The organism is Nesterenkonia sp. AY15 (genome assembly GCF_022565855.1).
Taxonomy (GTDB): domain Bacteria; phylum Actinomycetota; class Actinomycetes; order Actinomycetales; family Micrococcaceae; genus Nesterenkonia.
In genome coordinates, this window is the sequence record NZ_JAJOYV010000005.1 from 1 (window position 1) to 56,832 (window position 56,832).

Genomic DNA, 56,832 nt, shown 5'->3' on the forward strand with positions numbered 1-56,832 from the left:
ACTCGACAGCGAAGCCTTCGTTCCTGAGCTCCTCGATGAACGCCAGGATCAGCGGCTGCGGGGGTCGAGTTCCCGCGCGAAGAAGATTGAGGCCCTGCGCAGGATCTCATTGGTCTCTTTCTGTCGCCGGTTCTCCATGAGCAGCTGCTTGAGCTCGGCGTTCTCATCGGTGCTGACACCTTCGCGGGTGCCGTGGTCGATCTGGTGCTGACGCACCCATCGCCGGAGGGTGTCTCGGCCGCCACCGACTTGTTTGGAGATGACCTCCACTGCGGCGGTGCGGGAGGATTACTCGGACTGGTGACCGAGGACCAATCGGACGGCGCGCTCCTTCGGAGCGGGATCGATTCGACGAGGCATGGCTACATCCTTTCGGCTTAACAAGATGCGGCATCAAACCTGGGACACTTCACGGTGACCTCTAGTGCCTTGTGGCCACCTAAGGACGAACGGCTGCCACGACACTGCGGTGATCGAGAGGGTAAAGTCCGCGCTCATTAAATACTCGCGCTCAAGCAGAGACTCATGGTGAACGAAGCCACGAGTCGTTGAAGACCAAGAGTCGCCCTCGTACACGTTCTTGCTCTTCCATGAGGACACACTGCGCACGGGCGGGACTGACTCGAAAGCGACCGTAGCAAGCTGGCTGGTGATCGGTAGCTCAACGGCCTCGGATCCGACCCGATACGAGATCACGGTACGGTCAGTCGGGTTTGAGTAGCCTGGCTGTTGGTTCCGGCGGATCACGCTTCTCCTCAGTGGCCATGAATCGCAGAATTTTGGATGACAATCGTAGCGTCACCGGGTTTCGTAGGATATTGGCCAGGTTTTATAAGAATAGACACAAATGATCTTGCCCCGACTGGGCCTGTCGGATAAAGCGCCGATAATCTACATTATGTCAGGTTGGCCCTGGAGACAGATGAAAACTGCTGGCATGCCTCCTCCTCCCCGCACCCACCGTCCTCATCGCTCGGGTGCCTAGCAGCGACTCAGCTGAGTCCGGGTTCGTTGAGTCTGAGCCTGCGATCAGCGCCTCAGCATCGGCGCGCGACAGGCTTGGTGCTGCAGCGACATCATCGACGGTGGCGCCGTTCTCGACCGGCTCGGCCAGCAGGCGGATCACGAGTTGCTCTGCGCTCAGCAATCACGCTGCGTAGGTCACCATGTCGGCGCGCAGATGCGAGAGGATCCCCGGTGGGACGACGGTCGACTTGGCATGAGTCGAGACCAGCGACCCTAGTTTCTACACTGAGTTAGCAGTGAAAATAATATCTATAAATTAGATTTACGGATACCCGTATTGAGCGGGATCGACATGTGTCGATGACAGTGAGCTCTCAGCCCTCTCCACCTCTGCCTGGACCTGCACTCCCCTGCAGCCTGCGTTTCATTCCTACCAGTCGTAGGACAGACTCGACCCATGACTGATGCGGAAGAGATCACCACGCAACGCTCGACGGTCGCCGAATGGACCCAAGGCCTGTCCCAGTCCACCGGATCCCCGGGCGGCGGCGCCGGGGCCGGGGCGATGCTTGCCATCGCCGCGTCGCTGACTTCCATGGTCGCCGGGTACACCGAAGCCGATCCAGAACGGCGGGACAGGCTCGCCGCCATCCTCGCCCGAGCCGGCGATCTTCGGCAGACCGCCCTGCAGCTGGCCGACGACGACGCCACCGCCTCCCACGCCTTCGGCGCAGCCTTCAAGCTGGAGCGGGGACCGAAGCGCGAGAAGGCCATCCGTGAGGCCGCGATCGGTGCGGCGCAGACCTCCGCAGAACTCGGCGAATACGCCGTCTCGGCCATCGACGACCTGTCCTGGCTGGCAGAACATGGCAAGCGAGCCGTGATCGCCGACGTCGTCGTCGCCTTCGGGGCACTTCGGGCCGCCGTCGCAGGTGCACGCACCAACGCCAGCTTCGATCTTGCCACCCTGAAGTCCTCAGGTTCCACACTCGAGGAGATCCAGGATCAGCACCCCGACCTCTGGGCCACCGTAGAAACGCTGACCGCCGCGATCAGCCGCATCGATGCCTGCACCGCCTCGATAGATGATCGGGCAGCCCCGACGCACGCAGAGGGATAGTCCTAGACTCGGTCCATGCACTCCTCCCCCTCCCCGCAGGCAGCGCCGACCCGCCATGCCGCACTCCCCTGGCTGCTCCTGCTGCTGGACGGCCTGCTTGTGCTCGCCTTCGCCGCCACGGGCAATCGCTCCCACGAGACCGGACTGGCCTTCAGCGATGTGTGGGGCACCGCTGCACCGTTCCTGCTCGCACTGCTGGTCAGCTCGCTGGCAGTGCGCTTCTGGCGCAGCCCCTCGAGGCTCTGGCCGGACGCCGTCGTCGTGATCCTCGGCACCGTGGCTCTGGGCATGACTGTGCGCGTGCTCAGCGGCGGCGGCGGCGCGGAATGGTCCTTCATCCTGGTGGCGCTCGGCGTACTGGGCACCCTGCTGCTCGGCAGACGCCTGGTCAGTGGTCTGCTCACTGGCCGACCCACGCGTCGCGGCGTGACGCGCTGAGGCCAACGTGGGGTTCATGTCCAGCTCACTGCCAGGTGGTAGTCGATAACGTGGACCCTGTAAGGGTGATTCCGGGAGTGAAGAATGACATCTCTCCCAGATATGCCGCGCAGAAGAACTTCTGAGGAGACGCGACGTGAAAGCAGTGACATGGCAGGGCCATAACAAGGTAAGTGTGGAGACCGTCCCGGATCCACAGATCCAGCAGACCAACGACGCGATCATCGAGGTCACCTCCACCGCGATCTGCGGCTCGGACCTTCACCTCTATGAGGTGCTCGGCCCGTTCATGACCCCCGGCGACATCCTGGGCCACGAGCCGATGGGTCGTGTCGTCGAGGCGGGTCCCGACTCGAACCTCGCCGTCGGTGACCGAGTGGTCATCCCCTTCCAGATCTCCTGCGGCAGCTGCTTCATGTGTCTGCGCGGCCTGCAGACCCAATGTGAGGTCACCCAGGTCCGCGAGCAGGGCATGGGCGCCGCCCTCTACGGCTTCTCCGCGCTCTACGGCGCCGTCCCCGGCGGCCAGGCCGAATACCTGCGAGTCCCCCACGCGGACTACAGCCCGATCAAGGTCGGCAACGAGCTGCCCGACCACCGCTACCTCTTCCTCTCCGACGTCATCCCCACAGCATGGCAGGGCGTGGCCTACACCGGACTCAAGAGCGGTGACAGCATCGCGATCATCGGACTCGGCCCGATCGGCCAGTTCGCGGCGCGCATCGCCAAGCACCAGGGCATGAAGGTCTACGCCATCGATCCCGTGGCCGAGCGCCGCGCGATGGCCGCCCGCCACGGCGTCATGGTCTTCGACACCGGCGAGGAATCGCTGAACCAGATCCGCGAGGCCACCGACGGCCGCGGCCCCGACGGTGTCGTGGATGCGGTCGGCATGGAGGCCCACGGCTCCCCCATCGCCAAGGCAGCCCAGATCTCCGCGCAGTTCCTGCCCGACGCCCTCGGCAAGGCCATGATGCAGACCGTCGGCGTGGATCGCCTGGCTGCCCTGTACTCGGCCATCGAGCTCGTCCGCCGCGGCGGCACGATCTCGCTGAGCGGCGTCTACGGCGGCGCCGCCAGCCCGCTTCCACTGATCACCATGTTCGACAAGCAGATCACCGTGAAGATGGGCCAGGCCAACGTGAAGAACTGGGTCGACAAGATCCTGCCGCTGGTCGAAGATCCCGCAGATCCCCTGGCTGTGGACGACTTCATCACGCACACGCTGCCGCTGACCGACGCTCCCGGCGCCTACGAGATGTTCCAGAAGAAGGAAGACGGCTGCATCAAGGTCGTCCTAGATCCCACCAGGTCAGCAGTCTGAGCGGCGGCCACCAACCTGAGCCGGCTGCCTGCCGGACACACCTCTCTCGAAGGACATCAGTCATGACGAGCGATCCATACACCCAGCAGGACCCCCGGACGAAGTACCGTCACAGCGACCTCCCCGAGCAGGAGCAGCCGGACCAGCCCGGGCTGACCGGCAAGACCGGTCCGGAGCCGGATCACGGCGAAGCGAGCTGGGTCGGCCACGGACGGCTCAAGGGGCGCAGGACCCTGATCACCGGCGGCGATTCCGGCATCGGCCGCGCCGTCGCGATCGCCTTCGCCCGCGAGGGATCGGACATCGCCATCGCCTACCTCCCAGAGGAGGAGGAGGACGCCCAGGTCACCGCTCAGCACGTGCGCGAGGCCGGCCGTCAGTGCGCCACCTACCCGGTGGACATCACCGACGAGGAGAGCGCCGTGGGCATCGTGCGCCGCGCCGTCGAAGACCTCGGCGGGATCGACGTGCTGATCCTCAACGCCGCCTACCAGCGGGCCCGTGACGGCGTCGGTTCGACACCTACCGCTGAGGTGCGCAAGGTCTTCGAGACGAACCTCATCGCGCATATCGTGATCACCCGTGAGGCGGTGCCCCATCTGAACCCCGGGGCCTCGATCATCGTGACCACCTCCATCCAGGCGGTGGGCCCCAAGCCCGTGCTCTTCGACTACGCGATGTCCAAGGCTGCCCAGGTTGCCTTCATCGAGTCGATGGCAGCGGAGCTGGCCGAGAAGGGCATCCGCGTCAACGGTGTGGCACCGGGCCCTATCTGGACTCCGCTGATCCCGGCCACCGGGTTCGACGGCGTCGCTCAATTCGGTCAGGACACTCCCCTGGGCCGCCCAGGGCAGCCCGCGGAGCTCGCCGGGGCGTACGTCTATCTCGCCAGCGAGGAGGCCTCCTACGTCTCCGGCTCGGTCATCCCGGTCACCGGCGGCAAGGGTTTCTGAGCCGCAGCACCTGAGTCCAGCATGAGCCGACGGAAGGATTCTCTCCATGGCACGATCAAGCGTGAAGGATGAGGAGCTCTACGAACGCCTCCGCGAGGAGGGCAACTCCAAGGAGAAGTCCGCTCGCATCGCCAACGCGGCTGCCAAGGAAGGCCGCAGCAGCGAAGGCGAGAAGGGCGGGGAGGCGTCGAACTACCAGGACCGGACCGTGGCGCAGCTGCAGGATCGGGCCAGGGAGCTCGGTCTCACCGGGTACTCGAAGATGAACAAGCCTGAACTGATCGACGCGCTGCGCAACCACTGAGGTTCTCAGCGGGACCAGCAGGCCAGCAGACGGCAATGGCCGGAAACCCGTCGGGTTCCCGGCCATTGCCGTCTCAGCTGACGCTCAGTTCTTGTGCAGCATCACTTGCTGTAGCTGGGGCTTCCCAGGTTGCCGGCGAGCACGTCTTCGGCCGAGGCCTGGCGGTTCTCGACGGACGCCGTCCAGGTGCCCCACTGCTCGGGGTCAATGGTGTCGCCATTGTTGCCGAGGTTGGCGAGGCGCTGCTCCTCCTCCTCGGTGAAGTTCTGCACCGCCAACGGCAACAGGTGCGACACATCCTCCACGGTGAGGCCGATGTTCTTCGCGATCCGCTGACCGTAGTCATCGTGGATCATGAAGAAGTGCCAGACGATGCGCTCCTGCACGTCGCGCTCGGACTGCTCGAGCATGCCGGTGAGCACGTTGATCAGCTCATCGCGCTCCCAGTCCATCATGGTGTTGTAGCGACCGCGTGCCTGCAGGTAGTCATTGCGGCGATCGAGGTTCTCCTGCACCAGCTGTCCGCCGACGGCCGGAGCGTTGTTCGGCTGCGGCTCCGGGGACTCGTGCAGTCCATTGTGGATGGAGGGCTCGTAGTTCACGTGCGGGTTCTGCTCGGGATGCACGTCGTTGCCGAAGGACATCAGTCCGCCGCGCTGGTTCGTGTAGACCTTGCCGTCGCGGCCCTTGGGCTGGTTGACGGGCAGCTGCAGGTAGTTCGGTCCCACGCGGTACCGCTGCGCGTCCGAGTAGGAGAAGGTGCGACCGACCAGCATCTTGTCATCGGAGAAGTCCAGGCCGTCGACCAGGACACCGGTGCCCATGGAGATCTGCTCGTTCTCGTTGTGGTGGTCACCCACATTGCGGTTCAGCGTCATGACGCCGATCTTGCGCAGCGGGAACTGGTCCTCGGGCCAGATCTTGGTGTCATCCAGCGGATCCCAGCCGAGCTCGGGGTGCTCGTGATCCTCCATGATCTGGACGTGGACATCCCACTGTGGGAACTCGCCGCGTTCGATGGACTCGAAGAGGTCCTTCGAGGCGTGGCCGAGGTCCTGGCCCTGCACCTTGGCAGACTCTGCCTCGGTCATCGAGGCGACGCCGGCGCGCGGATGGAAGTGGTACTTCACCAGGACGGTCTCGCCCTCGGCGTTGACCATCTTGTAGGTGTTGACGCCGAAGCCCTCCATGTGGCGGTAGGTCGCCGGGATGCCGCGGGGGCTGAAGAGGTGGGTCAGCATGTGCATCGACTCGGGAGTCTGGCCCATGAAGTCCAGGATGCGGTTGGGCTCCTGGCGGAAGGTGATCGGGTCCGGCTTCAGCGAGTGGATGACATCGGGGAACTTGATCGCATCGCGGATGAAGAACACCGGAAGGTTGTTGCCGACCAGGTCCCAGTTGCCGTCTTCGGTGTAGAACTTCACAGCGAAGCCGCGGGGATCCCGGGCGGACTCTGAGGAGTCACGGCCGCCGATGACGGTGGAGAAGCGGATCGCCAGGTCGGTCTTCTTGCCGGCCTCCTGGAAGAGCTTGGCGCGGGTGTACTTCGACGCCGGCTCGTCGCCGATCATGCCGGTGGCCTCGAACTCGCCGTAGGCCACGAAGCCACGGGCGTGGACCACACGCTCCGGGATGCGTTCCCGGTCGAAGTGGCTGATCTTCTCGAGGAACTGGTAGTTCTCCAGCGTGGCGGGCCCGCGGTTGCCCACGGTGCGCTGGTTCTGGTTATTGGTGACAGGGTGACCCTGTCGAGTGGTCAGGATCGGATCGGTCTGTGCCAATTCGCTCTCCTTTTCGCTGCAGCGAGGTCCCCTGCGTCTCATGGACTGAAGAGGACCCTCACTTGCCCGACATGAGGCGGGCAGGCTTATGGGGTGGACTCTCTGAGCTTAGCAAGATCAAGAAGTTATTACGAGTAGTTCAGAACTAGTGGTTCAGCGTGTCTTCTCGAACGTGTCGCGGTCTTTGCGGAAGGCTCGGTGCCGGGCGTATTCGTGGACGGTCTCCAGCTGCTCGCGCTGGGCCTCGGCATCCTCGATCAACCCCTGGAACACCTGCGGATCCACCCCGAGGGCGTGGGCGTGGTCCTTCATCACAGACCACCCGTGAAGCTTGCCGGTGACCGCGGTGATCATCATCTCCGCTTCGAGCACCAGCGTGGAGGGCGATCGGCCGCCCGGTGGTCTGCCGTTGGGCTTGAGCCGTCCCACCCGCTCCCCCAGCCACGCGATGGTGGTGGACCCGGGTGGAGTCGAGAAGCCTTGACGCTGGATGAGCTTGACCAGAAAGCCGCGTTCGCGCCTGATCGCCTCGGCCACCTCGGAGATCTGCGGGAACACCGGTGTGTCGACGTAGTCGGCCGCCATGCGTTTGATCCGATTCGTTCCCGCGGTGGCTCCGGCAAGATGGTCGGACATGTACTGGCGCAGCAGCAGCGCGTCGACCTCTCCGCCCAGCTCGTGCTCAGCAGATGGAAGTTCCGGCTGGTCCGCGGCGTCGAGGTCCCGGGGGCGCAGCGGCGCCGAGGGGGCGCCGACCCCGGCGGCCATGCCCTGGACGAGCTCCTCCAGTGCCTGGGCACCGGAATGCTCCGGTGCCCAGTGGAGCTCCTTCTTCGCCCGGGAGTTGTCCATCACCGGCACGTGGCGGCCCATGTCCAGCCAGCCTTCATCCGTAGGGAGGATCCCGGCCCGGTGGGCGGCCTTGATCATCGGACGAAGCGCAGCAGCCGGCAGCGGGAGCGCGATTCCTGGGGATTTCTCACCGGAGACGACCTTCGCGATGGCGTCCCCGTCGAGCAGGTCATCGGCGCAGATGTTGAATGCGCCCTGTGCCCCCAGAATCGCGGCCTGTGCGTAGGCGGCAGCCAGGTCATCGGCGTGCACAGCCTGGGTGCGAATGCCGCCGGGGACCGGAACCACCGCAGGTCGGAAGAGCTGCAGCAGCTGCACCGGTGCCAGCTTTCCGGCGAAGTAGCGCTGGATCTCGGAGCCGGCTTCGCGTTGGAAGACCAGCCCGGGTCGCAGCCGGGCCAGTGAGAAGTCAGGATGAGCCTGCAGGAACTCGTCCATGACGCGCTCCTGGGCCACCTTGTCCTCGCTGTAGTGGGACCCGGGGATGCCCTCGGTGGGCCACTGCTCATCGTGCGCGACGTCATCCTCGGCTGGGGAGTACACCCCGACCGAGGAGGCGACGACGGCCTGGCGCACCCCCGCCTGGGCCGCGGCTTCCAGCACGTGCCGGGTCCCGTCGACATTGACCCGGCGCAGCAGGGTGCGCTCCTTGTTGGGCTGGATCAGCCAGGCCAGATGGATCACGGCGTCGCAGCCGGAGAGCGCCTCGGCCAGCTCGGGCACGACCTCGCTGTACTGGATGTCCGCGCGATGCCACTGCGCGTCCGCATACGGGGCGGCGTCGGTGTCGGGGAGTCTCCGTGCGATCCCCAGCACGCTGTCCACCTCGGTGCGGCTGCTCAGGTGCCTCAGCACCGCTGTTCCGACGTTGCCCGTGGCTCCGATGACGGCGATGCGCATAGGTCCTCCTGCTCGGTGGTATCTGGTCTGGGTGCTCAGTTCAGCGCACGCCCCGCGGTCTTCACCAGCGGGCGTGGACCGAGGGCGCGATCTTATCGGCGTAGAGCCTGCTCACCGCTGCCCGGAAGTCTTCGGAGAGCTTCGGCGCTCCACCGGCCTGCGCGTTCTGGCGGGCCTGCTCGGCATTGCGCGCCCCGGGGATGACGGTGCTCACGCCGGAGGACTGGACGACCCAGGCCAGGGCCGCCGTCGTCGGCTTCAGCCCCTCCTGCTTGGCCAGCTCAGAGAACTCCGCGGCCGCCTCGACCCCGGTGGCGAAGTCCACCCCGGAGAAGGTCTCCCCGATGTCGAAGGCCTCACCGGAGCGGTTGTAGCTGCGGTGATCGGTCTCCTCGAAGGTGGTGTCCTTCGTGTAGCGTCCGCTGAGCAGTCCGCTGGCGAGCGGGACGCGCGCGATGATGCCCACTCCGGCTTCCTGTGCGGCCGGCAGCACGGCCTCCAGCGGCTTCTGCCGGAAGGCGTTGAGGATGATCTGCACCGAGGCCACATTGGGGCGGGCGATGGCGCTCAGGGCCTGGTCAGTGGTCTCCACGCTGACGCCGTAGTGGGCGATGGCGCCGGATTCCACGAGGGCATCCAGGCGGTCGAAGACGGCATCTGAGCTGAAGACATCATCGTTGGGGCAGTGCAGCTGGACGAGGTCCAGGGTGTCTCTTCCGAGGTTCTTCCGGGAGCGGTCGATCCAGGCCTGGAAGTTCTCAGCCGTGGCGTGCTCGAGGCTGGGTTCTTCCGCGCGGCGGATCATCTTGGTGGCGACCAGTCCGGTCCATTCAGGGTTCTTGCCCAGCCATGTGCCGATCAGCTGCTCGCTGAGGCCGTCGCCATAGACGTCTGCAGTGTCGAACATGGTGACGTCCTGCTCAGCTGCGGCATCCATGACGGCGTAGGCGTCGGCTTCCTCGACGCGACCGAAGTCCCCGCCGAACTGCCAGGTGCCGAGACCGATGGTGGATACTTCGCGACCGGTGCGGCCAAGGACACGATGCTGCATAGGGAAACCTCCGAGGTTGGCTGTGATCTGAGACAGCTGTGACGATCGACACCAGCCTACTCCTCACCGAGGGTACGTCTCAGGTCCCGGCGCGCCGGCTTGGCGCGGAGAGAACAGCCAGGTCAGCGGGGAGGCATGCGGGCATACGAAAAAGGTCCGGAGTCCTGTTGGACTCCGGACCTGCTTCGCTCTGGTGGAGGTAAGGGGATTCGAACCCCTGACCTTCCGCATGCCATGCGGACGCGCTACCAGCTGCGCCATACCCCCAGATCATCACCCCGGCTCAGCAACTGCGCCGCGGCAACTCCCCTACTGTACTGTGAACCCGAATCGCTGCGCAAATCGGCGTCCAACTTCCGGAGAATTGCCTGGCCCAGCCGCTGACCTGGGGCAATGCGCCCCTACCTACGGTGCATCAGGAAGCTGCAGGTCGACCTTGGCAACATCGGCATAGAGCCTGTCGAGGCCGTAGACCGCGCGTTCTTCTTCATGCTGGACATGGACGACCATGTGTCCGTAGTCCAGCAGCACCCAGGTACCGGTGCCGCGGCCTTCACGGCGCAGCGGTGAGGAGTCGTGGACCTCTTTGAGCTGGCGCTCGACCTCGTCGACGATGGCGCCGATCTGCCGTTCAGAAGGTGCCGAGCAGACCAGGAAAGCGTCGGTGATGCCGAGCCGCTCCCCCACGTCCAGCCCGACGATGTTTGTCGCGAGTTTGTCCGCAGCCGCAGAGGCCGCGGTGCGGAGTTCAGAGAGCACTAGTTCGGTGATAGCCATGACGTCCAAGCTTAGAGGATGAATGAGAGTACAACACCGACCGTGATGATCAGCAGCAGGGCGAGAATGATCACAAGCCAGCCCATCATGGACTGACGCGCTCCCTGACGTGTGCTGTGTTCGACCATCGCGTCGATTTCGAGACCGTGGGCTCCGCGCGCCTGGATCGGTTCGATGGATCCGGTCGCGTAGACGGTCGGCTCCGCGGGATCATCAGATTCCAGGTGAGCCCGCAGGGTCTTGCGCGTGATCACGTCGGACTCGGGCCGCAGAGGACGCCGCCGCTCCTCATCATCCCGGTCCGCCTCGACCTGTTCCCTGCGCAGCCGTTCCTGGTTGGCCTGCATCGCCCGGGCTGCGAGGGCCTGCTGCTTCTTCAGCAGCTCGGGATCCACTCGGTCTGGATCATCGGCGGCGACCACGGCCTGGGTGAGCTCCCGCAGCTCCGCGATCCTGTCCTCGGCCGCGAGATCAGCTTCGGACCAGTCGGTCTCTGCCCGATCCTCAGGCGTCTCACCCTCTTCGGTGCCGAAGAACTCGGCCTCTTCAGGCTGCTGAGATTCCGAGTGGTCAGCCTCAGCAGCCGCCACGGCTGCCGAAACGGGTGTGGAGTCCTGGGTGGAAGGGGCTGGGAGGGAGAATTCCCAGGCGGCGGCAGGCGCTGTGCTGGAGCTGGATCCGCTGGTGGACTCGGAACCGGTCGTGAACGCGGGGGCTGTGCCGGACCCGCCGACGGCGCCGGGCTCGGCGTCGTTGAGGGATTCAGCGGCCTCGGGGGTTCCAAGGCCACTCTCCGGCGCGGTCGCGTCGGCTGAGACCCCGTCGATGACCCGCTTCGGCGCACGACGCTTTCCGGTGCGCATCTGGGCGAGCTCAGCTTCGCGCTGACGGCGCAGCTCCTTGCGGGAGACCGGAAGGTACCGGGCGCGCAGATCTTCGCCGTCTGACGCGTCGTTCAGCTCGGTGTTCTCTGCGGTCATCGTGCGGCCTCCTGAAGTCCCCGGCCAGACAGTGCTGCCCGAGTAGGGACGTTGCCCTGGATCAAATCGGTCTCAACGGTGGAGCACCGATGTCCATCGTATGCCGAGGCGTGAGGGTGCGGAGCACTCAACGCGCGGGGTCCGCTGAATCTGGTTGGTACAGCCGGTGCTTGGCGATGTATTGCACCACGCCGTCGGGCACCAGGTACCAGACCGGCTTCTCGGCGCGGACGCGTTCGCGGCAGTCCGTGGAGGAGATCGCCATCGCCGGGATCTCCATCAGGGAGATCTCATCGGTCCGGCCGAAGTCCTCGGAGATGTACCCGGGACGGGTCACCGAGACGAAGTGCGCGAGCTCCCAGAGCTCATCGACGTTCTTCCAGGACATGATCTGGGCCATCGCATCGGCACCGGTGATGAAGAACAGCTCAGCATCGGGGTACATCTCGCGAAAGTCTCGCAGGGTGTCGATGGTGTACGTCGCTCCCCCGCGGTCGATGTCCACGCGGGACACGGTGAAACGAGGATTTGCGGCCGTGGCGACCACGGTCAGCAGGTAGCGATGCTCAGCGGGCGCGACCTCACGGCCCGCCTTCTGCCACGGCTCCCCCGTGGGGACGAAGATGACCTCATCGAGGGCAAACTCGGTTGCCACCTCGCTGGCCGCGACCAGGTGACCGTGATGGATCGGGTCGAAGGTGCCACCCATGATCCCCAGTCGCAGCGGACCTGGAGCACGCTCAGAGGTCGCCGCGACGCGCGGGTGACGTTGCGCCAAGAGGGTCAGTGATCGCTGTGCGGTGCCGCGGGCAGCTGGCGGCCCTTATCGGCGAAGCTCATGGTGATCAGCAGCAGGAACATCAGCAGGACGAACATGATGATGCCGAACCAGTGCGCTTCGATCGGCAGCGCGCTGGGCTCCTCGGCGCCGAGAACTGTGGCGATGACGTGCAGGTTGAACATGCTTCTCCCTCAGGTGGGATGAACGTGGATTTATCGATCCCCAGTGTACGGGAATCAGGCGCGGACCTGGCCCTCGCCGCGGACGATCCACTTGGTGGTGGTCAGCTCGGCCATCCCCATGGGCCCGCGGGCGTGCATCTTCTGGGTGGAGATGCCGACCTCCGCACCGAGGCCGAACTGCCCGCCGTCGGTGAAGCGGGTGGACGCGTTGACGATCACGGCCGCGGCATCGACCTCGGCGACGAACCGGTCGGCGTTGGCCACCGAGTCGGTGACGATCGCCTCGGTGTGCCCGGTGGAGAAGCGGGTGATGTGTGCGATGGCGTCATCGAGTGAGTCCACCACTCCGACGGCCATCTCCAGATCGTGGTACTCGGTGGCGTAGTCGTCTTCGGTGACCTCGGTGACGGTGCCGAACTTCACCGGATCCTCGGTGAGGCTCTCCGGCTGGGTGGCGGGCAGCCATTCGCGGGCACGCGCGTCCACGTGCAGGTTCACGCCGCTGCGCAGCAGCCCGCGCAGGACCTCCTGGCCGGCCTCGGCGGCGTGGACGTGCAGGAGCAGGGTCTCGGCGGCGTTGCAGACGCTGGGCCGCGATGTCTTGGCGTTGACCACGATGTTGCGTGCGGTCTCCGCGTCGGCGTGGGCGTCGATGTAGATGTGCACGTTGCCCTCACCGGTCTCGATCACCGGCACTCTTGAGTTCTGCACCACGTGCTGGATCAGTTCCCGGCCTCCGCGCGGGATGAGCACGTCGACGGAGCCGCGCTGGGTCATCAGCGCGGTGGCACCCTCGCGTCCGAAGCTGTCGATGGACTGCACCGCGTCGACGGGCACCGCGGTCGTGCGCAGCGCGTCGCGGATGATCGCCAGCAGCATCTCGTTGGTCTTCTGCGCGGCGGACCCGCCGCGCAGGATCACGGCGTTGCCGGACTTGAGCCCGAGGGCTGCGATGTCCACGGTGACGTTGGGGCGGGCCTCGTAGATCACTCCCATCACTCCGAGCGGAACGCTGACCTGGGTCAGTCGCAGCCCGTTGGGCAGCGTGCGGCCCTGCAGCACCCGACCGACGGGGTCGCTGAGGCCCATGATCTCTTCGACGGATGCGGCGAGGGCCTCGATGCGTTCCTGGCTCAGCGCCAGCCGGTCCAGCAGCGAGCGGCTGAGTCCTGCTTCGCGGCCTCGCTCGAGGTCTTCATGATTCGCCTCGGTGAGGGAGACGACGGACTCGCGAAGGCCGGAGGCCACTGCAGCCAGGGTCCGGTCCTTGTGCTCGCGGTCGAGGCCGCGGAGACCCCGGGATGCTTCGCGGGCGCGCTCGGCGACTGCGCTGATGCCGTCGGCGACCTCCTGCGGGACGTCCTTCGGGGTCTCACCCGGGACGTCCTTCACCGTCTCCTCGGAGTCGTCCTTCGCGGAGCTGGTCTCGGGCTGCTGGGTCTTCTGCTGGTCTGCCATGCTCACAGCCTAGTCTCGATGCGGACGATGTCATCTGCGTGAATCACTGCACGTTCATATTCCGGCCCCAGGTCGGTGCCCAGCTCGGCGGTGGAGCGCCCGAGCATCTGCGGGAGCTCGGTGGAGGAGTACCCCACCAGTCCCCTGGCCCGCACGGTGCCGGCCCGGTCGGTGATCTCCACCGGGTCCGAAGCCTCGAAGTCCCCGGTCAGGGCGAGGATCCCGGCCGGCAGCAGTGAGCGTCGACCTTCGACGACGGCGGCGACAGCCCCGTCGTCGATGCTCAGCCGGCCCTTGGGGTGGGCCAGGTGGGCGATCCAGGCGGACCGGGCGCCGCGGCGTCGTCCCCTGGCCTCGAAGAAGGTGCCCACGTCTTCGCCGTGGAAGAGCCGGCGGGCGTTCGGCGCGGAGGTCAGCAGCGCCGGGATGCCGCTGGAGGCGACGATCTGGGCGGCTTCGACCTTGGTCACCATGCCCCCGGTGCCGACGCCGGCCTTCCCGCGGCGGCCCAGTGTCACCCCGGTCAGGTCCTCGGGACCGGAGACATGGGAGACCGGTGAGCCGCCCTGTTCCGGCGGCCCGTCGTAGAGGGCGTCCACGTCGGAGAGCAGGATCAGCGCGTCCGCGCGGAGCAGGTTCGCGGTCAGCGCGGCGAGCCGGTCATTGTCGCCGAAGCGGATCTCGTGGGTGGCCACCGCGTCGTTCTCGTTGATCACCGGGACCGCTCCGAGGCTGAGCAGCTTCTCCAGGGTGCGCAGCGCGTTGGTGTACTGGGTGCGCCGCATCAGGTCCTCCACGGTCAGCAGCACCTGCGAGACGGTGGTCTGATACTGGGCGAAGGCCCGGGTGTAGTGCGCCAGCAGCAGCCCCTGGCCGACGGCGGCCGCGGCCTGCTGGGTGGCGAGGTCGGCCGGCCGGGTGCCCAGACCCAGCGGGGCCAGGCCCGCGGCGATCGCACCGGAGGAGACCAGCACGACCTCGGTGCCGCGCGCACGCAGCACCTGCAGATCCGCGACCAGCCGATTCAGCGCGTCCACGGAGATCCCCCCGTCAAGGGTGGTCAGCGAGGAGGAGCCGATCTTCACCACCACGCGCCTGGCGTTGACCAGGTCTGTGCGGGCGGTGACCATCGATTCGGTCAGCCGGGGCGTGCTCATCGCTGGTCGGCCTCCGCCTCATCAGTGCCGAAGCCCTCGTCCTGCAGGTCGTCAGGATTGCCGTGCGGGTAGAAGATCTCCACGCCGTCCTCATCGGTGACGCTGGTGGGCGCGCCGTCGTCCTTGCGCTTGGTGGGCGCGCCGTCGTCCTTGCGCTTGGTGGGCGCGCCGGCCTGGGAGCGGTACTCCACGTCCATCTCGGCGCGGGTGGCGACCTTCGCGGCGCGGCGGTCTGCCTGCTCCTGCTTCTTCTCCGCACGGGTGGGCCGGGAATGGTCGTCCAGGCGCAGATCGGTGCCGCGAGGACCGCCCAGGTGCTCGGCACCGGCAGCCATGGTGGGCTCCCAGTCGAAGACCACGCCGTCCTCCTCGGAGCCGATGACCACGGCCTCGCCGGGCTTGGCGCCCTGCTTGAAGAGCTCGTCCTCGATGCCGACGGCGACCAGGCGGTCGGCGAGGTAGCCGACGGCCTCGTCGTTGCCGAAGTCGGTCTGCAGGATCCAGCGCTCGGGCTTGTCCCCGCGCACGCGCCACAGCGGCTCGCCGCCCTTGGACTCCGCGGTGACGGTGAACTGCTTGCGGTTCACCGAGCGTGGCCGCACGGTGACCGGCACCGGGGCGGGTTCGATCTCGCGCTGGGCGCGCGCCTCGAGGACCAGTTCGGCCATGGCGAAGCCGAGATCGCGCAGTCCGTCGCGGTTCAGTGCGGAGACGTCGAAGACCCGGTAGCCGCGGCCGGTGAGCTCGGCGCGCACCATCTCAGCCATCGCGGCACCGTCGGGCAGGTCGGTCTTGTTCAGCGCTACCAGGCGTGGGCGCTCATTGAGCGGAACCGCGTTGGAGGAGTTGTCCTCGGTGCCGCCGGCGCCTTCGACCTTGTCCGGGGCGTAGGCGGCGAGCTCGGCCTCGATGGCGTCGAGATCGCCCAGCGGATCGCGGTCGCTCTCCAGCGAGGCGCAGTCGAGCACGTGCACCAGCGCGGCGCAGCGCTCCACGTGGCGCAGGAACTCGTGTCCCAGGCCCTTGCCCTCGGCGGCGCCGGGGATCAGTCCGGGCACATCAGCCACGGTGAACCGGGTCTCACCGGCTTCGACGACGCCCAGGTTGGGCACCAGGGTGGTGAAGGGGTAGTCAGCGATCTTGGGCCGCGCGGCGCTCATCGCGGCGATCAGGCTGGACTTGCCGGCGGAGGGGAATCCGACCAGGGCGATGTCCGCGACGGACTTCAGCTCCAGGACGATGTCGTTCGCCTCACCGGGGGTGCCGAGCAGGGCGAAGCCGGGGGCCTTGCGCTTCTTCGAGGACAGTGAGGCGTTGCCGAGACCGCCCTGTCCGCCTTCGGAGATCGTGTAGCGGGCACCGGGTTCGACGAGGTCGGCGAGGACCCGGCCGTCCCGGTCCTTGACCACGGTGCCCTCGGGCACGGGCAGCTCCAGCACGGGACCGCGGGTGCCGTGCCGGAGGTCGCCCTGGCCGACGCCGCCGTTCTCGCCGTGGCGATGCGGACGGTGGTGGTACTCCAGCAGGGTGGTGGTCTGCGGGTCGACCACGAGGACCACGGAGCCGCCGTCGCCGCCGTTGCCGCCGTCGGGCCCGCCGAGGGGCTTGAACTTCTCGCGGTGCACGGAGACGCAGCCGTGGCCACCGTTACCGCCCGTGGTGTGGAGGACCACTCGGTCGACGAAATGTGCCATGGCTGGAGACTCCTTGAAGAAAATTCTGACTTAAGACAAGTCGAGGGTGGGCCCATCAAGTGGGCCCACCCTCGACTTTACGTGCGAAACGTCTGTGCAGGCCTGGATCAGGCTGCTGGGACGATGTTGACGACCTTCCGACCGCGACGGCTGCCGAACTCGACGGCGCCTTCTGCGAGTGCGAAGAGGGTGTCGTCGCCACCGCGCCCGACGTTGACGCCGGGGTGGAACTTGGTGCCGCGCTGGCGGATCAGGATCTCACCAGCGGAGACGTTCTGACCGCCGAAGCGCTTCACGCCCAGGTACTGGGCGTTGGAATCGCGGCCGTTGCGAGTCGAGCTCGCACCTTTTTTATGTGCCATTGGGTCTGCCTACCTCTCGGGAAGAACGGGGAAACTGCGAACCTTGATCGCCTCAGGCGATCGAGGTCACCTTGATGCGGGTGAGCTCAGAACGGTGACCCTGGCGCTTGCGGTAGCCGGTCTTGTTCTTGAACTTCTCAATGACGATCTTCTTACCGCGGAAGTTCTCCAGGACCTCGGCCTCAACCGAAATCTTGGCGAGCTCATCTGCTGCGGTAGTGACCTTGTCCCCGTCCACCAGCATCACTGCCGGCAGCTTAATGGTGCTGCCTGCCGCGCCCGGAACTCGGTCAACGGTCACGAGGTCTCCAACGGAAACCTTTTCCTGGCGGCCGCCAGCGCGGACAATCGCGTACACCACTTGGGACTCACTTCTCTCGATGATCATTTCGGACTAAACCAATCGCGCATATCAGCGGTGAATTCTCTCTGCAGAGATTCTCCGCCGATCTGCGCGGAAGACATGTTGGTGCTTATAACACCAAGGGTCAACCTTACGCGAGGACCCCTGGGACAGCAAGTTGGCCGAGCCCGATCCACCCAGCGGGTGGAGCAGGCCCGGCCCGCTGGCTACTCGGGGCGGGAGATCTCCTCGGCCTTGACCCCTACGCCGAGCATCACCGGCTCGGTCGCCGGCTTCTTCGTCGCGGTCTCGGCAGATCCCTGCTCGGCCTGCGCCGAGGAGAAGGTCTTGCCCTCAGGCTTCTGCGCGGCGGCGATCTGCTGCACCTCGCCGGAGGCGCCCTGGACCGATCCGGCGGCACGACGCCGGCGACGGGCCGGTGCTGGGCTGCGCGGTTCACGCGAGTCCAGCGCCTGACCCAGGGTGTCGAGCGAGGCCTGCTTGTCCTGGCTGGAGGCGCCTGCGGAGGCGGGCGCCTTCTGCTCGCGCTTCTCGGCGCGCGGAAGCGGAACCTCCTCGCCGCCGATCTTGAGCACCTTCTCGCCGGAGGCCTCGGCCGGAGCCGCTGCCGCGGCGTCGGACTTGGCCGTGCCGGTCTTCACGTTGTCGGTCTTCGCTGCACCGGAATCAGTTGCGCCGGAGTCAGCCGGAGTGCTCGACCCCGCGCTGCCAGCGGGCTGGCTGGCGCTGCGTCGTCCCCTGCGGCGTGCCGGACGGGACCCTGACGTGGAGCCGGACTGAGCGTTCTCGGCAGAGCGGTCGCCGTCGTTGCGGTCAGCACCCTTCTCGGCGTTCTTCGCGGAGCCCTGCTCGGCACCGGCGTCAGTGTTCTTGTCGCGATCCCCGGAGGAGCGCTGCTCCTCCTCGGCGTGCTTCGACGCGGTGGCCGCGGCGACCTGGGCCAGTGCCTGGCGGGCCTTCTCCTGCCGCTCCTTCTCCTCGGCACTGACCTCGGGGGTGGACTGCTGGGAGTCGTTGTCATCCTCGGGGCGGCGACCCTTGGCCTTGCGCCGCTTCTTCGGCGCCCGGGCCTTCTGCGGGTCCCCGTGCGAGGTGAAGGATCCACCGTGCTCGATCGGTTCGGCGTGGGTGATCACGCCGCGTCCAGCGCAGTGCTCGCAGTCTTCGGAGAAGACCTCCAGCAGGCCGGTGCCCATGCGCTTGCGGGTCATCTGGATCAGACCCAGCGAGGTCACCTCAGCGACCTGGTGCTTGGTGCGGTCTCGGCCCAGGCACTCGACCAGTCGGCGCAGCACCAGATCGCGGTTGACCTCGAGGACCATGTCGATGAAGTCGACCACGATGATCCCGCCGATGTCGCGCAGGCGCAGCTGCCGGACGAGCTCTTCGGCGGCTTCGAGGTTGTTCTTGGTGACGGTCTCCTCGAGGTTGCCGCCGGAGCCGACGAACTTGCCGGTGTTGACGTCGACCACGGTCATGGCTTCGGTGCGGTCGAAGACCAGCGAGCCGCCGGAGGGCAGGTTGACCTTGCGGTCCAGCGCCTTGTTCAGCTGCTCGTCGATCCGGTGGTGGGAGAAGATGTCGTCGGCCTGCTGCTCCTCCGGGATCCACTGCTGGAGCCGGTCGAGCAGGTGCGGAGCCACATAGGTGACGTACGCCTCGATGTTGTCCCAGGTCTCGTCACCCTGGACCTCCATGGAGGAGAAGTCTTCGTTGAAGACGTCACGGACCACCTTGATGGTCAGGTCGGGCTCGGCGTAGAAGAGCTCCGGTGCCAGCACCTTCTTGTCATCGGACTGGCGCTGGATCTGCTCCCAGAGCGAGCGCAGCCGGTTGATGTCGTTGGTCAGCTCCTCCTCGGAGGCGCCTTCCGCAGCCGTGCGCACGATCACGCCGGCGTTGTCGGGCATGTGGTCCTTGAGGACCTTCTTCAGCCGGGCGCGCTCGGTGTCGGGCAGCTTCCGCGAGATGCCGGTCATCGAACCGCCGGGCACGAAGACCAGGTAGCGACCGGGCAGCGAGATCTGGCTGGTCAGCCGGGCTCCCTTGTGTCCGACCGGGTCCTTGGTGACCTGGACGAGCACCGAGTCCCCGGACTTCAGCGCGTTCTCGATCTTGCGCGGGCCTCCGCTCAGACGGGACGCGGCCCAGTCGACCTCACCGGCGTAGAGCACGGCGTTGCGGCCGCGGCCGATGTCCACGAAGGCGGCCTCCATGGAGGGCAGCACGTTCTGGACCTTGCCGAGGTAGACGTTGCCGATCAGCGAATCCTGGGTGGTGTGCGAGACGTAGTGCTCTGCGAGCACGCCGTCCTCGAGCACGCCGATCTGGATTCGCTCGCCGCGCTGGCGCACGATCATCTTGCGGTCCACGGACTCGCGGCGCGCCAGGAACTCGGCCTCGGTGATGACCTGCCGGCGGCGTCCGGTGTCCCGGGAGGACCGCCGGCGCTGCCGCTTGGCCTCGAGCCGGGTGGAGCCCTTGAGCCCGGTGACCTTGTCCGAGACCGGAGCCTCAGCGGCCTCGCGCGGCGCGCGGACCCGGGTCACGGTGTGGGCGTCATCTTCGTTGGACTCGACCTCCAGGTCGGCGCTGCCGCGACGACGACGACGGCGCTTGCGGATCACCGGCTCGTCATCGTCCGCGGAGCTGGTCTCCCGCTCGGAGCGGCTCTGCGAACCGGACCCGTCGCCGGACTCGCCGTCCTTGGAGTCGCCGTTCTTGGAATCGGAGTTCTTCGAGCCGTTCTGCCGCGCAGAGTCCCGCTGGTCCGCGGAGTCCCCCGCTGAGCTCTGCGAGTCCGACGAGTCGGAGTCGCTGGAGTCTTCGGAGCTGCGGTTCTTGTTCCGACCGCCGCGGCGACGCTTGCGGCGCGAGCGACGGCCCTGGCCGTCACCGTCCTGGTCGTCCTCGGACTGCGCATCCCAGTCCTGGGACTCGTCGTCCTCGGAGTCCCGATCCTGGGAGCTGCTGTTCTGTGAGTCGCGGCCCTGGGAATCGCTGTTCGCCGAGTCACCGCCCTGTGCTGAACGGTCCTGTCCTGGACGGTCCTGGGCGCCAGAGCTGGGGTCACCATCACTGGCGGACCGGTCGCCCCTGCGCGAAGCCGAGTCGTCCTTGGACGGGCTTCCCGCGTTGGAGCCGCTGCGTCGCGAACCGCGCCGGCGTGATCCGGACTCAGGCTGGTCCTCGTCCTGGGAGTCGGAGTCCTCGGTGTCGGCGCTGCGGGTCTTCGCCGGGGTCCGTGGCTTGACCGTGGCCAGATCCGGCGCCTGGAACAGGACGTTGACGGCGTCGTCCTGAACGGCTGCTCGGGGCTCCTGGGCCGACTCCGCCTCTGCGGCGCTGCGGGAGGGCTCGGAGCTCTCCGGCGACGGCTGCGGCGCACTGAAGGGATTGAAGATGTCGTTGCTGCCCGCTGCGTCGTCTGCGGGGGTCTCGGGGTGGGACATTATGGAGTTGCTCCTGACCGCTCCCACGGTGCCACACTCACCGCGTCTGCGGCTCTGCTTAGGTGGATTCAGCCGGTCGCGTTGACCCTGGCTCTCACAAAGGGTGCGACCTGCTCATTCCACTTATTGATGTTGTCTCAAACCTATGTTCCTAGCTGCACTGGCTTTCCGGGCGCTGCTCCCATTCTCGGAGCGCGCTCTGCGCGGCCTTCCAGTGGCTGCTCATCACTCCCCGGCCTCTGCTGTGACCGTTTCTCACAGCGGCATCGCTGAGGCCCAGGTGATGGCGTGCAAGCCTTCTCGGTCTGCGGGTGTGGTCCGCTCGCCGATGCAACTCAGTATCGCATACCCCTCCAGATATCTTGCGTAGAATCCCCGCATGGCCCTTTACCCGACTGAGCAGCTGATTCGTCCCGCCGTCGCCTCCACACGATCGGTGGGCCTCTGGCTGCTGCTGACCTCGGTCATCGCCGCGGTGGCCAGCGGGCTGCTGATGTATGAGCGCGTCCAGCTCTGGCGCGACGCTGACTACACCACCGCCTGCGACATCAACCCCTGGGTCTCCTGCGGGCTCGTGATGGACTCCTGGCAGGCTTCCAGCTTCGGCTTCCCGAACATCTTCCTGGGCGTGATCGGCTTCCCGATGGCGATCCTTGTCGCCGTGACCATCCTGAGCCGGGTCCCGCTTCCGCGCTGGTACTGGCTGGGGCTGCAGGCCGGCGTGACCTTCGCGCTGATCTTCTGCATCTGGCTGTGGTCCCAGGCGGTGTTCGTCATCGGCGCGCTCTGCCCCTACTGCATGGTGGTCTGGGCAGCGGTCATCCCGATGTTCGTGGTCGTCACCGCTCGCAACATCGCCACCGGCGCCCTGCCCGCGGGCACCGGACTGCAGAAGCTCTCCGCTGACTGGTGGTGGGTGGTCATCGCGCTGATCTACCTGGTGGTGCTGGGCAGCATCATCGTGCAGTTCCCTCAGGTCTTCACCGGCTGAGGAGCACCGTCGGGCTCCTGAGATATCGTGGAAACCGGCGTGCAAGACACGCCGAACGTGTGACCTGCAGATATTTAGGAGCTGGCAATGCCCCAGACCGTTAGTGCCGTCGTCGTCAAAGAGAAGAACGGCCCCGCCGTTCTCGAGCAGATCATCGTGCCGGACCCGATCGCTGGTGAGGTCGTCGTCGATGTCCTCACCTGCGGCGTGTGTCAGACCGATCAGCACTACCAGCAGGGCGAGGTGGGCGACAACTTCCCGTACCTGCTGGGCCACGAAGCCACCGGCCGGGTCTCAAAGATCGGCGAAGGCGTGACCAATGTGACTGTCGGTGACACCGTCATCCTGAACTGGCGCGCTGTCTGCGGCGAGTGCCGCGCCTGCCGCAAGGGCGAGCCGAAGTACTGCTTCGACACCCACAACGCGCAGCAGCAGATGACGCTCACCGACGGCACCCCGCTGGAGGCCGCGCTGGGAATCGGCGCCTTCGCGGAGAAGACCCTGGTCGCCGCCGGACAGTGCACCGTGATCCAGGACCTGCCCGCCGAGTCCAATGCAGCCGTGGGCCTGCTGGGCTGCGGAATCATGGCCGGAATCGGCGCAGCGATCAACACCGGCGAGGTCAAGCGCGGCGAGTCTGTCGCTGTGATCGGCGCCGGCGGAGTCGGCACCGCCGCGGTGCTCGGCGCGAAGCTGGCCGGAGCCACCACCATCATCGCCGTGGACCTGGACGACCGGAAGCTTGCCAAGGCGGCCGACCTCGGCGCCACCCACACCATCAACTCGAAAGAGTCCGACGCGGTCGAGACCATCCGCGAGCTGACCGGCGGCTTCGGCGCTGATGTGGTCATCGACGCCGTGGGCCGACCAGAGACGTATAAGCAGGCGTTCTATGCCCGCGACCTCGCCGGACGGGTGGTGCTCGTCGGGGTTCCCGATCCCTCACACACCCTGGAGCTTCCGCTGGCCGACTTCTTCGGCCGCGGCGGATCGCTGAAGTCCTCCTGGTACGGCGACTGCCTGCCCTCCCGGGACTTCCCGATGCTGGTGAGCCACTACCGCAACGGCAACCTCGACCTCGACGCCTTCGTCACCGAACGCGTCAGCCTCGACCAGGTCCAGGAAGCCTTCGACACGATGAACCGCGGCGAGGTGCTGCGCTCGGTCGTCGAGCTTCAGTCCTCCACCCAGAATTGAGGAATCCCATGAGCACCAGCTTCGAGAATCTCGTCACCTCCGGAACGTTCTCGCTCGACGGCGGAACCTGGGATGTGGACAACAACGTCTGGATCATCGGCGATGCGAACGAGGTCATCATCATCGATCCCGCCCACGACGCCGACGCCGTGGCCAAGGCCGTGGGGGAACGGGCCGTGAGCGCGATCCTGCTGACCCATGGGCATGACGATCACATCAGCCAGGCTCTGGAGGTGCAGAAGCGCCTGGGCGGCAGGATCCATCTGAACCCGGAGGATCAGATGCTCTGGGACTCCGTGCATGGGGGCACCGTGCCGGATGTGCACATCGGCGATGGCGACGTGTTCACCGTGGGAGACGCCACCCTGGTGGCGATCCACACCCCGGGCCACTCCCCCGGGTCCACCTGCTTCTACTCCGAGGCGCTGACCAGCCCCGACGGCGCAACACAACCGGTGCTGTTCTCCGGAGACACGCTGTTCTCCGGCGGTCCCGGCGCCACCGGTCGGTCCTACTCCAGCTTCGAGACGATCATCGAGTCGATCCGGACTCGACTGTTCCAGGAGCTGCCGGCCGAGACGGTGGTCAACACCGGGCACGGCCCGTCGACCTCCATCGGTGCCGAGTCGCCGCAGCTGCAGGAATGGATCGATCGCGGAGAGTGATCGGACGCGGAGAGTGATCGGACGCGGAGGGTGATCAGCCGCAGGGAGTGATCAGCTGCGGGCACTGATCAACGGCGCGCACTGACGCTGGGAGGGGTCGGCGAGGGTTCGTCGATCTCTTCCAGCGCCCAGTGCCGGCGGTAGACCTGAAGCACCGCGGCTTCGATGTTCTCCACGGTGGTGTCCACACCGAGATCGGTGATCGCACCGGCGGTCAGCGGGTCCCAGGGAAGCCCCAGAGCCGCATAGGCGCGGGACAGCACCCGACGAATCGATGCTCCGTCCTCGACGATGATCGAGGAGGAGAAGAGCCAGCCCGAGCTGATGACCCGCTGGGCGGTCCCGATGAGCTTGATCCTGAGGTCAGGATCCACCCGCGAGATGCCGTGGATCGAATGGTCGCCCGGGCAGTATTCGCCGGGGATGGGTCCCAGGCGGGCCGAGACCCCCGCCGTCTCCAGTGCTTCGCGCAGAAGCTCGCCGAACTCGGTGAACCGGGTCTGGGATGCACGGATCGGATCGGGGTCCGGCTCGATGTGGTCGATGACCAGGGAACCCGGATGATAGGCCGCCGCACGACCCCCGGCCCGACGGACCAGAGGAGTGAAGCCCTCCTCGCGGCAGCCCTGGGCAGCCGCGGCGAATCCCGGCAGCCGCTGGTCGCGCTGTCCGAAGGCCACCGTGGGTTCTGGACGGTAGAGCCGCAACAACGGTGCGATCCCGCCGTCGCTCTGAGAGTCCCGGATGCGGAGGGCCTTCGCGGCGCGGGTGCGCTGCAGCAGAGTCAGGGCCAGCTCGAGGTCGGCCTCGGCGCCGTGGCTTGCGCGCTGTCGGTAGACCTGGAGCGGCCCTGTGTCTGTCATGCGATGTGTGTCTGGCGAGATCTGTCAGCCGGTGGGCGGATCAGAAGTCCCAGTCGTCGTCTTCGGTCTCCTCGGCCTTGCCGATCACGTAGGAGGACCCAGAGCCGGAGAAGAAGTCGTGATTCTCATCGGCGTTCGGGCTCAGCGCGGAGAGGATCGCGGGGTTCACGTCGGTGAGCTCCTTGGGGAACATCGCCTCATAGCCCAGGTTCATCAGGGCCTTGTTGGCGTTGTAATGCAGGAACTTCTTCACATCCTCGCTGAGGCCCACGCCGTCGTAGAGGTCGTGGGTGTACTGCAGCTCGTTCTCGTAGAGCTCGTACATGAGCTCGTAGGTGTAGTCCTTGAGCTCCTGCTGGCGCTCCGGAGTCTCGCGCTCCAGCGCCCGCTGGTACTTATAGCCGATGTAGTACCCGTGCACGGCCTCGTCGCGGATGATCAGCCGGATGATGTCTGCGGTGTTGGTCAGCTTGGCGCGTGAGGACCAGTGCATGGGCAGGTAGAACCCGGAATAGAAGAGGAAGGACTCCAAGATGGTGGAGGCCACCCGCTTCTTCAGCCCGTCATCGCCGTGGTAGTAGTCCATCACGATCTGCGCCTTGCGCTGCAGGTTCGCGTTCTCCTTGGACCAGCGGAAGGCCTCGTCGATCTCCTTGGTGGAGCACAGCGTGGAGAAGATCTGTGAGTAGGACTTGGCGTGGACCGACTCCATGAAGGAGATGTTGGTCATCACCGCCTCCTCGTGCTGGGTCAGTGCGTGCGGGATCAGCGCCACCGCACCCACGGTGCCCTGGATGGTGTCCAGCAGGGTCAGCCCGGTGAAGACCCGCATGGTGAGGGTCTTCTCCTCTTCGGTCAGCGTCGCCCAGGACTGGACGTCGTTGGACAGCGGGATCTTCTCCGGCAGCCAGAAGTTGTTGACCAGGCGGTTCCAGACTTCGCTGTCCTTCTCGTCTTCGAGGCGGTTCCAGTTGATCGCCTCGACGTGCTCGAGGAGCGCTTTAGATGGTGTCAACGTCAGGGGTCTCTTTCTAGAAGAAGCGTGGAGTTCCGGGACGGGCCGTGATGATCACAGCCCCGGTGGGCGCGAGGGTCACAGCATGCAGGAGACGCAGCCGTCGACCTCCGTGCCCTCGAGCGCAAGCTGGCGCAGGCGGATGTAGTAGAGCGTCTTGATGCCCTTGCGCCATGCGTAGATCTGCGCCTTGTTGATGTCGCGGGTGCTGGCGGTGTCCTTGAAGAACAGCGTCAGGGACAGGCCCTGGTCCACGTGCTGGGTCGCAGCGGCGTAGGTGTCGATGATCTTCTCGTACCCGATCTCATAGGCATCCTGGTAGTACTCCAGGTTGTCATTGGTCAGGTAGGGCGCCGGGTAGTAGACGCGCCCGAGCTTGCCCTCTTTGCGGATCTCGATCTTCGAGGCCACCGGGTGGATCGAAGAGGTCGAGTTGTTGATGTAGGAGATGGAACCGGTGGGCGGCACCGCCTGCAGGTTCTGGTTGTAGATGCCGTGGGCCATGACCGAGGCCTTGAGCTCCAGCCAGTCGGCCTGGGTCGGGATGGCCACGTGGCCGAACAGGGTGCGGACCTTCTCGGTCGCCGGCGCCCAGAGCTGTTCGGTGTACTTCTCGAAGAACTCACCGGTGGCGTACTGGGAGTTCTCGAAGCCGTCGAAGCTCTGGCCGCTCTCGATCGCGAGCTGGTTCGAGGAGCGCAGGGCGTGATAGAGCACCGTGTAGAAGTAGATGTTGGTGAAGTCGATGCCCTCTTCGGACCCGTAGTAGACGCGTTCCCGCGCCAGGTAGCCGTGCAGGTTCATCTGCCCCAGACCGATCGCGTGGGAGCGCCGGTTGCCCTCAGCGATGGAGGGGACCGAGTTGATGTAGGACATGTCCGAGACCGCGGTCAGGGTGCGGATCGCCGTCTCGATGGTCTGCCCGAAGTCCGGTGAGTCCATCGCCTTGGCGATGTTCATCGAGCCAAGGTTGCAGGAGATGTCCTTGCCGATCTCCGAGTAGCTCAGGTCGTCGGCGTACTCGCTGGGCTCTGAGACCTGGAGGATCTCCGAGCACAGGTTGGACATGGAGATCCGTCCGGCGATCGGGTTCGCCCGGTTCACGGTGTCTTCGAACATCACATACGGGTAGCCGGACTCGAACTGGATCTCGGCCAGGGTCTGGAAGAACTCGCGAGCGTTGATCTTGGTCTTGCGGATCCGCGCATCGTCGACCATCTCGTGATACTTCTCGGTCACCGAGATCTCGCTGAACGCCTTCCCGTAGACGCGCTGGACGTCATAGGGGCTGAACAGGTACATCGGCTCGTTCTTCTTGGCGAGCTCGAAGGTGATGTCCGGGACGACGACGCCGAGCGAGAGGGTCTTGATCCGGATCTTCTCGTCTGCGTTCTCCCGCTTGGTGTCGAGGAAGCGGAAGATGTCGGGGTGGTGGGCGTTGAGGTAGACCGCGCCGGCGCCCTGGCGTGCGCCGAGCTGGTTGGCGTAGGAGAAGGAGTCTTCCAGAAGCTTCATCACCGGGATCACACCGGAGGACTGGTTCTGGATGTGCTTGATCGGGGCGCCGTTCTCGCGGATGTTGGTCAGCGACAGGGCCACGCCTCCCCCGCGCTTGGAGAGCTGGAGGGAGGAGTTGATGGCGCGGGCGATGGACTCCATGTTGTCCTCGATGCGCAGCAGGAAGCAGGAGACCAGCTCACCGCGCTGCTTCTTGCCTGAGTTCAGGAAGGTCGGGGTCGCGGGCTGGAAGCGGCCGGAGATCATCTCGTCGACCATCTTGTTCGCCAGCTGCTCGTCGCCGCGGGCCAGGTGCAGCGCGACCATGGTCACGCGGTCCTCGTAGCGCTCCAGGTAGCGGTCACCGTCGAAGGTCTTCAGCGCGTAGGAGGTGTAGAACTTGAAGGCGCCCAGGAAGGTGGGGAACCTGAACTTCGCGGCGTAGGCGCGGTCGAAGATGGCCCTGGTGAACTCCTTGGAGTACTGCTCCAGGGTCTCGGGCTCGTAGTAGTCGTTCTCGACCAGGTAGCCCAGCTTCTCCTCCAGGTTGTGGAAGAAGACCGTGTTGGTGTTCACATGGTCCAGGAAGTACTGGCGGGCCGCGAGCTGATCCGCCTCGAACTGGATCTCGCCGTCGGGGCCGTAGAGGTTGAGCATGGCGTTGAGCTCGTGATAGCTCAGTCCCTGCCACTGGGCGGGCATGACTTTGGCCAGCGGTGCGTCCATGGAGTCCCTGCCGTGCTGGGTCTGTGCGGTGCTCGCCGCGTTCAGCGGCTTGGTTGCTGTTTCCAAAACTCTTCCAATCCCATCTCGACCGTGGCCACGTCTTCTGGTGTGCCCATCAGTTCAAATCTGTATAGATGAGGGACTCCGCACTTGGCGGCGACGATGTCGCCTGCGATGCAGTAGCTCTCATGAAAATTCGTGTTGCCCGCGCCGATCACTCCGCGCAGGAGGTTCCTGTTGGATTCAACATTGAGGAACTTGATGACCTGCTTCGGCACCGAGCCTTCGCCGGCGTCGGCCCCATATGAGGGAAGGACCAGGACGAAGGGCTGTTCCGCCTCGAGGGTCTCATCTCTGGTGAGCAGCGGAAGCCTCGCAACCTCCCCTGCCCCGCGCTGAAGCTTCTCCACGAATCGGTGCGTGTTGTTCGACACCGAGGAGAAGTAGATCAGCCTCGCCGAGGTGCTCACGGCTGCATCAGGCGACCGAGCTGATCGCAGCGTGCTGAACGGTCAGCTCGGAGATCTTGTCGGGACGGAATCCGGACCAGTGGTCGGACTCGGTGATGACCACGGGTGCCTGCATGTAGCCCAGGCCGCGCAGCCGCTCGAGGGCCTCGGCATCCTGGGTGATGTCGACGGTCTCGTAGGTCACGCCGTTCTTGTCCAGGGCGCGGTAAGTGGCGTTGCACTGGACGCAGGCGGGCTTGGTGTAGACAGTGACAGACATGGGCTCCCCGATTCAAACGTGACGTTTTGGCTATGCCTCAATACTACATCTTGGGTTCGGCGATATCAGCAGGCACTAGATGATGTACTTGCACCCGTGTAGTTCTCCACCGACTGTCCACAGGACCTGTGGACCATGACTCCCCTGGAATGGCGCGGAAGCGGCGCCCTCACCCGCTCTTCCTCCACAGCTGTGGAGTTCGATACTCCCGAGAAGAAGTTTCTTGAACCACCGCGTGTCTCGGCGTGTCTGGACCGTGAAATCGGAAGATGTTGCGTCTGTGCCCTCGATCATTCACCAGATGTTGTGGTTGGGGTCTCATCCAGGATCCCATCGACGAGCAATACCGCCCAAACATGGGTCCTGCAGAGTATCGCGGCTTCGCGGCTGTCGGCGGAAGCTGTCTGGGCGATCACAACGATTCCGTAGAGGGACTTCACAGAGAGTGCACCTAGGGTCGAGAATCAGAATCACCGGTCCCGTGACCGTCGTCTCCCAGCCCCGCGCTGTGAACCCCTGAAACCCCCTAGGAGAACTTCCCCCATGTCCGCTGGACGCGCTCCTGCCACTGACAGCCATTTCCTGCCCGTCGATGCCCCTGACCGAGTCTCGCTGAGCGCCGGGGTCCGCGTCCCGCCCGGCAAGGACCTGGCCCAGCAGGCGCCGCTGGCGAAGAAGGCGCAGCGCAGCGAGTCCGATGTCTACCGAGCGCTGCTCTCGGAGCTGCACAGCAGCGCCGGAGAGGAGGGTGACGGCGTGGCGGTGCGGATGGTGGACATCCGGCGGCAGCTCACCGAGTTCCAGCTGCACTATAAGTTCGGCATGGATGAGGTGCTCACCAAGATCAACGTGCTGCGCGAGGAGTTCGAACACACCCGCGACTACTCCCCCATCGAGCATGTGAACTACCGGCTGAAATCCCTGGACCGGATCCTGGACAAGGTGCAGCGCTATGGCTGTGAACCCACCCTGGAGAGCATCCGGCACTCCATCCGGGACATCGCAGGGATCCGGATCACCTGCTCCTTCGTCTCAGACGCCTACTGGGTCGCGGAGATGCTGTGCAGCCAGCCGGACCTGCGGGTCGTCGAGGTCAAGGACTACATCCGCACGCCCAAGGTCAACGGGTACCAGAGCCTGCATGTGATCGTGCAGGTGCCGGTCTTCCTCTCCAACCGCACCGAGTTCGTCTACGTGGAGGTGCAGATCCGCACCGTGGCGATGGACTTCTGGGCCTCGCTGGAGCACAAGATCTATTACACCTACGACGGCGAGGTGCCCGACGACATCCTCGATGAGCTGCGCGACGCCGCGGTCCAGGCCGCGGCGTTGGATCAGCAGATGGCTTCGATCAGGGACCGGGTCACCGCGCTGAAGGATCAGGCGCCGGTCTCGGGTCAGGGTGCCACCGGGCCGACTCCACGTGATCGCGCGACCACCGGGGCCTGGTTCCCTTCGGATGACGCGATGGGGACCACCTGGAAGTGGGAAGACATCGCCAAGCACGCCGGTGGACCGCACGAGACGCCGCAGGGCTGAGGCATCTGCGCCAGCCCGACGCCGGCAGGTACGCGCTGGAAGCTCAGCGCCAGAGCTGCGCGAAGTGCTGGATCGGGCCGTGACCCTTGCCGACGTCGAGGCGTTCAGAGTCCTGGAGCGCGGCCGTCATCCAGTCCTTGACCACCGGCAGCGCGGTCGACCAGCTGTGGCCGCGGGCGGCGAGAGTCGCCAGCGCCGCGGAGACCGAGCAACCGGTCCCGTGGGTGTTCTGCGTGTGGATCCGCGGCGAGAGGAACTGCTCCTCCTCCTGACGCGCTCCTGACTGCTCGGGGTAGACCAGGGTGTCGACGACGAACTCCTTCGCCGAGGCGTCGTCGAGATGTCCACCCTTGGCGAGGACCACCACCTGATGTGCATCCGCCACGGTGCGCGCCTGAGAGATGAGCCCCGCGGGGTCGGTCGCCGGCTCGGTCCCGGCCAGCAGCGCGAGTTCGGGCACGTTGGGGGTGATCAGGTCCGCCCGGTGCAGGAAGTTGATCAGCGCCGACTCCGCGGCGGCGTCGAGGAGCCGGTCCCCGGAGGTGGCGACCATGACCGGGTCGAGCACCAGCACGGGTCGGATCCCGGCGTCGTCGTGATCACCGCTGAGCCCCAGCGCGTCCAGCCACTCGGCCACCGTGGTGATGATCTCCTCGGTGCCGAGCATCCCTATCTTGATCGCGTCCAGCGCCACGTCATCGGAGACGGCATCCAGCTGTGCGCGCAGGAAGCTCGCCGGGGGCAGGTGGATGCCGCGCACCCCCTGGGTGTTCTGTGCCACCAGCGCAGTCACCACGCACATGCCGTATCCACGGTGCGCCGCAAAGCTCTTCAGGTCCGCCTGGATGCCGGCGCCGCCGGTGGGATCGGTTCCGGCGATCGAGAGGATGTTGGGGATGCTGCGCGGTGACGGGAGACTCATGGTTCCATGCTAATCGGCCCGCGCCGCTCCCCTCCGCCGCTCTCATCGGCGGGGCGCGGGCCGGATCATGCAGGCAGGTCCCAGGTCAGTCGATGACGGTGTGGCTGCCCACGCGCCGGTCATCGTCGGCGCCGGTGACCTCGCCGGTCTCGTAGTCGACCTCGAGCGCCTGGACCGAGCCGAAGCCGCCCCATTCGTCCGGCCAGACCTGCAGCTCCCAGCCGAGGTCTTCCAGGGCCTCCCGGGTCTCCTCGTCGGGCTCATCGTCGAGGACCAGAAGCTCGTCCTCCTCGATGAGGCGGAAGCGCAGCCCGTCCACGGCCTCCTGCAGGGGCGCGTCCTGCAGGCCCCACTGGGTGAGCACGGTGCCCATGATGTTCAGGATCTGGTGTCCACCCGGGGTGCCGATGCCCAGCACGGGTCGCTGCTGGTCATCGAGGACGATGCTGGGCATCGACCAGGTCACCGACTTGCGGCCGGGCTCTGGCTGGTTCGCCGGGGAGTCCACCGCCTCGAAGCGGCTGAGCTGGTTGTTCAGGTAGAAGCCTCCGCTGACCTCCCCGGCGCCCCAGAAGTTCGTCAAGGTGTTGGTCATCGAGACCATGATGCCCTCGTCATCGATCACCGAGATGTGTGTGGTGTTGGCATCCTGCGGAGCGTCCGCCTGAGCCTGGGCAGGCTGCTCCTCCGAGTCCTGGGCGGCATCCTGCGCGGCGGATTGGGCGGAGACCTCGATCTCGGCGTTGGCGGCCGAGTCGGTGAGCTCCTCGACGGGGACCTCCACGAAGGCGGGGTCGCCGATCTGGGTGAACACGGTCTCCTCGGCGACGAGCCAGGCCTCAGAGAGGGTCTCGATGTACTCCGCAGAGCCCGGTTCCAGCTCGGCGATGCCCTGGGCCTCAGCGATCTGGAGCAGCTGCACCAGCGCCGGGCCGGGGAGCGCCGGCGCCGCGGCGAGCACCTCGTAGTCGCCGAACTCCCCGGAGACCGGTGCGGAGGCGGTGACCTCGTAGTCGGCGAGGGTCTGCGCATCGATGCCCTCGACCTGGGTCAGCTCCTCGGCGAGGCTGCCGGTGTAGAAGGAATCCCAGCCCTCCGCGGCGAGGGTCTCCAAGGTGCTGGCGAGTTCGGTCTGGACCAGCTGGTCTCCGCTGGCCAGCGCCTCGCCGTCGACCTCGAAGGGTTCCACCCCTTCGATGGCCTCGGGCCCGAGGTCCTCGGTCATCCGGCTGGCCAGGAAGTCATAGACCTCGAAGCCCTCGGATGCGAGCTGCTGGGCTGGCTGGAGCAGCCGCTCCCAGTCCAGGCTGCCGTGTTCCTGATGCAGGCGTCCCATGCCGGCGACGAAGCCCGGTGCGCCGATGCCGGTCTCGGGGATCTCCCCGTCCACCCCGACCATCTCGCGGTAGTCGTAGAAGAGCGGGTCACCGTTCTGGCCGGCGATGACCACCGAGCCGCCGCCGCCGAGCCCAGAGGCGAAGGGCTCCACGACCGACATGGCGAAGGCGGCGGCGATGGCCGCGTCCACGGAGTTGCCGCCGTCGGCGAGGACCTGCTCTGCGGCGTCCACGGCGAGCGGATGCCCGGCGCTGACTCCCTGCTGGGTGAGGGTGTCCTCCACCGGTTCGGGGGTGCTGGTGGGCTCCTGCGGCTCCTCGCTGGGCGCCGGCGGGGGCGGCGGTGGGGGCTCCTCCTCGGTGGCGCAGGCGACGAGCAGCCCGAAGGCGGCGAGCAGCGCTGTGGTCTTCGCAGCCCGCCTGCGCAGCGTCCGGAGGCGCACGATGTGGGGCGCTTCAAGGAGGTGGGGCGGTGCGTGGACGTCAATCGGTGCGTCGCGGTGCGACAGGGGGTTCTTCGGCTGCATGTTTCGTCTCCCTCAGGAAGGCGTCGGCTTCTGTTCCATGGATGCCCCCGGCTTCGCCCGGCGCGGGTAGGGGCGCGCGAGCTGCCGGCGGCGGTGACGTTCGGGAAGGCGGTAGGTGACGCGCAGGAATGCGGGAGTCATCCGCAGCAGCGCCTCGAGCGGGCCGTAGCGGAAGTTGGCCATCCACACGACGGCGAAGAGGATCAGCCCCAGCATGATCGCGCAGCTGATCAAGAAGCCCTCCAGCGGCTTCTGCGGTCCGGGGTAGATGAAGAGCGCGATGATCACCAGGTGCGCGGTGTAGGCGGTCAGCGGCATCTGCCCGACCACGACGAGCGGCCGGATGCCCTGGTTGAAATGAGGCACCGCGATCAGCAGGATGCCGAGCAGCATGACCGCGGTGCCGCTGGAGCTGATCAGCCACAGCGGCATCTGCGAATGTCCCACCGCGGAGATCATCCGATCGAAGCCGACCTGCGTGGTGTCCGGCTCGCCGAGGACCCGGACCAGCACCTCGGAGGTTCCGAAGGCGCCGAACCCGGCGATGGCTCCCAGGTAGACCAGGCGCCACTGGAGCTTCGCGTTGCCCAGCGGCTGCCGGCCCAGCCAGACCCCGAGGAAGAACGGAGCGATCCAGACCACCAGCGGGTAGGGGCCAGAGACCAGGATCGCGCCGATGATCTGGAATGGAGAGTCCCCGATCTGGGCGGGTTCGATGTGGAAGTGCGTGGTCTGCCGCGCGAGGATCCAGAGCACCGGTCCCAGCAGCGCAGAGGCGGTCGCGGACCAGAACAGCCAGCGGGTGGACATCTTGACCATGAACGCCGCCAGGAAGAACAGCGCCGCGTAGGTGGTGAGGATGACGTTGACCCCGTGCTCGAGGGTCTGCAGTCCCAGGCCCAGTGCCAGCAGCAGCAGGCCCCGCCAGAGCAGCGTGCTGCGCCGGGTGATGCCCTTGGTCAGCGAGCGGCGCGCCAGAAAGGTCACGCCGATCCCGGCGAGCACCACGAAGAGGATGGAGGCGCGACCATTGAGGGCCCGTACGATCCAGGAGGCCCATCCGTCGGTGTTGTAGGGACCGACATTGACGATGATCATGCCGAAGACGGCGGCGGCGCGCGCCACGTCGAGGGCATAGAGACGACTCAGCCCGCGAGCTTGGGAGCTCAGCATGCGGCAGGGTCCTCCTCGCCATAGCAGTCAAGTACCTCAGAACTGTACCTCTCGGTCCTGCGCTTTTGCTCTACATCCAGGTTCCCGTCAGCCGGGTCTCAGAGCAGCACCCAGCCGAGCAGGCCCGCGGCGAGCACCACGGCCCAGGCCGGGATCCGCCAGCTGTTCAGCGCTACGAAGGCCAGGACAGCGAGCACCAGCGCCTCGATTCCCACCTCGAGCACCCCAGCGGTGAAGACCGGGGTGTAGAGCGCGGCGGCCAGGATGCCGACCACTCCGGCGTTGACCCCCATCAGCGCCTTCTGCGCGGACGTGTTGCTGCGCAGCCGCTCCCAGAATGGCAGCGCCGCGATGACCAGCAGCGCGGCGGGCGCAAAGATGGCCAGGACCGCGACGGCGGCGCCGGCGAGGCCGGTGGGCGTGCCGGTGCTGGAGGCGCCGAGGAAGCCGGCGAAGGTGAACAGCGGGCCGGGGACTGCCTGCGCGGCCCCGTAGCCGGCCAGGAATACCTCGGGGTCCACCAGGGCGGGGACGGTCTCGGCCTGCAGCAGCGGCAGCACCACATGGCCGCCGCCGAAGACCAGCGCCCCGGCTCGGTAGAAGGAGTCGACCATGGCCGCCAATCCGGTGCCGCTGGCGGCGGCGAGGATCGGCAGGCCCGCCAGCAGCGCGGCGAAGAGCGCACCCGCGGTCCAGGAGGCACGTCGGGAGACCCGCACGGTGAACGCGTCCTCGGGCTTCGGTCCGGTCTCCGGGGGGCGCAGCCAGAGGGCCCCGATGACCCCGGCGGCGAGAATCGCAACGACCTGGATGAAGGGATTCGGCACCAGCAGGACCAGCACCATCGCGGCCGCCGCGATGGATGCCCGCGGAGCGTCCGGGGTCAGCGCCTTGGCCATCGAGAGCACCGCGTGGGCCACCACGGCCACCGCGGCGGCCTTGAGTCCGTCGATCCAGCCGGCCTCGGTGAGGTCCCCGGCGTGTTGGACCCCCAGTGCGAACGCCACCAGCAGCACCACCGAGGGCATGGTGAATGCGAACCAGGCCGCCATCATCCCGGGGTAGCCGGCGCGCTGCAGGCCCAGCGCCATGCCGACCTGGCTCGACGCCGGGCCGGGCAGGAACTGACACAGCCCCACCAGGTCGGCGTAGGCCTTCTCGGTGAGCCAGCGGCGTCGGGTGACGAAGGCCTCGCGGAAATATGCCAGGTGGGCCACGGGCCCGCCGAAGGAGGTCAGCCCCAGGCGCAGGAAGACCAGGAACACCTCTGCCACGGTGCCGGGGTGTCGGGAGACGGCGGGGCCGGCGTCGTCCTCTGGGTGCTCAGTCATCTGCGCACACACTCGAGCAGGAAGGTTAACAGAAGTTGAACAGCCCCGGTCAGCCGATTGGTCCTGTTCAGCCAGATCAGGTCATCCGCGGCACCGGTCGGCGCAGATCGGTGTCGAGCGCGTGTCCGCGGAGCCCAGCGGCGTTCACCTGGACCTCCGCACCGAGGCCTCCGAGCTGATCGCGATGGAGTCCGACGCCGCGCTGACTGCTGTCCCGGCCGGGGGCGTGACCCGGTGGCTGCATCACGGCAGCTCGATCAGCGCATCGGACGGCGCTTCGCAAATGTTGCACTGGCCCACGGGGGTCCGCTGAACCTGGAATGATCTGAGGCGTGCTTCTGCAAGATATGCCTCCCCGCGCGTGGATCGCTGCCGCGCTGCAATGGATCCGCACGATCGCGCTCGCCACGCTGTTCCTCGCCCTGGGCCAGGTCCTGGATGCGGCGCTCGGCGAGACGGACCCCACCGGTGCGCTGGTCCTCGGCGCGATCGCCGGCGCCGCTGCGGTCATCTGCGCCGGAATCGCCGCCGCCGTGCCGCCTCGCTTGCGCGCGGTCGAGGAACAGCGCTGGCGGGCCAGCGGGATCCGGGCCGCGCTGGGCCGTGACCCGGCCGCTCCGTCAGGGCCACCTGTTGGCCCCGGCGGCGGCGGTCCCGGTGGGCGCCCTGGCGGCGGCCGCCCGGGCACGGGTGAGGCTGAGCTGCTCACCGGCGGGGTGGAACGCATCGCGGAATACCGTGCGGAGTTCCTGGGGCCGGCGCTGGCGGCGTTCACCGCCCCGGCCCTGGTGCTGCTGATGCTGGGCATCTTCGTGGACCCGGTGATCGCCGTCGTGCTGCTGGTCCTGGTGCTGCTGGTCCCGGTGCTGGTGCGGTTCTTCCTGGCGCGCTTCCGCGGCCCCACCGCCGCCTACCGGCGCCTCGCCGGACAGGCCACCGCGAAGTTCCAGGAGGTGCTGCGCTCCCTCGGCGGGCTGGTGCTGCTGGGCGCTGAAGACGCCGGCCGGCGCAGCGTGGCCGAGGCCGCCGCTGCCCTGCGGGTCCAGGCGGTGACGCTGCTCAAGCGCAGCCAGCTGATGATCCTGGTCAATGACGCGCTCTTCTCGCTGGTGATGATCACCGCCGCGGTCGGGCTGGCCCTGTGGCGATTCGACGTCGGTGCGATCACCGCCGGCGGATTCCTCGCCGTGGTGCTGCTCGCCACGCTGCTCTACGAACCCATCGACAAGCTCGGCCGCTCCTTCTACGTCGCGATGGCCGGACGGACCCAGCAGGGACTGTTCACCCAGACGCTGACGACCCCGACGACGGTCGCTGAGGCCCCGTCGGAAGCTGCGCGTGCACAACCTGCGGCGGAGGCCGTCGAACTGCTGCGCCTGAAGGATCTCGGCGTGGACCGCGGTGGCAGCAGCGTCCTGCGCGGAGTCACGCTGAGCGTCCCGCGCGGCGCCGCCGTCGCCGTCGTCGGTCCCTCCGGAGCCGGCAAGTCCACCCTGGCCGCGGTGCTGCAGGGCCTGATCCCGACGGCGGCCGGTCAGCTGCTGCTCGAGGGTCAGCCGGCCGATTCTGCGGCGCTGCAGCAGGCGGCGGTGACCGTGCCGCAGAAGCCGTTCATCTTCTCCGGCACCGTGGCGGAGAACCTCCGCCTCGCCCGTCCCGACGCCACCGATCGCCAGCTCTGGGAGGTCCTCGCCCAGGCGCGCCTCGACGCGGAGATCGCCGCAAAGCCCAGAGGACTGGCCACCCAGGTCGGTGAGGACGGCGCTTCGCTCTCCGGTGGACAGATCCGCCGACTCGCGATCGCCCGCGCGCTGCTCTCCGGGGCCAAGCTGCTGATCCTCGACGAGCCCACCGCTGACCTGGACCGGCGCGCCGAACAACTGGTCGACGAATCGCTGCGCAGCCTCGCCGGAGACCACACGCTGATCATCATCGCCCACCGGCTGGCCACCACCCGCTGGGCCGATCAGGTCCTGGTCCTTGAAGCCGGACGCACCGCGGCGCTGGGCACCCCAGAGGAGCTCCTCGCCGAGGAGGGCTACTACGCGCAGGCCACTGCAGGAGAAGGTGAAGACCGATGATCATGCATCTGCTGACGCTGGCCAAGGGATCCGCCGGGCTGCTCGCGCTCTCGGCCCTCGCCCGGACGCTGACCCTGCTCTGCGGCGCCGCTCTGCTGGTCTATCCGGCCTGGCTGGTGGGACGCCTCGCCGACGGCCAGGACATCCCGCAGCTGGGGACCGTCGTCGCGGTCATGATCGCCCTGGCCGCGGCCAAAGGCCTGACCCGTTACGCCGAGCAGCTCTCCGGGCACACCGCGGCCTTCGCGCTGCTCGAGCAGCTGCGGGTCAGGCTCTACGAGAAGCTGATCCCGCTGGCCCCGGCGGTGACCGCCTCCCGCGGGAGCGGCCGGCTGCTCTCAGCCGCCACGCGTGACGTGGACCGGGTGGAGGTCTTCTTCGCGCACACCCTGGCCCCGGTGGTGACTGCGGTGCTGATCCCCGCCGCCGCCGTCGTGCTCACCTGGAACCTGACCGGCGCAGCGCTGGGACTCGGGCTGCTGCTGATCTACCTGGTGGCCGCTGCCGCGCTGATCGGCATCGGTCGCCGCGGCGGACGCGCCAACAGCACCGCTCAGGTGCGTGCGCGGGGCGCCCTGGCCCAGGAGATCAGCGACGACCTCCGCGGGGCTCAGGAGATCACGATCTTCGGCGCCCAGGAACAGCGGGCTCAGCGGGTGGACCACATCGGCGCCCAGATCGGGGAAGGCTCCCGCGGCGCCTCGGTGCTGCAGGGACTGCGCGCGGCTGCCGGTCAGGGTTGGCAGGTGCTCGCACTGTTCATCCTGCTGCTGCTGGGACTGCCCCAGGCCCAGGAGGGCGTGATCGGCTACACCGAGCTGCTGCTGGTGCTGGCCCTGGTGCCCGGCACCGCCCCCGCGCTCGCCGCGATCGAGGCGCTGGGCATCTCGCTGCCTGCGGCGCTGGCCTCCGCGGCGAACCTGCGCGAGCTCGAGGAGAGCACGCGCGAGGTCGCCGAGCCCACCCACCCCGTCGCGGTGAGCACCGAGCGCGACGGCGCCGCCTCGGTGTCCTTCCACGGGGTCAGCTTCGGCTACCCCGGCACCGAGCGAGAGGTGCTGCGCGACGTGGAGCTTCACGTCGAAGCCGGGCAGGTGGCCGCCGTCGTCGGGGTGAGCGGGTCGGGAAAGTCCACGCTGGCCTCGCTGCTGACCCGAGTCTGGGACCCGCAGGCCGGTGAGGTGCGGCTCGGGGGCACCGATGTGCGTGATCTCGAGCTGGCCGCGCTGCGCGCGAACATCACCGTGGTGGAGCAGCGCCCGGTGATGATCAGCGGCACCATCCGGGAGAACCTGCTGCTGGGCAGCCCGGCGGCCACCGAGGAGCAGATCCTTGCCGCCTGCCGTTCCGCCTGCTTGTCCGCCGATATCGAGGCGATGCCGGAAGGTCTGGACACGCAGCTTGGCAGCGAGGGCGCCCGGCTCTCCGGGGGTCAGTCACAGCGGCTGGCGCTTGCTCGCGGGTATCTGCGGGGCAGCCCGGTGCTGATCCTCGACGAGATCACCTCGGCCCAGGATCCGCTCACCCAGGCCGAGATCCTGCGCCGGATGCCTGAGGCCACCGACGCGACGGTGATCATGATCGCCCACCGCAGCGCGGTGCTGCGCCATGTGGGCAGCGTCTACGAGATCGACGCGGGGAAGATCAGAGCAGCAGCTCTGCCAGCAGCGGGAGCGTGATCAGGCAGGCCAGCGTGCTGGTCACCAGGATCGAGGCGGCCAGCCGGCCGTCGCCCTCGTACTGCTGAGCGAAGACATAGACCGTGGTGGACGACGGCATCGCGGCGATGATGATCAGCGTGCCCGCCCAGATCGGTCCCAGCTGGTCATAGAAGGGCAGCACCGCCAGCCAGGTCAGCACCGGCAGCACCAGGATCTTGCCCACCGTGCCCAGTCCGATCAGACGCTTGGGCACTCCCCCGCTGCGGATCCCCTCGATCGCCGGGTGCAGCGCCAGGCCGACGCAGAACAGCGCCAGCGGGACCGCCGTCTGCCCGAGCAGGCTCGCCGATTCGTTGATCGGCGCGGGCAGGCTCAGCGGGCTGAAGACCACCAGCAGCGCCAGCGCCATGGCGATGAACACCGGGTTCAGCAGCAGCGCCCGCTTCAGGATCGGCCCGATCTGCGTGCGAAGCAGGTGCCCGATGCCGCCGGCCCGCTCCGCGTGCCCGGCCTGCGCATCCCCGGTCTGCGCGTCCCCGGTCTGCGCGGCACGGGAAGCTACGACGGTGCGGACCAGCGGGTAGCCGTTGAGGTAGATCAGGTTGTGCATCATGTGCACGATCCCGGCGGCCAGGCCGGCTTCGGGGCCCAGCACGCTGATCGACACCGGGATTCCGAAGTACCCGACGTTGCCGAAGCTGCCGGCCAGCGAGGTCGCCGCGGCGCCCTCGTGGCCGCGGACGCCGAAGAGGCGACTGCCGTAGTACAGGGCGATGGAGACCAGCGGGGTCACGACGGCGACGATGACCACCGCGAGCAGCGGGAAGCCGGCGGTGGGCGGGGCGGTGATCATCGCGGTGTAGATGAAGGTGGGCAGCGCGAAGTAGAACAGGAAGCCGTTGAGGTGGTCCTGCCCGCTGCGAAAGCGCGGGATGAATCCGGCGGCGAAACCGACGCCGATCACCAGGAACATCGGGCCGATGACGGCGAGCATGTCAAGCATCAGGGTCTCCCCCGCCGTGGAAGAGACCAGCGGGCGCAGCCGGCGCGGCCCGCGGCAGCAGCCGGCGGGTCACCAGCGCAGCTTCAAGGAGGTCGTCCGGCCGAGTCCGGGCAGCCCGAACGCATCGGGTCGCCCGCGGGTGACACCGGCCAGCGGGTCTGTCTCCCCCAGCACCGTGCCATCCGGATCTGGATGGCGCGGTGCGGAGGTGCGCTGGTGGGAGCTGCGCGCGTCGTCGTCGGTCGCTGCTGCTCTCGCGGCCGCCCGGTCCCGATCCCTCGGCTGGGAGCGGACGATGTCCTTCTCGGGGTCCAGGATCTCGCGGACCACCTGGACCATCAGGTAGATCAGGGTGGCCATGTGGGCCAGGATCCCGATGTGGTAGGCCCAGTCGATGAGCTCGGTTCCGCCGGCGAACTCCCCGCCGGAGGTGATCTTCGCGCTCATCATCCACACCGAGACCCAGTGGTAGACCTCCGCGGCCTGCCAGACGAGGTATCCGCGGACCTTCGGGCGCGCCAGCACCAGCAGCGGGATCAGCCACATCACGAACTGCGGGGAGTACACCTTGCCCAGCAGCAGGAAGCTGGCCACGATCAGGAAGCACAGCTGCGCCATCCGCGGCCGGGTGGGAGCCGCCCAGCCCAGGTAGGCCACGCCGAGGCAGCACAGCAGGAAGAGCCCGTTGGAGAGCAGCGAGAACCCGGCACCGTCCAGCGGCAGCCAGCTGAAGAACAGCCAGACCGAGGAGAAGCTGACGTCGCGCTCGGAGGAGAAGCGGTAGAAGGTGGACCACTGTTCGAACTGCAGGAGCATGAAGGGCAGGTTCACCGCGAGCCAGGTCAGCACTGCGGCGATCGTCGTCGCCGCGAAGGAGCGCAGCCGCCCGCTGCGCAGACACAGCACCAGGATCGCGCCCAGGAAGAACAGCGGATAGAGCTTCATCGCAGCGCCCAGACCGATGAGCACCCCGGCCCAGACCGGATGCGAGCGGCCCCAGAGCAGCAGCGCCAGGGCGCCCAGGAAGACCGCCCACATGTCCCAGTTGATCGACAGCGAGAGGATGATCCCCGGGGCCAGGGCCACCATCAGCGCGTCCTGGCGTCGGTGACCTGCGGTGGAGTACGCGGTGGCCAGTACGACGCCGAGCCAGCAGAGGATCACCGCGAAGTGGTTGAGGTCGTAGAACGCCAGGATCCGCTCGTCGGTGATGCCCTCTCCGGGGACCAGAAGCGCGAGCACCCCGGCGACCATGACCAGCAGCACCGGGTACTCCATGACCTGATCGGCCGGGACGTCATCGACGAAGGGGAAGAGTCCCTCGGCGAGCCCGCGCTGGCTGAACAGCAGGGAGAAGTCGGAGTAGCACATGTGGATGTGCTGATCGGGGTCGGTCCAGCCGTTGATCCGGCACCACTGCACGGCCGCCACGGAGAGCGCGGCGCCCAGGGTGGTGGCGGCCAGCAGCAGCCAGAGCAGTCGGGAGCCGGGGAGCTTCACGTCGTGTCCTTCTCGTAGATGTCCTCGGCCGCCCAGGAGGTGCGCGGCGGGGTCAATCCTCTCAGCCGCTCCCACCCGTGCTGTGCATTCCAGCGCTGGGAGCGCCGCCGCATGTCGAAGAACTCGGTGGTGTTGGGGTCCAGGAAGACCACATAGATCAGGTACAGGGTGACCACGGCGATGGCGATGGTGTAGATCGCGGCCGCATCGATCCACTGCGCCACCGAGAGCTGACCGACCATCGACAGGAGCACCATCACCGTGAAGACCGTGGTCACCAGCACCAGGACTCGTCCGCGGTAGACGTGGACCACCGCGTAGAACGGCAGCAGCCAGAGCAGGTACCAGGGCTGGATGATCGAGGAGGTCAGCACCACCAGGGTGAGCCCGTAGCCGGCCCAGAGGACCGGGTTGCCGACGTTGCGGCGCAGCAGCATCCACGCCAGCATCGCGCCGGCCGCGGCGCGCGCCAGGGTGTAGACGATCTCGGTCACCACGGCGGCGTCCACCCCGGTCAGCGCTTGCAGCGCGGCACCGAGGCCGATCCCGAGCAGTCCCACCGGGGCGGCCTGCAGCACCGCGGCGCCAGCACCCAGGGCGGCTGCGATCCAGCCCAGGCCGATCCCGAGCGCCGCGCCACCGGCGACCAGGAGCACGGCGGCGGCGGTGCCCCCGATGGCCCATTCTCGGAGACGGTGCCGCAGCGCGGCGGTGCTGCGCAGCGGCAGCAGGAGGATGAAGGGCAGCACCACCATCGCGATGGGCTTCACCGCGATCGCCGCGACCACCAACACGAGGCACAGCATCCGTCTCCGGCGCAGCCCCGCGAGCGTGCCGGCGAGCATCAGCCCGATCATCAGCGCGTCATTGTGGGCCGCCGGGAGGAACACCAGCAGGGTCATCGGGTTCAGCAGGCACAGCCACAGCGCCCAGGAAGGCTCCGAGCCGAAGGCCTTGGCCAGCCGGGGGATGCAGTAGAGCATCAGTGCCATCCCGATCAGGGACAGGCCGCGGAAGAGCAGGATCGCGATCTCTGGGACGCCGCCGGAGACGAACCAGACGACCTGCGCCAGCACCAGGAACAGCGGTCCGTAGGGGGACGGGGATTCCGCCCAGAGCCCGTCCGCGCCCTCCATGAACCATCCGGGGAGCTCGGAGACGCCGTGCTCATAGGGGTTCAGTCCGGCGTGCAGCACCCGGCCCTGGGCCAGGTAGGAGTAGACGTCGCGGGAGAAGATCGGCAGCGTGAACATCAGCGGGGTGGCCCACATGAACAGGGTCCGGCGCATCACCGGGGTCGCCCGCGCCGACCAGGACCCCACCCGCTGGGACAGGCGCAGCCAGGACCGCACGAGCAGCAGCGCGCCGAAGACCAGCAGCACCGTGCAGGTGACCACGCCCGCCGTCGTCGTGCGCAGCGGCAGCAGCACCGGGTTCAGCGCGAGCAGCGACTGCGGGGTCATCGCCAGCCAGCCCACGCCCCAGGAGCCGAACATGATCATGATCGAGGCGAGCAGTCCCTGACGGGCGGTGTGCGAGGCGGCGGCCTCTTCGCCGCCGATGAACCAGGCGGTCGGCGGCCACTGGCCGAGGAAAGAGCGCGCGCGCAGCGCATTGCGGGAGACGAGGTTAGCGCGCACCTGGAGCGGTCTCCTCTCCCCCGGGCTCGGCGGCCGGTGCGGCGGCGTCGTGGGCGGCGGGGCTGGCCCGTGCGCCGTCGTCGGTCTGGGAGGATCGGCGGCCGCGCAGTCGGGGCCATTCCCAGCGGACCGCGGGCAGGCCCCAGCCCTCCCAGACCACCCAGCGGGTCTGCCGGTCCAGCAGGGCCAGCCAGACGATGCAGATCCAGGACACCGTGACGGAGAGAGCGAGCATCTGAGCGTCCAGCTGCAGGAACTGGTAGATGGACAGCTGGTCCGAGGCGCCGAAGGTCAGGAAGAAGGCGATGGTGAACACCACCCACTTGAACTGCCAGTCTTTGCGGATCCCGGTGATCGCGAACAGCGGCAGCAGCCACAGCAGGTACCAGGGCTGGATGATCGGTGAGAGCACCACCAGGGCGGTGAACGCCCAGACCATCCGCTGGACGACGAACTTCTCACTGCCGCGGAACATCAGCCACAGCACCACGGCCACCGAGAGGAGCCGGCCTGCGACCTTGAACACCTCCAGGGTCCAGCTGCTGTCGAGTCCGAAGGAGCGCAGCAACGTGCCGAGCCAGCCGTCGGCGATCCCGATCGGGGACCAGAAGACGCTTCCGGTGCCGGTGCCGGCCAGGACGGCGAGCCAGCCGAAGCCGTAGCCCTGGATGAGGCCGATGGTGATCATCACGGCGGCGGCGATGCCAGCGGTGAGGAACCAGTAGGTGAACTTCCGCGACCAGGAGGCCCCCGGTCCGGCCCAGAGCAGCCCGATGAAAGGCAGCAGCACGATGGTGATCGGCTTGATCCCGATCGAGACGACCACCAGCAGCGTGGCGAGGACTCCCCTGCTGTGGGCCGCGGCGTAGATGCCCGCCAGGGCGAAGCCGACCATGATCGCGTCGTTGTGGGCGCTGGAGATGAAGCTGATGATCAGCAGCGGGTTCGCCAGCGTGATCCACTGCGCCCGGGCAGGGTCGATCCCGTGGATCCGGGCGAGCTTGGGCACGAATATCATCATCATGACCACCCCGCCCACGCAGGCGAGCCGGAAGAGGAACAGCGCAAGGTCGGGACTTTCTCCGGCGATGTTCATCACCGCGGCCTCGAGCCAGAGGAACAGCGGACCGTAAGGCGTCTCGGATTCGGCCCAGAGGATGTCGGTGCCCAGCTGGAACCAGTTGTCCAGGGTGGAGACGCCCGTGGTGTAGGGGTCCTGACCGGCCAGGACCAGCCTGCCCTGATTCAGGTAGGCGAAGACGTCGCGGGAGAAGATCGGGAGCGCGACCAGCTGGGGCAGCGACCAGAGCACGACGGCGGCGTTGACCGTGCGCAGCGAGCGAGTGGGCCACTGTTGGCTCTGATCGGGGTTCTCCAGCACCCGACCCAGCCGCAGCCAGGCGCGCAGCATGACCCAGCAGCCCAGGGTCAGCGCGATCGTGGCGACGACCACGCCGACCGTCTCGGTGCGGTACGTGATGATCCACGGCTGCCGGGACAGCGGGGAGACGCTGACCAGCCATCCGACGCCGAAGGAGCCCAGGAGGACCAGCATCGACCCGAGCAGGCCTTCGACCATCGGGGACCAGACGCTCTTGGGGCGGGTGGAGGACCGCAGGATGTGCAGCCAGATGTCCCGCTTGCGCGGCGGGCGCGGATCGGGGTCTGTCTGGGGGCGCTGATCGGGGTTGCCGAGCCCGACGGCGCCCTCGGCACCGCGCGGTGCAGGGCTGTTCTCGGTGGCTCCAGCCTCAGCGCTCATCGCCCTTGAATTTATCACCCACAGTCGCTGTCACCCCGGCGCCTGGCGGGCTGTCGGTAGAGTGAGAACCGTGAATTCCGAAGAGACTGAGACCAACGCCTCATCCATCACGTCTGTGCCGGTGAGCCCGGGTGGCTCCTGGGCGGGCCGGATGGTGTGGATCGACTGTGAGATGACTGGACTGAATCCCGATCACGATGTCCTGGTGGAGATCGCGGCGCTGGTCACCGACGCCGAGCTGAACATCCTCGGTGAAGGGGTCCAGGTGGTCATCAGCCCGGACCCGGCCGAGCGGCTGGAGACGATGGCCCCGATCGTGCAGAGGATGCACACCGCCTCGGGCCTGCTCGAGGACCTCAAGAACGGCGTCTCGGTCCAGGTCGCCGAGGAGCGGGTCCTGGACTATGTGAAGGCCTGGATCCCTGAGGCGGGTGTGGCGCCCCTGGCCGGGAACTCGATCCACGCGGACAAGGCCTTCCTGCGTGTGGCCATGCCGGACTTGATGAAGCACCTGCACTACCGACTCATCGATGTCTCCACCATCAAGGAGCTCTCCTCCCGCTGGTACCCGCAGGCGAAGGAGTCCGCGCCGGCGAAGACCGGCAACCACCGGGCGCTCGGAGATATCCAGGACTCCATCGAAGAGCTGCGGCACTACCGCCGGACGGTCTTCAAGCAGAGTTGAGCCGATTTCCGGATTCGGCCGGAGTCTGTGTAGACTGATATGCGTTGCTTTCAGGCGTTCAAGACTGATGAGCAGCGAGTGCGGGAGCCGGCTTCGGCTCCACATGGTGGGCGTAGCTCAGCTGGTAGAGCATCGCGTTGTGGTCGCGAGGGTCGCGGGTTCAAGCCCCGTCGCTCACCCCATGGAACGGTCCTGGTCATCCGACCAGGGCCGTTCTTCGTTGCGCGCGCGAAGGCGGACCGAGGGCCGAGACCCTGGCGCTCCTGGGTCAGCATGCGCCTCGGTGGAGCTTGGGTACGGTGAAGTCCACGCGGCACGCGTACGCGGATGGAAAAGTCTCTATGCGGTGAACAGCGCGCCACTGCCCACCGGTGCCAGATCCTATGCTGCGTGTTCCTTGCTTCGGCGCTCCTCGACCATGCTCTCCACGGCTTCGAGTGCGGCTTTCCCTGCGCGCGCCGCAGTGATCATGTCATCGAATGCGGAGTGGGATCTGATCAGATCCCCTGCCTGCTCCGCGGTGAGTGCTTCCAACCAGTGCCTGTTGACGTCCATCAGGGCGAAATGGGCCTGGTCCTCGAGTTCAGCTCGACTGCTCATGTCCTGGCGTCCCCTCGGTCGCTGGATGGGAGTGTTTCTAGGGGTTACGCCGCTCGACCCGGTTTCGTTCACGCTTCGCTGCAAGTTTTTTGCAGCACTCCGCCCGGAGTCGTCCCCGCAGATCAGCCTTGAGGGTTCATGCGATCTCATCTGCGAGGCTCAGCAGGAGGAGGCCGATGAGCTCTCCGAGCTCCTGGTCGAAGCGTGGGAGACCAGGGCACCGAAACGACTCCGCGCTCAACGCAGCCAGAGATCTCCTTCCCGCGCCTGGCTTGCCGTGATCGGCTTCGTCGCCCCGGCTGCCATCACCCCGGCTGCCATCAGGCCCGGTTGCCATCGGAGCCCAGCACGGTGAGTAGGGTTGGGGCATGGACTTTCTCTCCGCGAACTGGCTCGCCGCCGGCGCGATCGCGATATTGGCGGTGGCTGCCGTTGTGGTGGCCATCGCTCGGGGACACGCCGGCAAGGACGCACGGATCACCGCGTCACATCAGCCCGGAGTCATCACCCTGACCAGCAGCTTGGACGCGAAGGTCGTGGCCATCCTCAATGAGGGTGACAGCCTGGCCGAGTCTCTGAAGCGGGACCCGCTGGATCTTCCGATCACCCTGGTGGCAGGCGAGCCGTTCAGCATCCGCTATCAGGATGCGTCCGGCCGGGCACCCCGCAGCATTCTGCTGCGCCTGCAGGACGGCGCGATGAACCACGTGGACCTGCCGTCGGTCTGAAACCGTCCCTCGGGCGCTTCACACGGCGTCGCCGGATTTCGCCTCTGAGCACACCTCATCGCGGGCAGGATATTCTTCCTAAGGCGGTGGTCAACACCGGATCACCAGCAGCGCTCGCCGAAGAACGCGTCACCACACCGGGAGGAACTCCGTGCAGGAAACCGCGATATCGGCGCTCATCGATGTGCCGGCCGATATGAACATCACCGATCTTCTGGAGCAGCAGCGGACCGAGGACCCTGAGAACGTCCTGTTCACGCGCCGTGACGCCGCCGGCGAGTGGGTGGACGTCACCGCCGCCGCGTTCCACACCGACGTCGCAGCTCTCGCCAAGGGCCTGATCCAGCGCGGTGTCACGCTGGGCGATCGCGTCGGGATCATGTCTGCGACCCGGTATGAGTGGAGCCTGCTGGACTTCGCGCTCTGGTACGCCGGCGCCGTCTCGGTCCCGGTCTACGAGACCTCCTCCGCCGCACAGATCGCCTGGATCGCCGAGGATTCCGCACTCAGCCTGGTCTTCGCTGAGACGCCAGGGCATCGGGAGACCATCCTGGAGGGTCTGAAGGGATCCGGACTCCAGCAGACCCCCGAGGTGCTGCTCATCGAGTCCAGCGCACTGGACGAGCTCCGGCAGGCCGGCGCTGTTGTTTCAGACCAGGACCTCGAGGGCCGCCGGGCCACCGCCGTCGGTGAGGATCTCGCCACCATCATCTACACCTCGGGAGCCACCGGCCGACCCAAGGGCTGCGAGCTGACCCACGGCAACTTCGTGGACCACAGCCTGCAGACCCTTGCCGCCATGGACGGCGTCGTCGGCAGACACTCCTCCACGGTGCTGTTCCTGCCCATGGCCCACGTCTTCGCTCGGTTCATCTCGGTGATCTTCATCGCCGCCGGCGGACGGGTGGCGCACACCCCCGACATCAAGCAGCTCATCGAAGATCTCGGCGTGATCCGGCCGACCTTCCTGCTCGGAGTTCCGCGGGTCTTCGAGAAGATCTACAACGCCGCCGCGCTGAAGGCCGAAGGCGATGGAAAGAAGCGCATCTTCAAGGCCGCGGCCGACGCGGCGGTGGACTGGTCGCGCGCCACCGCCGAGGGCCGCGTTCCGCTGAGTCTCCGGCTCAAGCACGCCGTGTTCAGCAAGCTGGTCTACTCGAAGCTGCGCAACCGGATGGGCGGCAACGTCACCCACGCCTTCTCCGGCGGGTCCCCGCTGGGTGAACGGCTGGGCCACTTCTTCAACGGCGTGGGCATCCAGATCATCGAAGGCTACGGACTCACCGAGACCACGGCCCCGGTCACCGGCAACATCCCCTCGGTCTACCGGATCGGCACCGTCGGGATCCCGCTCCCAGGCAATGCCGTGCGCGTGGAGTCCGACGGCGAGCTGCTGGTCAAGGGCAGCAGCGTCTTCCGGGGGTACCGCAACCGGCCCGAGCTCAACGCCGAGTCCTTCACCGCCGATGGCTGGTTCTACACCGGTGACCTGGGTCGTCTAGATGAGGCGGGTCGGCTGATCATCACCGGACGCAAGAAGGAGATCCTGGTGACCGCCGGAGGCAAGAACGTCGCCCCCGCGCAGCTCGAAGATGCCATCCGGGCAGACCTGCTCGTCTCCCAGGCAGTCGTGGTCGGTGACGGCAAGCCCTTCATCAGCGCGATGATCACCCTCGACGGCGATGTCATACCTGCCTGGCTGCGCAGCAAAGGTCTCGACCCCGACACCGCGATGAGCGAGCTCACCGAGCACCCCCAGGTTCTGGAGCATCTGCAGCAGGTCATCGATGCCACCAATGCAAGTGTCTCGAAGGCCGAGTCCATCCGCAGCTTCACCGTGCTCGAGGATGACTTCACCATCGACTCGGGGCACCTGACGCCCTCGCTGAAGATCCGCCGGGCCGAGGTCATGCGTGACTTCCAGCGTGTGGTCGAGAACCTCTACGAGAAGGCCGCCCACCGCGCCAAGCGACACTGAGCCGCTCACCCCAAAGCCGATCTCGACGCGGCGCACGCTGACGCCCCCTGCGGCCAGCGTGCGCCGCGCCGAGATCGCCGGTGGTCAGGATCTCGAACGCGCTGCGGACTGTCATGACATGAGCGTAAGCGCGGACGCCTCTGTGACTCCAGTCCCGGCGCCCGACGACGGCGCCGCTGCAGCACCGCCACCGCTGCCAGCCGTGATCCTGGACTGCCGCACCCGTGAACCGTTGCGCGCAGGCTCGCCGTGGCATGCCGGTGCGCCCAGGAGCTCCGCGAGTTCGGAGATGATCCGGCCAGCTGGCGTTCGTGTCAGACATCGGAGAGGTCGAGAAGCTTGCGCACGGTGTTGAGGTTTCTCGCGGTCCCGGTCACTCCCAGCACCCGGGAGATGGTCGGCTCCTTCATCTGGGGCGAGCCCGCGCCGTCGGCGTAGCGCAGGTGCATCTCGCGGTCGATCACCTGCCAGCGGTCGTCGCCGGTCTCCAGCAGGGCGGCCGCCTGTACCGCCTCGGCTGTCGGCGCGCACTGCAGAAAGCTGATGTAGGAGAACCGCGGGTCGAGCTCTTCGAACGGATGGGCTTCCAGGGCGGCGAGAACCTCTTCCCGGGACCGGCTGATCACCTCCCGGAAGAAGCCGAAGCGTGTCTGCACAGCGGCTTCCAGCGCCCGGTCGAAGTTCTCAGCCGGTCCGGGCGGGTTGCACAGCAGATTGCCCGACGCGATATGGCTGGACACCTCGGTGGCCCCGAGGGACTCGGCCAGGTCGCGCCACTGGGCCATCGGAAGCCTGGCCGTGCCGCCGACGTTCACGGCGCGGACCAGAATGATCCTGCGGCTCACAGCGGAAGCCTCACTGCGACGACGTCATCGCGAGGGCTCGGGATGGTCCTCCAGCCGCTCGTCCTTCAGATCAGGGACCACCATCACCGGGCCCTCCGCGCGCAGCAGCACGCCGCGGGAGACCGACCCCATCAGCGCTCCGGTGAATCCGCTGCGACCCCGGGTGCCGATCACGGTCAGCTGCGCCTCCCGGGTCTGCTTCACCAGCTGAGCGATCGGATCCCCCGGCTTCACCGACGCGGTCACCTCCAGGGCCGGAAAGTGCCTCTTCACCAGGGCGAGCTCGGTCTCCAGGGTCTTCTCCAGCTGCGTCTTGCGCCGTTCGGTGACGCTCTCATCAGGGGAATCAAGCTCCGGATACCACTCCAGCCACGCCTCCAGAGACGGCAGCGCCATCAGCAGATGCAGCGTGACCCCCCGGTTCTGTGCCGACAGCGCGGCCTGGAGCATCGCGACCCGACTCTGACCCGACGCGTCGATGCCGACCACCACCGGACGCCGATCCCTGCCCGCAATGAACCGACCAGCGCCCTCAGCCTGACTCTCAGGCTCGTTGACCTTGTACTGCCGGGGCACCACCACGGTGGGGCAGTGCGCGTGGGCCGGCAGCGCCGAGGACACCGATCCCAGCACCCTGCCCAGGAACCCTCCCCGGCCCCGAGCGCCGACGACGGCGAGCTCCGCAAGGGCGGAGAGATCCACCAGCACCCCTGCGGCATCTCCGCGTTCGGTCCGGTAGATCACCTTGCCTGAGTAGTCCTTCAGGTATTCCCTGGCCTCGGCGAGGACGGTCTTGGCTGCGTCGACGGCCACCTCGGCCTCGGATTTCTCCGGCACCGCAATCAGGGTGGTGTAGATCCGGGCCGGAACGTGGAACGCGCTGACCACGGTGAGCACCCGCCCGCTGCGCTGCGCCGCCAGGGCCCCGTAGTGCAGGGCGAGGAAGGACTGCTTGGAACCATCGAAGCCGACCAGCACCCCCAGATCACGTGTGGCGGGATCAAATGCGACAGGTCGTGGTGCTGCGTGAGCGTCGTTGTCCATGACAATCCTCCACCCGGGGGTCTGATATCAGCAGATGCGAGCGACGCCCCCGTGGTCGGATTTCGCCCGCTTCGTTTCCGATCCTATTCCTCGACCCCAGATCAGGGAACCACTACAGCGCGACCGCGCAGTTCGCCGTCGTGCAGCTTGCGGTAGGCCTCGGGCCCCTGATCCAAGCTGAAGGTCTCGGTCTCGACGGCGAGCTGACCTGTGCGCGCCAGTTCGAAGACCTCCATGAGCTCGGGCCGTGAGCCCCAGTAGGGCGCCCGGATGCGAGACCCGAAGGGCTGGCCGAGCAGTCCCACCGTGGTCTCCACGGATCCGGCTCCCGCCAGCACCAGGTCGGTGCGCGGACCGCTGAGCGAGCGCACGATGTTCATCACGGGGCCGTTGGTGACGAAGTCGAACACCGCGGTGACCGGGCCCGGCCCCACGGCTTCGGCGATCTGTGCGGCGGCCTGGTCGTCGGAGAGGAAGGCGTGATGAGCTCCGACCTCGCGGGCGAAGTCGAGCTTGCTCTGGCTGATGTCCAGCGCGATCACTGTGGAAGAGGTCAGGGTGCGCAGCAGCTGCACCGCGATGTGGCCGAGGCCGCCAACTCCGATCACCACGGCCACGCTGCCGGGGACCAGCAGATCCAGTGACCCCTGGATCGCGTGGTAGGGGGTCAGTCCGGCGTCGGTGAGGGCCACCGTGGCAGACGGGTCCAGATCTCCCAGCGGGATCAGCAGCCGCGGGTCCGTGACGATCATGTACTCGGCCATCGCCCCGTCCTTGCCCAGTCCCGGTGGCGTGATGCCGAGGGCGGCGGCGTGGGGGCAGTAGTTCTCGATGCCCTGGGCACAGCTGAGGCAGCGCCCGCAGCCCTGCGGACCGTAGACCGCGACGGCCTCGCCGACCTCGATGCCGGAGGCGCCCTCACCCAGAGCGTCCACGACCCCGACGCCCTCGTGTCCCAGCGTCATCGGCAGCGGGTAGCCGAAGGCGGCGTACTGCTCCTCGCTGAGTCCCATCACGAAGCTGTCCGAACGGCAGGCGCCCGCGGCGGTGATGCGCAGCCGGACCTCACCGGGGCCGGGTTCCGGGGTGGGGACCTCGCGCACCTGCGGCGGTTGGCCGATGGCGACGTATTGGAGAGCTTTCATGGTGATCCTCCTGGATTCGTCCTGCACGGTCACTCGGTTCCCCCGGCATCCATCGCAGTTGCCAGCGCGCGCCGATGGTCCTGACTATGCCAGTTGATGGGCACTTCTGGTCGTGTATCGCTGGACCCACTGTGCGTGAATGGGACTCGCCGTCCCAGGGCCGCAGGTCCCGTTGACAACCAGAGTGGCGGGCGAAGCTTCCGGTCAGGCCTGCATTCCGCTACCTGACCGCCGGTTCCCCGAGAGGCTCCCCCGGTGGTTCCACGGGTGGGTTGGCGGTTGTTCTGCCGGGTGGCTCCGCGATGACCTCGGGACGCACCCGCCATGGCCGCTGAGCATAGAAGGCCAGAAGCTGTGCGCCGAGGCCGAAGAGCACCATCGCAAGCCACACCACGATGTTCAACCACGGAACGTGCAGAGCGAAGATCAGGATCAGCCCACCGACCAGGGTCATGACGACAGGTCGCTGGGAGTCCCGGAACACCAGTCGCCCGATGAAGTGGGATCCGTAGACGAACGTGGCCAGCGTCAGCAGCAGCCATACCAGGAGACCAGCAATAGCCAGCGGGGCGCCGATGATGGTGATCAGCAGCGCGACCAGCATCACCGGAACGACGATCGAGGCGACGAACCCCACGAGCAGCGCCTTCCAGGGAGCGTGCCTCAGCTGATCGGTGACCCGTGTCAATCTGCCGGGAAGCAGCAGTCCGGCCAGCAGAGTGATCAGGCTCAGCGCAACCAGCGCGTAGAGCAGCCCGAGGAACCACCCGATGAACAGCGCCCACGGCGACGGCTCCATCTCCGGTGCTGGTGTCGGGGCGATGCGTTCGACGTCGCCGTCCACCGCACCCTCAGCTATGGTCGCGTCACGGTCGCTGTAATAGGTCACGTCTCCCCCGACGGCCCCGTCGATGGTGAGACCGTCGACGGCAGCCACCAGGTCTCGGCCGAGGTCTCCTCCGATAGTGGCCGATCTTGCCGCGGCGACGAGATCGTCTCCGATCGATCCATCTTCAGCGAGGTTCAGGACTGAGGCGAAGACGGTTCCGCTCCGCCCGACCTCCCCACTGATCGACACATCCTGGGCCGCCAGGCGAACGTTTCCATCGATTGTGCCGGTGATGTCGATCGTCTGAGCTGCCGCGATCACGTCACCCGAGATGTCGCCACTGATGGTGATGCTCTGCCCGGAGACGTAGACATCGCCCTGGACCTGTTCCGAGACCTCGACGGAGACGCCGCTGAAGAACTGCGGGCCCTCCCCATCATCTGATGTCGACGCAATCTCAGATGTGGCGAGGGATCCCTCCAAGGGTACGGACTCTGAGGGTGCGGACTCTGAGGGTGCGGAGGCCGTGGCGCTCGCCGTGGGGAGAAGCATCACACCACCCGCCATCAGGGCTGCAGCGACGAGACGAAGATTCCTGCCTGGCGAGCTCATGATGGAGGCCTCTCTGAGCGGGGACTTACCTGGTTCGACGTCAGCTGCGGCGCCGGAAGTTCTCGGTGGTCAGAAGAGGCTTCAAGATCGCGCACGGGTGGAGCTCGGCATGTGTGTTTCACAGGCGGAGCCCTTAGGGTGATCGCTCACGAAGCCACGAAGCTGATTCCACTGTCCAGCGTGGCTCACCAGTGGTGCAGGGCCATTGGTCCCGCCGGCTGCCCGAGATCGTCAGATGCGCTGCCGTTCATCCTGATGTGACGCTTCCGCCCCGAGAAAACACTCATGACACGATGTTTTCATACCAGAAAAGTAGATTATTGATAGAGGCCAAAGACCCTAGATCGATGGAATACGAGACGTATGGTTGGGCCATGAATCCTTCTCACGAGAGTGGCACTGACCACGACCCCGGTGTTCTTGTAGGCATGGACGGCTCAGCCGCCGGTCAGCGCGCCTTCCGAGCTGGTCTGCGAATCGCTCAGCAACGAAACCTCCCGCTGCGCCTGGTCGGCACATTCGCCCGCCCCGTGGTGACTGACGCCTACTACGTGCCGATGATGGACGAATATTTCGAGGCCGTGGTCAAAGAGGTGCACGAGATGCTCCGTGGGTACGCGACACAGGCGGAGGCGTCCGGGGTGAAGGTCACCGTGCGTGCCGTACAAGGCGACCCGGGCTCCGAGCTGGTCGCGGAGTCCAAGTCCGCGCAGGTGGTCGTCGTCGGCAAACGCGGACGCAACCGCTTCGCCGGCCGCTTCCTCGGCAGCGTATCGGCCAAGCTTGCCGCTCATGCGCACTGCCCCACCCTGGTGGTCCCCGAGAAGTGGGAGAACGAGTCGTCGACAGAGCTCCTCGCCCCGGCCCAGGACCTGCCCACTGGTCAGACCGGCGCCACCGAGCCGCTGGCTCAGATGGAAGAGTCGAGCCCTCGAACGCATGAGCGCCGCCATTTCGCCAACGTGGAAACGGATCTCAACTTCGATTCCGAGATCGTGGTGGGAATCGACGTCGAGACCGACCCTGAGCTGGTCGTGAACCTGGCGGCGCAGGCGGCCGCACTGCTGGACAACCCGCTGACCCTGGTCTCGGCCGCTCCCCTGAACGCACAGGGGCACTGGTGGCCCAACACCATCGAACACAATCTCGAGATTCCTAATCTGCGCCGCCCCTACACGGAGCACCTGCAGAAATCAGCCGACCGGGTATCCGAGGAGTTCCCAGAGGTTCCCGTGCGCTGGCAGTTCTTCGACGGCTCACCCGCAGGCGTGCTCTCCGAGGCTTCCAGGACTGCGGAGCTGGTGGTCCTCGGAACCCGCGGCCACGGAGGGTTCTCCGGTCTGCTCCTCGGCTCCGTCAGCCAGGCAGTGCTCAATCGCGCGGTCTGCCCCGTTCTCGTGGTGCCCACTCACAAGCATTGAAAGTGACACGCCCATGATTCTCGAACACGCAGACGGTGAACCGATCCTCACGCTGAACCCAGATCAGATCTGGGGGCTGCTCGAACGGGGCCGATTCGGGCGCCTGGTCGTCGTCGTCGGGCAACGCGCAGACATCTTCCCGATCAACTACGCCGCGGCGCCTGACCGGACGTTGGTCTTCCGCACCGCCCCGGGCACGAAGCTCGCGAAGCTCGCGATCAATGAGACGGTCCTGTTCGAGGCGGACCACATCTCTGTTGACACGGCATGGTCGGTGACGGTGCGCGGCCAGGCGCAGTGGCTGCAGAGAACTGAAGAGATCGAAGAGGCAGAGAGGCTGGAGCTGCGGCCCTGGGCGCCCTCTGTGAAGGACAACTACGTGCGGGTGACCCCTACCGAGATCAGTGGCCGCCACTTCCAGTTCGGCCCCCATCCTGAGCGAGAACTCGGTGAAGGATCTGAGGCAGGCTGAGCGCCGAGAGCGCAGCCATCAGTCGGTCCGGCGACCCTTGAGGAAGTAGCTGATCGGTCCGACGTAGTTGACTGCGATGATCGCGGCCCAGATGCCCTTCTTGCCGTTGACCTGATTCGCAGGCCGCCTGGCAAGGTCGACCCAGGCCGCCACGGCCAGCGAGATCTGGACGATGCTGAACACCATGGTCCCGGCCCGCCTGCCCGGGCTCATGTCCTTCCACTGCTTCTTCGGGGACTTCCTCGCATCCTTCACGGGGTGCTTCTTGATCACGGTCTTCTTCTTCATATTCTGCTCCTTCTTGAGGTCATAGTGGGCAGACGTCGAGGCGGTTGTCCACCTCGATCACCCCTGGGGAGATCCATGCTGCGAGACCTGCCTGCCGCTTCTCGGCCAGAGACTTGACCTTCCCCGTCAGAACCGCCGTCTGACCGGTGATGGTGGCGACGACGTGGTCGGCGTCGATCCGGGGGTCCCGGAACGCGGCGTTCCTGAGTCGTTCCTCCGCATTCTGCAACGGCGTACGGGCAGCAGTGGCGATCTGGTTCTCCACTGATTCGACTCCGGGGATGTTCCGGACTGCCCGCTCGGCAGCCTCACACTGATAGGTCCAGTCGACCAGACCGAACAAGGTGACGTGACGATCCTCGACCCAGGCCGTGACGTTGCCCTCGCGCAGCTCCGAGATCCATCTGAGTTCGGACTCCACGACCTCCCGGAGGGATGTGCTGACATGAGTCTCGGCCTGTGCTGAGGTCTGGATCGACAAAGTCCTTCAGTCCCTTCACGCGGTTCTGGGCACGATATCGCGCACCAGGATCCACTCTGGCGCGTGTATCGGGCCGCCGCCTAGGGCCATAGGTCCTGCCACCGTCTCGTCAGCGTTCCAATGCCGGAATCGGGGCACATCCTTCGGCAAGACGTCGTCAGAACGCTGGCGGGACGGGACATCCCCCCGTGTTTGTCGCATCTCTATGCCAGGTCCCACGGTTTGGACGGAAACAACGATGCGACATGGCACGCAGATGCGACACCTGAAGGAGACGGGTCGGGGGTCCGGAGCCGAGGAGTCGGGCTGGGGTCGCGGAGCAACGCTGGGACGACGGTGCACGCCCGCGGTCCCACCGAGCGGAGCCCCATCCGTTGAGTCATCACTGCACCCCGTGGGACCGTGGAGACGAGATGTCAGAGCAGAGGTCCGCGTCCGACCAGGAGCCCCCGATGACCAAGCACCGCATCTACACGATGAGCTTCGCGTCCGTGTATCCGCACTACGTGACCAAGGCGGAGCGCAAAGGACGCAGCCAGGCTGAGGTCGACGCGATCATCTGCTGGCTCACCGGCTACTCCGCGCAGCAGCTGAGGGCGGTCCTGGACGAGGGGATCGACTTCGAGACGTTCTTCGCCCGGGCGCCCGC

Annotated in this window: 52 protein-coding genes and 2 tRNA genes (1 of these 54 only partly in view); 18 read left to right on the forward strand and 36 right to left on the reverse strand. The window is 66.9% G+C overall.

Features of this window, described 5'->3' with window-relative positions:
• Positions 1-48: 48 nt before the first annotated feature.
• On the reverse strand, positions 49-216 hold the full coding sequence (locus tag LSI54_RS08620; RefSeq protein ID WP_241478159.1) for a hypothetical protein: 168 nt from the start codon (positions 214-216) through the stop codon (positions 49-51).
• Positions 217-1,423: 1,207 nt separating this feature from the next.
• Between LSI54_RS08620 and LSI54_RS08625 the strand changes: the two genes are divergently transcribed.
• From LSI54_RS08625 to LSI54_RS08645, 5 genes are all read left to right on the forward strand, one after another.
• Entirely contained in the window at positions 1,424-2,086 is a 663-nt protein-coding gene (locus LSI54_RS08625) for a cyclodeaminase/cyclohydrolase family protein (RefSeq protein ID WP_241478160.1), read from the forward strand.
• Positions 2,087-2,101: 15 nt separating this feature from the next.
• Positions 2,102-2,524 (forward strand): DUF3054 domain-containing protein, encoded by a 423-nt coding sequence (locus LSI54_RS08630; RefSeq protein ID WP_241476139.1) that lies wholly within the window; start codon positions 2,102-2,104, stop codon positions 2,522-2,524.
• 136 nt (positions 2,525-2,660) lie between these two features.
• The gene (locus LSI54_RS08635) at positions 2,661-3,848 is read left to right on the forward strand and encodes an alcohol dehydrogenase catalytic domain-containing protein (protein WP_241478161.1); all 1,188 of its coding nucleotides are present in this window, start codon (positions 2,661-2,663) and stop codon (positions 3,846-3,848) included.
• 62 nt (positions 3,849-3,910) lie between these two features.
• The gene (locus tag LSI54_RS08640; RefSeq protein ID WP_241478162.1) at positions 3,911-4,801 is read left to right on the forward strand and encodes an SDR family oxidoreductase; all 891 of its coding nucleotides are present in this window, start codon (positions 3,911-3,913) and stop codon (positions 4,799-4,801) included.
• Positions 4,802-4,847: 46 nt separating this feature from the next.
• Complete coding sequence (locus LSI54_RS08645; RefSeq protein WP_241469405.1) at positions 4,848-5,105, forward strand: DUF7218 family protein; 258 nt, start codon at positions 4,848-4,850, stop codon at positions 5,103-5,105.
• Between the two features lie 101 nt (positions 5,106-5,206).
• Here LSI54_RS08645 and LSI54_RS08650 read toward each other — a convergent pair whose 3' ends face one another.
• The 14 genes from LSI54_RS08650 to LSI54_RS08715 form a co-directional block, all read right to left on the reverse strand.
• Positions 5,207-6,886, reverse strand: a complete 1,680-nt coding sequence (locus LSI54_RS08650) for a catalase (protein ID WP_274617590.1) — start codon at positions 6,884-6,886, stop codon at positions 5,207-5,209.
• A gap of 153 nt (positions 6,887-7,039) precedes the next feature.
• Complete coding sequence (locus LSI54_RS08655) at positions 7,040-8,638, reverse strand: NAD-dependent epimerase/dehydratase family protein (protein WP_241478163.1); 1,599 nt, start codon at positions 8,636-8,638, stop codon at positions 7,040-7,042.
• Between the two features lie 61 nt (positions 8,639-8,699).
• Positions 8,700-9,689, reverse strand: a complete 990-nt coding sequence (locus tag LSI54_RS08660; protein WP_241464734.1) for an aldo/keto reductase — start codon at positions 9,687-9,689, stop codon at positions 8,700-8,702.
• Positions 9,690-9,880: 191 nt separating this feature from the next.
• Positions 9,881-9,956, reverse strand: a tRNA-Ala gene (locus LSI54_RS08665).
• Between the two features lie 138 nt (positions 9,957-10,094).
• A complete protein-coding gene (gene rsfS / locus LSI54_RS08670) occupies positions 10,095-10,466 on the reverse strand; it encodes a ribosome silencing factor (protein ID WP_241464733.1) in 372 nt (123 codons plus the stop codon).
• A gap of 11 nt (positions 10,467-10,477) precedes the next feature.
• Complete coding sequence (locus LSI54_RS08675) at positions 10,478-11,446, reverse strand: hypothetical protein (protein ID WP_241478164.1); 969 nt, start codon at positions 11,444-11,446, stop codon at positions 10,478-10,480.
• A 127-nt stretch (positions 11,447-11,573) separates the two neighbouring features.
• Entirely contained in the window at positions 11,574-12,170 is a 597-nt protein-coding gene (gene nadD, locus LSI54_RS08680; RefSeq protein ID WP_255727177.1) for a nicotinate-nucleotide adenylyltransferase, read from the reverse strand.
• Positions 12,171-12,229: 59 nt separating this feature from the next.
• A complete protein-coding gene (locus LSI54_RS08685; protein ID WP_241464731.1) occupies positions 12,230-12,409 on the reverse strand; it encodes a hypothetical protein in 180 nt (59 codons plus the stop codon).
• A 54-nt stretch (positions 12,410-12,463) separates the two neighbouring features.
• Positions 12,464-13,867: a glutamate-5-semialdehyde dehydrogenase gene (locus tag LSI54_RS08690; protein WP_241464730.1), complete on the reverse strand. Its 1,404-nt coding sequence runs from the start codon at positions 13,865-13,867 to the stop codon at positions 12,464-12,466.
• Positions 13,868-13,869: 2 nt separating this feature from the next.
• On the reverse strand, positions 13,870-15,024 hold the full coding sequence (gene proB, locus LSI54_RS08695; RefSeq protein WP_241464729.1) for a glutamate 5-kinase: 1,155 nt from the start codon (positions 15,022-15,024) through the stop codon (positions 13,870-13,872).
• Positions 15,021-16,718, reverse strand: a complete 1,698-nt coding sequence (obgE, locus tag LSI54_RS08700) for a GTPase ObgE (RefSeq protein ID WP_241478165.1) — start codon at positions 16,716-16,718, stop codon at positions 15,021-15,023. The genes proB and obgE overlap by 4 nt, the downstream gene beginning before the upstream one ends.
• Positions 16,719-16,825: 107 nt before the next feature.
• Positions 16,826-17,080, reverse strand: a complete 255-nt coding sequence (gene rpmA / locus LSI54_RS08705) for a 50S ribosomal protein L27 (RefSeq protein ID WP_036475435.1) — start codon at positions 17,078-17,080, stop codon at positions 16,826-16,828.
• A gap of 52 nt (positions 17,081-17,132) precedes the next feature.
• Positions 17,133-17,441 carry a 50S ribosomal protein L21 gene (gene rplU, locus LSI54_RS08710; RefSeq protein WP_241465088.1) on the reverse strand — a complete coding sequence of 103 codons (309 nt, stop codon included), beginning with the start codon at positions 17,439-17,441 and terminating at the stop codon, positions 17,133-17,135.
• A gap of 209 nt (positions 17,442-17,650) precedes the next feature.
• A complete protein-coding gene (locus tag LSI54_RS08715) occupies positions 17,651-20,896 on the reverse strand; it encodes an Rne/Rng family ribonuclease (protein WP_241478166.1) in 3,246 nt (1,081 codons plus the stop codon).
• Positions 20,897-21,275: 379 nt separating this feature from the next.
• Here LSI54_RS08715 and LSI54_RS08720 point away from each other — a divergent pair, with 379 nt between their 5' ends.
• The 3 genes from LSI54_RS08720 to LSI54_RS08730 all read left to right on the forward strand — a co-directional run bounded on the left by LSI54_RS08720 (position 21,276) and on the right by LSI54_RS08730 (position 23,749).
• Complete coding sequence (locus LSI54_RS08720; protein ID WP_241464726.1) at positions 21,276-21,887, forward strand: vitamin K epoxide reductase family protein; 612 nt, start codon at positions 21,276-21,278, stop codon at positions 21,885-21,887.
• A gap of 87 nt (positions 21,888-21,974) precedes the next feature.
• The gene (locus tag LSI54_RS08725) at positions 21,975-23,084 is read left to right on the forward strand and encodes an S-(hydroxymethyl)mycothiol dehydrogenase (RefSeq protein WP_241469411.1); all 1,110 of its coding nucleotides are present in this window, start codon (positions 21,975-21,977) and stop codon (positions 23,082-23,084) included.
• A gap of 8 nt (positions 23,085-23,092) precedes the next feature.
• Positions 23,093-23,749, forward strand: coding sequence for an MBL fold metallo-hydrolase (locus LSI54_RS08730; RefSeq protein ID WP_241469413.1), 657 nt, complete (start codon positions 23,093-23,095; stop codon positions 23,747-23,749).
• 68 nt (positions 23,750-23,817) lie between these two features.
• On the opposite strand, the gene LSI54_RS08735 is transcribed toward LSI54_RS08730, so the two are convergent.
• The 5 genes from LSI54_RS08735 to nrdH form a co-directional block, all read right to left on the reverse strand.
• Positions 23,818-24,612, reverse strand: coding sequence for a lipoate--protein ligase family protein (locus tag LSI54_RS08735; protein ID WP_241469415.1), 795 nt, complete (start codon positions 24,610-24,612; stop codon positions 23,818-23,820).
• Positions 24,613-24,652: 40 nt separating this feature from the next.
• A complete protein-coding gene (gene nrdF, locus LSI54_RS08740) occupies positions 24,653-25,627 on the reverse strand; it encodes a class 1b ribonucleoside-diphosphate reductase subunit beta (protein ID WP_106123034.1) in 975 nt (324 codons plus the stop codon).
• A gap of 78 nt (positions 25,628-25,705) precedes the next feature.
• Positions 25,706-27,850 carry a class 1b ribonucleoside-diphosphate reductase subunit alpha gene (gene nrdE / locus LSI54_RS08745; RefSeq protein ID WP_241465087.1) on the reverse strand — a complete coding sequence of 715 codons (2,145 nt, stop codon included), beginning with the start codon at positions 27,848-27,850 and terminating at the stop codon, positions 25,706-25,708.
• A 41-nt stretch (positions 27,851-27,891) separates the two neighbouring features.
• A complete protein-coding gene (gene nrdI, locus LSI54_RS08750; RefSeq protein ID WP_241464722.1) occupies positions 27,892-28,320 on the reverse strand; it encodes a class Ib ribonucleoside-diphosphate reductase assembly flavoprotein NrdI in 429 nt (142 codons plus the stop codon).
• 7 nt (positions 28,321-28,327) lie between these two features.
• Positions 28,328-28,579: a glutaredoxin-like protein NrdH gene (nrdH, locus tag LSI54_RS08755; protein ID WP_241464721.1), complete on the reverse strand. Its 252-nt coding sequence runs from the start codon at positions 28,577-28,579 to the stop codon at positions 28,328-28,330.
• 543 nt (positions 28,580-29,122) lie between these two features.
• Here nrdH and LSI54_RS08760 point away from each other — a divergent pair.
• The gene (locus tag LSI54_RS08760; RefSeq protein WP_241464720.1) at positions 29,123-30,118 is read left to right on the forward strand and encodes a GTP pyrophosphokinase; all 996 of its coding nucleotides are present in this window, start codon (positions 29,123-29,125) and stop codon (positions 30,116-30,118) included.
• Positions 30,119-30,161: 43 nt separating this feature from the next.
• Here the strand turns inward: LSI54_RS08760 and thiD are convergent, their stop codons facing one another.
• From thiD to LSI54_RS08785, 5 genes are all read right to left on the reverse strand, one after another.
• Positions 30,162-31,040 (reverse strand): bifunctional hydroxymethylpyrimidine kinase/phosphomethylpyrimidine kinase, encoded by an 879-nt coding sequence (thiD, locus tag LSI54_RS08765; RefSeq protein WP_241469417.1) that lies wholly within the window; start codon positions 31,038-31,040, stop codon positions 30,162-30,164.
• Positions 31,041-31,125: 85 nt separating this feature from the next.
• The gene (locus LSI54_RS08770) at positions 31,126-32,904 is read right to left on the reverse strand and encodes a gamma-glutamyltransferase (RefSeq protein ID WP_241469420.1); all 1,779 of its coding nucleotides are present in this window, start codon (positions 32,902-32,904) and stop codon (positions 31,126-31,128) included.
• A 12-nt stretch (positions 32,905-32,916) separates the two neighbouring features.
• Complete coding sequence (locus LSI54_RS08775; protein ID WP_241478167.1) at positions 32,917-34,077, reverse strand: DUF418 domain-containing protein; 1,161 nt, start codon at positions 34,075-34,077, stop codon at positions 32,917-32,919.
• Positions 34,078-34,175: 98 nt separating this feature from the next.
• Complete coding sequence (chrA, locus tag LSI54_RS08780) at positions 34,176-35,408, reverse strand: chromate efflux transporter (RefSeq protein ID WP_241478168.1); 1,233 nt, start codon at positions 35,406-35,408, stop codon at positions 34,176-34,178.
• Positions 35,409-35,484: 76 nt separating this feature from the next.
• On the reverse strand, positions 35,485-35,652 hold the full coding sequence (locus tag LSI54_RS08785; protein ID WP_241476148.1) for a hypothetical protein: 168 nt from the start codon (positions 35,650-35,652) through the stop codon (positions 35,485-35,487).
• Between the two features lie 88 nt (positions 35,653-35,740).
• On the opposite strand from LSI54_RS08785, the gene LSI54_RS08790 reads away from it, so the two are divergent.
• Positions 35,741-37,489, forward strand: a complete 1,749-nt coding sequence (locus tag LSI54_RS08790) for an ATP-binding cassette domain-containing protein (RefSeq protein WP_241478169.1) — start codon at positions 35,741-35,743, stop codon at positions 37,487-37,489.
• Entirely contained in the window at positions 37,486-39,168 is a 1,683-nt protein-coding gene (locus LSI54_RS08795; RefSeq protein ID WP_241478170.1) for an amino acid ABC transporter ATP-binding/permease protein, read from the forward strand. Before LSI54_RS08790 ends, LSI54_RS08795 begins: the two co-directional genes overlap by 4 nt.
• Here LSI54_RS08795 and LSI54_RS08800 read toward each other — a convergent pair.
• The 4 genes from LSI54_RS08800 to mptB (LSI54_RS08815) form a co-directional block, all read right to left on the reverse strand.
• Positions 39,134-40,153, reverse strand: a complete 1,020-nt coding sequence (locus LSI54_RS08800; protein WP_241478171.1) for an AEC family transporter — start codon at positions 40,151-40,153, stop codon at positions 39,134-39,136. The two genes, LSI54_RS08795 and LSI54_RS08800, sit on opposite strands and share 35 nt — an antisense overlap.
• 69 nt (positions 40,154-40,222) lie before the next feature.
• Positions 40,223-41,653, reverse strand: a complete 1,431-nt coding sequence (locus LSI54_RS08805) for a glycosyltransferase family 87 protein (RefSeq protein WP_241478172.1) — start codon at positions 41,651-41,653, stop codon at positions 40,223-40,225.
• A complete protein-coding gene (mptB, locus tag LSI54_RS08810; protein WP_241478173.1) occupies positions 41,650-43,293 on the reverse strand; it encodes a polyprenol phosphomannose-dependent alpha 1,6 mannosyltransferase MptB in 1,644 nt (547 codons plus the stop codon). Before mptB (LSI54_RS08810) ends, LSI54_RS08805 begins: the two co-directional genes overlap by 4 nt.
• Entirely contained in the window at positions 43,283-45,055 is a 1,773-nt protein-coding gene (gene mptB / locus LSI54_RS08815; protein ID WP_241478174.1) for a polyprenol phosphomannose-dependent alpha 1,6 mannosyltransferase MptB, read from the reverse strand. Before mptB (LSI54_RS08815) ends, mptB (LSI54_RS08810) begins: the two co-directional genes overlap by 11 nt.
• Before the next feature lie 70 nt (positions 45,056-45,125).
• Here mptB (LSI54_RS08815) and orn point away from each other — a divergent pair, with 70 nt between their 5' ends.
• Together orn and LSI54_RS08825 are read left to right on the forward strand one after the other, a co-directional pair.
• Positions 45,126-45,740, forward strand: coding sequence for an oligoribonuclease (orn, locus tag LSI54_RS08820; protein WP_342357735.1), 615 nt, complete (start codon positions 45,126-45,128; stop codon positions 45,738-45,740).
• 106 nt (positions 45,741-45,846) lie between these two features.
• A tRNA-His gene (locus LSI54_RS08825) sits at positions 45,847-45,922 on the forward strand.
• A gap of 199 nt (positions 45,923-46,121) precedes the next feature.
• Here the strand turns inward: LSI54_RS08825 and LSI54_RS08830 are convergent.
• Positions 46,122-46,340, reverse strand: a complete 219-nt coding sequence (locus LSI54_RS08830; protein ID WP_241469433.1) for a hypothetical protein — start codon at positions 46,338-46,340, stop codon at positions 46,122-46,124.
• 368 nt (positions 46,341-46,708) lie between these two features.
• Between LSI54_RS08830 and LSI54_RS08835 the strand changes: the two genes are divergently transcribed.
• Positions 46,709-47,068: a hypothetical protein gene (locus LSI54_RS08835; protein ID WP_241464708.1), complete on the forward strand. Its 360-nt coding sequence runs from the start codon at positions 46,709-46,711 to the stop codon at positions 47,066-47,068.
• Positions 47,069-47,219: 151 nt separating this feature from the next.
• Positions 47,220-49,046 (forward strand): AMP-dependent synthetase/ligase, encoded by a 1,827-nt coding sequence (locus LSI54_RS08840; protein ID WP_241476153.1) that lies wholly within the window; start codon positions 47,220-47,222, stop codon positions 49,044-49,046.
• 314 nt (positions 49,047-49,360) lie between these two features.
• On the opposite strand, the gene LSI54_RS08845 is transcribed toward LSI54_RS08840, so the two are convergent.
• From LSI54_RS08845 to LSI54_RS08860, 4 genes are all read right to left on the reverse strand, one after another.
• Complete coding sequence (locus LSI54_RS08845) at positions 49,361-49,891, reverse strand: DUF1697 domain-containing protein (RefSeq protein WP_241469436.1); 531 nt, start codon at positions 49,889-49,891, stop codon at positions 49,361-49,363.
• Between the two features lie 24 nt (positions 49,892-49,915).
• Entirely contained in the window at positions 49,916-50,935 is a 1,020-nt protein-coding gene (locus tag LSI54_RS08850) for a universal stress protein (protein ID WP_241464705.1), read from the reverse strand.
• 101 nt (positions 50,936-51,036) lie between these two features.
• The gene (locus tag LSI54_RS08855; protein WP_241464704.1) at positions 51,037-52,080 is read right to left on the reverse strand and encodes an NAD(P)-dependent alcohol dehydrogenase; all 1,044 of its coding nucleotides are present in this window, start codon (positions 52,078-52,080) and stop codon (positions 51,037-51,039) included.
• A gap of 220 nt (positions 52,081-52,300) precedes the next feature.
• Positions 52,301-53,392, reverse strand: coding sequence for a polymer-forming cytoskeletal protein (locus LSI54_RS08860; protein ID WP_241469438.1), 1,092 nt, complete (start codon positions 53,390-53,392; stop codon positions 52,301-52,303).
• A 503-nt stretch (positions 53,393-53,895) separates the two neighbouring features.
• On the opposite strand from LSI54_RS08860, the gene LSI54_RS08865 reads away from it, so the two are divergent.
• Together LSI54_RS08865 and LSI54_RS08870 are read left to right on the forward strand one after the other, a co-directional pair.
• The gene (locus tag LSI54_RS08865; protein WP_241464702.1) at positions 53,896-54,942 is read left to right on the forward strand and encodes a universal stress protein; all 1,047 of its coding nucleotides are present in this window, start codon (positions 53,896-53,898) and stop codon (positions 54,940-54,942) included.
• A 13-nt stretch (positions 54,943-54,955) separates the two neighbouring features.
• Positions 54,956-55,414 carry a pyridoxamine 5'-phosphate oxidase family protein gene (locus LSI54_RS08870; RefSeq protein ID WP_241464701.1) on the forward strand — a complete coding sequence of 153 codons (459 nt, stop codon included), beginning with the start codon at positions 54,956-54,958 and terminating at the stop codon, positions 55,412-55,414.
• A gap of 18 nt (positions 55,415-55,432) precedes the next feature.
• Here the strand turns inward: LSI54_RS08870 and LSI54_RS08875 are convergent, their stop codons facing one another.
• Positions 55,433-55,702 carry a PLD nuclease N-terminal domain-containing protein gene (locus LSI54_RS08875; RefSeq protein WP_241464700.1) on the reverse strand — a complete coding sequence of 90 codons (270 nt, stop codon included), beginning with the start codon at positions 55,700-55,702 and terminating at the stop codon, positions 55,433-55,435.
• 19 nt (positions 55,703-55,721) lie between these two features.
• Positions 55,722-56,183, reverse strand: a complete 462-nt coding sequence (locus LSI54_RS08880; RefSeq protein WP_255727082.1) for a BON domain-containing protein — start codon at positions 56,181-56,183, stop codon at positions 55,722-55,724.
• Between the two features lie 452 nt (positions 56,184-56,635).
• On the opposite strand from LSI54_RS08880, the gene LSI54_RS08885 reads away from it, so the two are divergent.
• Positions 56,636-56,832, forward strand: the 5' portion of a protein-coding gene (locus LSI54_RS08885) for a DUF2200 domain-containing protein (RefSeq protein ID WP_241465085.1). The gene runs 154 nt beyond the window's last position; 197 of the gene's 351 nt are visible here — the first part of the coding sequence; its start codon is at positions 56,636-56,638; its stop codon lies beyond the right edge, outside the window.

Bases quoted from the DNA above. Each gene is read 5' to 3' on its own strand.
- LSI54_RS08625 (WP_241478160.1), top strand. From the start codon at position 1,424: ATGACTGATGCGGAAGAGATCACCACGCAACGCTCGACGGTCGCCGAA.
- LSI54_RS08630 (WP_241476139.1), top strand. From the start codon at position 2,102: ATGCACTCCTCCCCCTCCCCGCAGGCAGCGCCGACCCGCCATGCCGCA.
- LSI54_RS08640 (WP_241478162.1), top strand. From the start codon at position 3,911: ATGACGAGCGATCCATACACCCAGCAGGACCCCCGGACGAAGTACCGT.
- LSI54_RS08645 (WP_241469405.1), top strand. From the start codon at position 4,848: ATGGCACGATCAAGCGTGAAGGATGAGGAGCTCTACGAACGCCTCCGC.
- LSI54_RS08655 (WP_241478163.1), bottom strand. From the start codon at position 8,638: ATGCGCATCGCCGTCATCGGAGCCACGGGCAACGTCGGAACAGCGGTG.
- LSI54_RS08660 (WP_241464734.1), bottom strand. From the start codon at position 9,689: ATGCAGCATCGTGTCCTTGGCCGCACCGGTCGCGAAGTATCCACCATC.
- rsfS (WP_241464733.1), bottom strand. From the start codon at position 10,466: ATGGCTATCACCGAACTAGTGCTCTCTGAACTCCGCACCGCGGCCTCT.
- LSI54_RS08675 (WP_241478164.1), bottom strand. From the start codon at position 11,446: ATGACCGCAGAGAACACCGAGCTGAACGACGCGTCAGACGGCGAAGAT.
- LSI54_RS08685 (WP_241464731.1), bottom strand. From the start codon at position 12,409: ATGTTCAACCTGCACGTCATCGCCACAGTTCTCGGCGCCGAGGAGCCC.
- LSI54_RS08690 (WP_241464730.1), bottom strand. From the start codon at position 13,867: ATGGCAGACCAGCAGAAGACCCAGCAGCCCGAGACCAGCTCCGCGAAG.
- proB (WP_241464729.1), bottom strand. From the start codon at position 15,024: ATGAGCACGCCCCGGCTGACCGAATCGATGGTCACCGCCCGCACAGAC.
- obgE (WP_241478165.1), bottom strand. From the start codon at position 16,718: ATGGCACATTTCGTCGACCGAGTGGTCCTCCACACCACGGGCGGTAAC.
- rpmA (WP_036475435.1), bottom strand. From the start codon at position 17,080: ATGGCACATAAAAAAGGTGCGAGCTCGACTCGCAACGGCCGCGATTCC.
- LSI54_RS08715 (WP_241478166.1), bottom strand. From the start codon at position 20,896: ATGTCCCACCCCGAGACCCCCGCAGACGACGCAGCGGGCAGCAACGAC.
- LSI54_RS08720 (WP_241464726.1), top strand. From the start codon at position 21,276: ATGGCCCTTTACCCGACTGAGCAGCTGATTCGTCCCGCCGTCGCCTCC.
- LSI54_RS08725 (WP_241469411.1), top strand. From the start codon at position 21,975: ATGCCCCAGACCGTTAGTGCCGTCGTCGTCAAAGAGAAGAACGGCCCC.
- LSI54_RS08730 (WP_241469413.1), top strand. From the start codon at position 23,093: ATGAGCACCAGCTTCGAGAATCTCGTCACCTCCGGAACGTTCTCGCTC.
- LSI54_RS08735 (WP_241469415.1), bottom strand. From the start codon at position 24,612: ATGACAGACACAGGGCCGCTCCAGGTCTACCGACAGCGCGCAAGCCAC.
- nrdE (WP_241465087.1), bottom strand. From the start codon at position 27,850: ATGGACGCACCGCTGGCCAAAGTCATGCCCGCCCAGTGGCAGGGACTG.
- nrdH (WP_241464721.1), bottom strand. From the start codon at position 28,579: ATGTCTGTCACTGTCTACACCAAGCCCGCCTGCGTCCAGTGCAACGCC.
- LSI54_RS08760 (WP_241464720.1), top strand. From the start codon at position 29,123: ATGTCCGCTGGACGCGCTCCTGCCACTGACAGCCATTTCCTGCCCGTC.
- thiD (WP_241469417.1), bottom strand. From the start codon at position 31,040: ATGAGTCTCCCGTCACCGCGCAGCATCCCCAACATCCTCTCGATCGCC.
- LSI54_RS08770 (WP_241469420.1), bottom strand. From the start codon at position 32,904: ATGCAGCCGAAGAACCCCCTGTCGCACCGCGACGCACCGATTGACGTC.
- LSI54_RS08775 (WP_241478167.1), bottom strand. From the start codon at position 34,077: ATGCTGAGCTCCCAAGCTCGCGGGCTGAGTCGTCTCTATGCCCTCGAC.
- chrA (WP_241478168.1), bottom strand. From the start codon at position 35,408: ATGACTGAGCACCCAGAGGACGACGCCGGCCCCGCCGTCTCCCGACAC.
- LSI54_RS08785 (WP_241476148.1), bottom strand. From the start codon at position 35,652: ATGCAGCCACCGGGTCACGCCCCCGGCCGGGACAGCAGTCAGCGCGGC.
- LSI54_RS08795 (WP_241478170.1), top strand. From the start codon at position 37,486: ATGATCATGCATCTGCTGACGCTGGCCAAGGGATCCGCCGGGCTGCTC.
- LSI54_RS08800 (WP_241478171.1), bottom strand. From the start codon at position 40,153: ATGCTTGACATGCTCGCCGTCATCGGCCCGATGTTCCTGGTGATCGGC.
- mptB (WP_241478174.1), bottom strand. From the start codon at position 45,055: ATGAGCGCTGAGGCTGGAGCCACCGAGAACAGCCCTGCACCGCGCGGT.
- LSI54_RS08830 (WP_241469433.1), bottom strand. From the start codon at position 46,340: ATGAGCAGTCGAGCTGAACTCGAGGACCAGGCCCATTTCGCCCTGATG.
- LSI54_RS08835 (WP_241464708.1), top strand. From the start codon at position 46,709: ATGGACTTTCTCTCCGCGAACTGGCTCGCCGCCGGCGCGATCGCGATA.
- LSI54_RS08850 (WP_241464705.1), bottom strand. From the start codon at position 50,935: ATGGACAACGACGCTCACGCAGCACCACGACCTGTCGCATTTGATCCC.
- LSI54_RS08855 (WP_241464704.1), bottom strand. From the start codon at position 52,080: ATGAAAGCTCTCCAATACGTCGCCATCGGCCAACCGCCGCAGGTGCGC.
- LSI54_RS08865 (WP_241464702.1), top strand. From the start codon at position 53,896: ATGAATCCTTCTCACGAGAGTGGCACTGACCACGACCCCGGTGTTCTT.
- LSI54_RS08870 (WP_241464701.1), top strand. From the start codon at position 54,956: ATGATTCTCGAACACGCAGACGGTGAACCGATCCTCACGCTGAACCCA.
- LSI54_RS08875 (WP_241464700.1), bottom strand. From the start codon at position 55,702: ATGAAGAAGAAGACCGTGATCAAGAAGCACCCCGTGAAGGATGCGAGG.